This window comes from Streptomyces sp. NPDC059787, from assembly GCF_042732315.1.
Classification (GTDB): Bacteria; Actinomycetota; Actinomycetes; order Streptomycetales; family Streptomycetaceae; genus Streptomyces; species Streptomyces atrovirens.
In genome coordinates, this window is sequence record NZ_JBHWHX010000037.1 from 1 (window position 1) to 57,671 (window position 57,671).

A 57,671-nucleotide genomic window follows, 5' to 3' on the forward strand; every position below is an offset into this window, starting at 1 on the left:
ACCGTACCCGCGCCCTACAGCACCCCCCCCACCCCAATCGGCTCCGCCGCCCGCCCCCCACCAACCGGCGGCCGGCCCGTCGGAAGTGTTGTCCGACGGCCCTCGCCCGTTTCGCGCGTCAGCTCCGTGACCGTCAGCCCCGGTGCGCCCCGGCGCCCGGCTGGGGGCGCTTGCTCCTGCTGCCGTTCGGCCACAGGCGTGGCTTCCGCTTCGCCCCGAGGTCCTCGACCCAGCCGACCGCGAGGACCATCAGGCCGATGAGCGGCCAGACCAGGGCGAACGTCCAGATCGTGTACGTGCTGTCGAGAGCGGCCGCCGCCCGCTCACTCTGCATGAACGGAAGCTTGTACAGCAGGTCGATGATCGGGAACGTCGCCATGATCAACATGTTGTGCCACAGATAGATGGTGACCGCCCGGTTGTTGGACAGGGTCACCAGCCTGTCCCAGTTCGCCAGGCGTCCGGGGAGCTCCCGCCACGACGGGGAGTACTGGAGCAGGATCACCACGAAACCGAACGACCAGGCGGCATCGGCCAGCGGGATGTCGTTGAGGTCCCAGCCCGAGGGGCCGAGGTGGCCCGAAGCCCACCACAGGCCGAAGGCCATCACCAGGGACGCGCAGGAGACGGAGACGTAGCGCGGGATCCGCTTCAGCATGCCGTCGTGATGGGCGAAGCCGAGGACCCAGCAACCGCCGTAGACCGCGAAGTCGGTGACCGCGTTGCCCAGCTCGCCGGGGATGGTCACCAGGCCGGTACCGACGATCGCCGTCAGGCCGAGCGGTGCGAGCAGGGTCGGCCAGGGGGCCCGCCGGAACAGCCAGAGCAACAGCGGCGACGCGAAGACGAACCACAGGTAGGCGCGCAGGTACCACAGCGGCCCGACCGTCTCCTCGGCCCAGGTGCTCTCCAGCGGGCCGATGACTCCGGCGTCCACCGGGTAGGGCGGGGCGCCGAACGGGAAGACGTAGTTGACCAGGCTGACCAGGCCCCAGACGCCGTCCTGGTCGGGGTCCTTCGAGGGGCTCCAGTGGGTCAGGAACAGCAGGACCAGGACGACCGCGCCGAACGCCCACATCGGCGGCAGCAGCCGGCGGACCCGCCCGCGGATCACGCCCCACGCCGGACGCTTCAGCGAACGCGCCATCAGCGAGCCCGCCAGCGCAAACATCACGCCCATCGACGGGAACAGCACCGACAGCCAGGCCCAGCCGAAGAGGTGGTACACCACGACGCGGACCAGGGCGATGGAGCGCAGCAGGTCCAGGTACCGGTCGCGGCCCGGCTTCCTGGACTCCGGGGCGGGCACGGGCTCGGTCGTGCGCTGCTGCGGGACGTCGGCGTGCGGCGTTCCGTACGGGCCCGCCGGTTCCGGGCTCACGCCCGTACCGGTCGTGTATCCGTGGGTCATGCCACGGGCCTCCGATCATCACTGCGCCGGCTCTGGCTCGGCACCGCTCCGGCGACGGGCGCCCCGACCACGCCGGTGCGGCGCAGCTTCTGCCAGCGCAGGCGGCCGCCGGTGAGCGCGGTGATCCAGGACTGGAGCAGCACGACGTACATGAGCTGGCGGTAGAGGATCTGCTGCAGTGGCAGCGAGATCAGGTGGGTCATGCGTTCGCGGTCGAGGCGGAAGGCGAAGGCCGCGCAGACCGCCTGGATGGCGAGGACGCCCAGCCACGCCGTGATCGTCTTCTGGGTCGGGCCGAAGACGATGCCGTAGAGCAGGAAGACGTCGATCAGCGGTGCCAGCAGCGGGGCCACGATCATGAACAGGGAGACGAAGGGCAGGCCGATGCGGCCGAAGCGGCCCGAGGGGCCCTTGTCGATCACCGCGCGGCGGTGCTTCCAGATGGCCTGCATGGTGCCGTACGACCAGCGGTAGCGCTGGGACCACAGCTGGCTGACGGACTCCGGGGCCTCGGTCCAGGCGCGGGCGTTCTCGGCGTAGACCACGCGCCAGCCGGCGCGGTGCAGCGCCATGGTGACGTCGGTGTCCTCGGCGAGCGTGTCCTCGCTCATGCCGCCGATGGGTTCCAGGGCGGAGCGGCGGAACGCGCCGACCGCGCCGGGGATGGTCGGCATGCAGCCGAGGATGTCGTACATGCGGCGGTCCAGGTTGAAGCCCATCACGTACTCGATGTGCTGCCAGGCGCCGATGAGGCTGTCCTTGTTGCCGACCTTCGCGTTGCCCGCCACCGCGCCGACCCTGGGGTCGCCGAAGGGCTGGACGAGTTCGCGGACCGTGGACGGTTCGAAGACGGTGTCGCCGTCCATCATCACGACGATGTCGTAACGGGCGTTGGCCAGGCCCCGGTTGAGCGCTGCCGGCTTGCCCGCGTTGAGCTGGCGGATCACCCGTACGTTGGGCAGGCCCATCGCCTCGACGATGCGGGCGGTGCCGTCGGTGGAACCGTCGTCGATGACGAGGACCTCGATCGGGTGCTCGCTCGCCATCAGGGAGTTGACGGTGTTCTCGATGCACTTGGCCTCGTTGTACGCCGGGACCAGCACCGTCACCGGTTCGTCGACCGGCGGGCCCCAGCGGAAGTTCTTCCGGCGGACCCGGCGGGCGTGGACGCCGGAGAGGAGGAGCATCAGGACGAAGCGGCCGATGACCAGGGTGCCGATGATCGCGAGGCCGACCACCAGGACGCCGGTGATGTTCTCCGAGGCCTGGACCAGGAAGATCCACGCCTTGCCCTTCCAGAGGTCGGCGCCGGTGACCGGGCTGTGCGCGCTGGGCGCGTCCAGGGCCTCGGTGAGGTTGTCGAACTCGTAGCCCTTGTCCTTGAGGCCGGGCAGGAACTTGTCGAGCGCCGCGACGGTCTGGCTGCGGTCGCCGCCGGAGTCGTGCATCAGGACGATGGCGCCCTTGCCGTGGTGCGGCGTGGCGCGGCGGATGATCTCGTCGACGCCGGGCCGCTTCCAGTCCTCGCTGTCGGTGTTGTTGACGATGGTGAGGTAGCCGCGGCTGCCGATGTACTGGGTGACCGGCCAGGACTCGTTGTCCATGGCCTCGGCGTAGGAGGAGTACGGCGGGCGGAAGAGCGAGGTGCGGATGCCGGCCGCGCCGGTGATCGCGAGCTGGTTCTGCGACAGCTCCCAGTCGATGCGCTTCTTGGACTGGAGGGCGAGGTCGGGGTGGTTGAAGGTGTGCAGGCCGACCTCGTGGCCCTCGTCGACCATGCGCTGGACGAGGTCCGGGTAGCGGGAGGCCATGGTGCCGGTGACGAAGAAGACCGCGTGCGCGTCGTGCTTCTTCAGCACGTCGAGCACCTTCGGGGTCCAGGTCGGGTCCGGGCCGTCGTCGAAGGTGAGGACGAGGCGGTGGTCGGGCACGCTCAGGCTCTGGACCTTGCCGGCGCGGGCGTCGATGACCGGGCCGCCCTCCAGTACTTCCTCCGGCACCTGGGTGGTGGGCGCGGGTTTCTGGATGCGGTGGTCGGCGAGGATCTCGCTGTGCACGTATCCGCGCAGCATGAGCATCGCCGCCAGGGCGACGAGGACGAGCACCGGGAGCAGCAGGCGCAGGGGTACGCGGCGACGCGGGGAGCCGCCACGGGCCTTGCGAGGAGGCCGGTGGCGGGGGGAGCGGGATGCCATCAGACGACGTTCTCCGGGGACTGTGCGGCGGGGGTGGTGGACGGGTCCGGCTGAGCGGCGGAGCCGTCGTCGGCGACGACCGGCTGGTCGGCGGGGGCACCGGCGAGGTTGTCGGTGCCGCCGGCCTCTCCGCCGCCCGTGGGGGCGGTCGTCACGGGGTCTGGGGTCTCCGACACCGGCTGGTCCGCGGGCGGTGTGCTCACGGTGTCGTCCGAGGGTGTGGAGGTGGTGTCGTCGTCACCGCCGGCGGCCGGGTTGGTGCTGTTCCGCTCGGTCGCCGGCGGTGTCGGGTCGGTGGCGTCCGGCTGGTTCCCGGTGCCGGTCCCGCCGCCCGTCGTGGGGGCGGTGGTGTCGGGCGCGGGCAGGGTCGGGGTGCCGGTGGTCGGCGTGCCGCCCGGGGCGAGGCCGGTGTCGGAGCCGGGTGTGGCGTCCGTCCCGGTGGGCTGTGGTGTCGTCTCGACCTGACCGGCGGGCTTGTCCTCCTGGCCGGGGACGGGCATCCAGGGGGCGTCGGAGTTGCCGGACAGCAGCGTGGCGACCATGACGACGGCGTAGCCGGCGCAGGCGAGGCCGACGGCCAGGCCGATACGGCGGTAGAGCCGGCTGCGGCGGCCGGACTCGTCGACGAACACGGGTCCGGCGGCGGCGTCCTGTCCGCCGCCCGCGTGGCGCGCGCGGCCCGGCGCACGGCGCAGTTCGAGGCCTTCCCCTATCTGCACGGAGTCGAGCTGGACCGTCACCTCGTGCGGGTCGTGGGTGGCCGCGGCGGAGTCGCCGGCCTCCTCCTGCCAGGGGTCACGGACGGGGGCGCGGGAGGCCGTCGGGGCGCCGGGGTTCGAGGAGGGGCGCAGGAACTCGGTCGGGGCGCCGGAGTCCGAAGAAGGGCGCAGGAACTCGGTCGGAGCGCCGGCGTCCGAAGAAGGGCGCAGGAACTCGGTCGGAGCGCCGGCGTCCGAAGAAGGGCGCAGGAACTCGGTCGGAGCGCCGGAGTCCGAAGAAGGGCGCAGGAACTCGGTCGGAGCGCCGGCTGCTCCGGGGGCGGACGACGGGTGCCCGGAAGCCGGCGGGAAGCCGGCTGCTCCAGGGGCCGACGACGGGCGTCGGGAGGCCGACGGGGAACCGGTCGCGCCTCGGTCGCCCGAGGAGCGTGCTCCGCCCTGCCGGGAGAAGGGGTCTGCCGGCTTGGTGCCGGGGGCGCCGCCCGACTGGCGGGGGACGCGCAGGGCGGTGGTGCGCTCGCTGTCCCAGGGAGCGTCCGGCCGGCTTTCGGACGGCGTGGTCCGGTGCGGCGCCGCGGGGCGCCCGGCGTTCCGGGGACCGTCCGCCGGGCTTTCGGACGGCGTCGTCCGACCCGGCGCCGCGGGGCCACGGGTGACGTCGGCCCGCGGCCCGGGCCGGGCGGGGGGCTCCGCGCGGTGAGGGGTGTCGGGCAGGACCTGGGTCTTGTCGTTGCCGCCGGGGAAGGCTCCGAGGCGGGCCCAGCGGTCCTCCAGGGAGCCGTGGCCGGCGTCGCGCACGCCCGTGTCGGCGGGCTTCTCTCCCAGGGGGAGGACCCTCGTCTCACGCAGGTCCTCGTCCTCGGCGTTCTTCTCGATCGCCGATGCGCCCTCGGACCGTTCCGGTTGGGCGTCTTCTCGCCATTCATCCACGCGCACGCACTTCCCCCCACAGGGCACTTACGGTGCGCGCGTACGACTCGAGCACCCGTCGGCGGACCGGGCCCCCACCCGCTCCGAGCGCCCCGTTTATCACACTGTGCTCGGGGACCGAATGTAGCGTACGTGGAGGTCCTGTGTTCCCGTGACGGCCGTTCGTATCAGGAGTGAGACATCACCGGCCCGCCATCACGACAATATCCCGGTCGGGCAACCATCCCCCGTCCGGCCGGCGCAGCCAGCCCTCCTCGGCGGCGATGACGGCCGCCGCCCGCCGCAGGGCGTCCAGAGCGGGATGAATTAGCCCTTTCCGCCACACCAGGGACACGGGTGACAGCGGAATCGGGTCCACGAGAGGGCGCAGCACCGTCGCGGGCAGTGGCGGAAAGTCGACCACAGCGAGGATCGGATGACGTGTCCTGGACATGATCCGCTGGAACTCCTCCTCCCCGACGGCCAGCGGCGCGGGCGGCGCGAGCGTGATCCCCCGCCCCTCGAACAGCGACCGCGCGAGGTCCGTCCACTCCGGCGTACGGGGGTTGCCGGCCCCGGCGTAGACCGTCTCGCCGGCGAGTGCGGCGAGCGGCACCTCGGTCAGTGCGGCCAGCGGGTGGTCCTCGGGCAGGACGACCGCCATCGGCTCGTGACGCACGGGCTGCTGGTCGAGTCCGGCCCGCAGCGCGGGGGCGAGGCCCGCGAACCGTCCGAACGACACGTCGAGCCGCCCCGCGAGCAGCTCCCCCGCGGCCCCGGTCAGTCCGCTCTCGTAGCGGGCCATCAGTTCGTGGGCGGGGGCGAGCTCGCGGGCCCGGTGGAGTACCCGGCGCGGGGTGGTGAGGCCCGGCGAGTTGAGGTCCACCAGCAGGGGCCGGGCCTGACCGGCGGCGGCGAGCAGGTCGTCCTGGGCCTGGAGCACCGCGCGGGCGTACGGCAGCAGGCGCTCGCCGTCGGCGGTCAGGGTCACCTGGCGGGTGGTCCGTACGAACAGCTCGCAGCCCAGCTCCCGTTCCAGTCGCCGTACGTCCCTGCTGAGCGCCTGCTGGGCGACGTAGAGGCGCGTGGCGGCCCGGGTGAAGTGCAGCTCCTCGGCGACGGTCACGAAGGCGCGCAGCAGGCGGGGGTCGAGGTGGGCGGGGGCGGGCATGCCGTGAATTTACAACACAGGTGCGTCAATCGGCGCCGGGAAGGTGTTGGACCGGCCGTACGACCGCGGGCGACGGTGGTGCCATGCCTCAGCCGACCTCCCGGGCCACCCGGGACACTCCCCTGCTCACGGTCACCGCCGACACCCTGGTCGCCGTCGACTTCGGCCCGCGCGGGCGGAGCGAGCCCCGCGCGAAGGGCCCGTACCGCCGTCTCTTCGCACTGCCCGGCGCCCGCGCGTTCACCGCCGGGAACCTGATCGCTCGGCTGCCGATGGGCATGTTCAGCGTGAGCGCGGTCGTGATGATCGCCGGGACTCGGGGCTCGTACGCCCTGGCCGGCGCCGTCACCGCGACGGGCCTGGCGGCGACGGCGGTGGTCGCGCCGTGGACCGCGCGCCTGGTCGACCGGTACGGGCAGGCCCGTGTCGCCCTGCCGGCCACGGTGTTCGCCGTGCTCGGCTCCCTCGCGCTGCTGCTCTGCGTGCGGTACGGCGCCCCGGACTGGACCCTGTTCGCCTCCTACGCCGCCACCGCCACCACCCCCAACACCGGCGGGATGTCGCGGGCCCGCTGGGCGCACCTGCTGAAGGGGGACGCCGAGGCCCTGCACACCGCGAACTCCTTCGAACAGGCCGCCGACGAACTGTGCTTCATGCTCGGCCCGGTGCTCGCGGCCTTCCTGTGCGGGACGTTGTTCCCGGAGGCGGGCACACTCGCGGGTGCCGTACTGCTGCTGACGGGCACCGTGCTGTTCACCGCCCAGCGGTCGACCGAGCCGCCCGCCGCACGGCGTTCCTCCGCGCGGGCGCCGTTCCGGTCACCCGGCATGCGACCGCTGCTGGTGGTCTGTCTCGCGACGGGCGCGGTGTTCGGCTCGCTGGAGGTCGTCACCCTCGCGTTCGCGGACGAACGGGGGCACCGCGCGGCGTCCGGCGCCGTGCTCGCGCTCCAGGCGGCCGGTTCCTGTGCGGCGGGGCTGCTGTACGGGGCGATACGCCCGGCGGGGTCCGCGCGGGCCCGGCTGCCGTGGTGCCTGGCCGCGATGGCCGCGCTGATGACCCTGCCGCTGCTCGCGGCCGGGCTCACCGGCTCGCTGGTGCTGCTGGCGGGGGCGCTGCTGGTCGCCGGGATGGCGACCGCCCCCACCATGGTCACCACCATGACCCTGGTCCAGCGGTACACGCCCCGGAGCCGGCTGAACGAGGGCATGACGCTCGCGGTGACCGGTCTGCTCGGCGGGATCGCCTGCGGCAGCGCGGCGGGCGGCTGGACGGTGGAGCACGTCTCGGCGACGGCCGGGTACGGCGTGCCGGTGGCGGCGGCCGCGATCGCCCTTCTCGTGGCCCTCTGCACCTTTGTCCTGTTCGGGCCGTCGAACCGCTCCACCGATTCCCTCCCGACCCATTGACGGGCACAGATCCCGCACATACCTTCACCCGTCGAAGCGCTTCGAAACCGCTTTCTGCATCCCCACGGACCATGCAGATGAGGACCCCCGATGGTGAAGATCACGGATGTGGCCCGGCGCGCCGGGGTCTCTCCCAGCACGGTCTCGTACGCGCTCAGCGGCAAGCGTCCGATCTCCGACGCGACCCGGCTCCGGGTGCAGGCGGCCGTACGCGAGCTGGGCTACCGCGCGGACGGCGGTGGCCGGGGCACGGCCGGCCACCGGTCGAAGGTGCTGGCCCTGGCGGTCCCGATGCGCTCCGGCGTCCACGTGCCGGTGGTCACCCAGTTCGCGGTGTCGGTGGTCACCGCGGCCCGCGCCCACGACCACGACGTGCTGATGCTCACCCAGGGCGAGGGCGAGGAGGGCCTCGGGCGCGTCGCGGAGACCCGGCTGGCGGACGGGGTGATCGTGATGGACGTACAGCTCCAGGACTCCCGGCTGCCGTTGTTGCGCGCGGGAGCCTTGCCGTCCGTGCTGATCGGCGTGCCCGCCGAGCCGGACGGGCTGACCTGTGTCGACCTGGATTTCCGGGCGGCCGGTGAGCTGTGCGTGGACCATCTGGCGCGGCTCGGGCACCGGACGGTGGCGCTGGTCGGCTCGCCGCCGGAGGTGTACGTGCGGCGGACCGCGTTCGCGCGGCGGCTGGTGGAGGGCTTCACGGCGGCCGCCGACCGGCACCGGCTCACCTCGGCCGTGCATCCGTGCGGGGCCGGCCGTGACGCCGCCCGCGCGATCGCCGAGCGGCTGGTGCGCGAGCTGCCGGCGCTGACGGGGGTGGTCGTGCACAACGAACCGCTGATCGATCCGCTGATCGACGCCTTCGAGGAGCTGGGGCTGAGCATCCCCGGCGATCTGTCCCTGACCGCCGTCTGTCCCTCTCCCGTCGCCGCGTCGGCCCGCACCCCGGTCACCTCGGTCGCCGTGCCGTCGGCGGAACTGGGCACCCGCGCGGTGCATCTGCTCGTACGGAAGCTGTCCGGCCTCCCCGTACCGGGGGCCACCCTGCTGCCACCCCGGCTGACAGAACGGGCGAGCACGGCACCGCGCGGGGCGTGACGGCCACGGTGCGGGTCCCGGTCCGACTCGCGGACGTCTCCGGGCCTTCCCCGGCTTTTCCCCCGGGACGCATGACAAAGGCCCCGCCGCCATGGAACGGACGAGCACGGCACCGCGCGGGATGTGACGGCCGCGGTGCGGGTCCCGGCCCCCGGGCTTCCCGGACCGCATGACAAAGGCCCCGCCGCTCGAAGCGACGGGGCCTGTGCCCACATGGGGTGGAGTGGAGATGGCGGGAATCGAACCCGCGTCCAACGGTGCGGAACCAGGGCTTCTCCGTGTGCAGTCGGCTGTGCTTTTCTCGGCCCCGGAGATCACGCCGACAAGTCTCCGACGGGCCCAGTCACTGTGTGGTTTCCCTCTTCACCCCGTGACCGGGATCAAGGTTTAGTCCCCTAGCTGATGCCAGGATCCGGGTCGGGAACATCCCCGGGCTGACACTCCCTTAAGTAGGGGAGCCGCTGCTCGCTACCTGAAGATCAGGCAGCGAGGGCGAGCTCGCCCTGGGAGACAGATCGCTTGGAATTGGCGATTATTTTTTTCGGCCTGTGGTTTACGAGATCATGGCCGCTTCCTCGACACGCTTCCCCTGCTTCGACAGCCGCTGTCGAAACCGATCATCCCCATGTTGATTTTTCAAGTCCCTCCGAGGAGGGGGCCCGCACCCGCTGTGGGGTGCTGTCGCCATCGTACGTGACCAACGCGGGTCGGTGCCAGCGTATTCCCCGGCACTCCGCGAGGGCCTACGCGCGCTGCTTCCTGCGGACCGCCGAGATCGCCCGCTCGGTCTCGCGCCGGTCCTGCTTCTCCCGGAGCGTCTGCCGCTTGTCGTACTCCTTCTTGCCCTTGGCCAGCGCGATCTCGACCTTCGCGCGGCCGTCCTTGAAGTACAGGGCGAGCGGCACGATGGTGTGACCCGTCTCCTGGGACTTGGACACCAGCTTGTCGATCTCCTCGCGGTGCAGCAGCAGCTTGCGCTTGCGCCGCGCGCTGTGGTTGGTCCAGGTGCCCTGGCTGTACTCCGGGACGTGCACGTTGTGCAGCCACGCCTCGTTGCCGTCGAGCTGGACGAAGCCGTCCACCAGCGACGCCCGTCCCTGGCGCAGGGACTTCACCTCGGTGCCGGTGAGAACCAGGCCGGCCTCGTAGGTGTCGATGATGAGGTAGTCGTGCCGCGCCTTCTTGTTCTGCGCGATCAGCTTGCGCCCTTTTTCCTTAGCCATAGTGCCGCCCATTTTCGCACTACGGAGGGGGTCGGCGGGAAGCCGATTATCGACGGTGCCCTACCGGCCGAGTCCGCTGAGGACCGTCTCGGCGCGCCGGAGGGCCTCTTCGTCGGCCTCCAGGTCGGGGGTGAGGCCGTGGCCGTCGACGCCGCGGCCGGAGGGGGTGCGGTAGTGGCCGACGGTCAGCTCGGCGACGGAGCCGTCGGGCAGCTCGGTCGGCATCTGGACCGAGCCCTTGCCGAAGGTGCGGGAGCCCACGACGACCGCCCGTCCGCGGTCCTGCAGGGCGCCGGTGAGGAGCTCGGCCGCGCTCATCGTGCCGCCGTCGACGAGCGCGACCAGGGGTCTGGTGGTGTCGCCGCCGGGCTCGGCGTGCAGGGCGCGCTGCTCGCCCTCGACGTCGTACGTGGCGACCAGGCCGCCGTCGAGGAAGGCGGAGGCGGCGGTGACCGCCTCGGCGACCAGACCGCCGGAGTTGCCGCGCAGGTCGAGGACGATGCCGGCGCCGGCCGGGGCCTGCCGTACGGCGGTGCGGACCTCGTCGCCCGATCCCTTGGTGAAGGCGCCGACCTCGACGACGGTCACCCCGGAGGCGAGCTCGCGGACGGTGACGGTGTCCCGGGACAGCCTGGCCCGGCGCACGGTCTCCTGCCACGCGCGCGTGCCGCGTTCCAGACCGAGCCGGACGGTGCTGCCGGCGGACTCGCCGGTGGTCTCGCCGCGCAGTAAGGAGACGACCTCCGTGACGGGCCGGCCGTCGACCTTCTCGCCGTCGACGCTGCGCAGACGGTCGCCCGCGCGGATCCCGGCGTCGGCGGCGGGCGTGTCGTCGCCCACCTTCGTCACCTCGATACGGCCCTCCCGCTCGCGGGCCCAGAGGCCGACGCCGGTGTACCGGCCGTCCAGGGCCTCCTCGAACTCCTCGTACTCGCCCGGGGAGTAGACGGCGGCCCAGCGGTCCCCGCTGCGGCTGACGGCCCGCTGGGCGGCCTCCAGGGGGGAGGTGCCGTCGGCGGCGGCCTCCTCGGCCGCCCTGGTGACATCGGCCTGGTGACCGACGGGAGCGGCCGGAGGGGTTCCCTCCGCCGTGGCCCCGCCGTCCGCCCCGGGGAGGTTGCCCGTGGCCGCGCCGGCGACGAGCACGCTCGCGAACACCAAGGTCAGGGCGGCCCCACGGCGGATGCGGCGGGGCTGACAGAACAGGGCACGACCTGACATGCCGGTGAGTCTAGGACAACGCGAAGGGGCGCACGGCCGGTTGGCCGCACGCCCCTCTTGGCAAGAGTCACACCTTGAGGTACTTGCGCAGCGCGAAGAACGCGGCCAACGCCGGCATCAGCAGACTGGTCGCGAGGATCAGCGGAAGCTTCGTCAGTACGGCGTCCCAGCCGATGAAGTTGATCAGGTTCAGCTTCTCCGACAGGGCCAGTCCGTTGTCGATGATGAAGTACCGGCCGAGCACCAGGAACCCGCACGCGAGGATGCCGCCGATGAGTCCGGCGACCGCGGCCTCCATGATGAACGGCGTCTGGATGTAGAAGCCGGAGGCGCCGACCAGGCGCATGATGCCGGTCTCGCGGCGCCGGCTGAACGCGGAGACGCGCACCGTGTTCACGATCAGCATCAGGGCGACGACCAGCATGAGCGCCATCATCGCGAGGGCGGCGATGTTCATGCCCTCCAGCAGCCCGAAGAGGTTGTCCAGGATGCCCTTCTGGTCCTGCACCGACTGCACGCCGTCCCGCCCGTCGAAGGCGGTCGCGATGACCTGGTACTTCTCCGGGTCCTTCAGCTTGATGCGGTACGACTCCTGCATCTGGTCCGGCGTCAGGGAACTGGCCAGCGGGGAGTCGCCGAACTGCTCCTTGTAGTGCTTGTACGCCTCGTCCTGCGACTCGTACGACACCGAGTCGACGACCGACATCTTCTCCAGGTCGGTCTTGATCTGACCCTTCTGGTCGTCGGTCACCGCGCCCTTGGCGCAGTTGGGGTCGGACTCGGCGTCAGCCTTGTTGCACAGGAAGATGGAGACGTTGACCTTGTCGTACCAGTAGCCCTTCATGGTGTTCACCTGGTCGTTCATCAGGAGCGACCCACCGAACAGGGCTAGCGACAGGGCAACGGAGACGACGACGGCGAAGGTCATCGTCAGGTTGCGGCGGAGACCGACGCCGATCTCCGACAGGACGAACTGGGCGCGCATGGCGTCTGATCAAGCCTTTCCGTGGAGCGTCAGTGCTGGTAGCCGTAGACGCCGCGTGCCTGGTCGCGGACGAGACGGCCCTTCTCCAGCTCGATGACGCGCTTGCGCATCTGGTCCACGATGTTCTGGTCGTGCGTCGCCATCACCACGGTGGTGCCCGTCCGGTTGATCCGGTCGAGCAGCTTCATGATGCCGACGGAGGTCTGCGGGTCGAGGTTGCCGGTGGGCTCGTCGCAGATGAGCAGCTTGGGCCGGTTGACGAAGGCCCGCGCGATGGCGACGCGCTGCTGCTCACCACCGGAGAGTTCGCCGGGCATCCGCTCCTCCTTGCCGCCGAGCCCGACGAGGTCGAGCACCTGCGGCACGGACTTGCGGATCTCACCGCGCGACTTGCCGATCACCTCCTGCGCGAAGGCGACGTTCTCGGCGACCGTCTTGTTGGGCAGCAGACGGAAGTCCTGGAACACGGTCCCCAGCTGGCGCCGGATCTGCGGCACCTTCCAGTTGGAGACGCGGGCGAGATCCTTGCCCAGAACGTGCACCTGTCCGTGGCTGGCCCGCTCCTCGCGGAGGATCAGCCGCAGGAAGGTGGACTTTCCGGAGCCGGAGGACCCCACGAGGAACACGAACTCGCCCTTCTCCACTTCCAGGGAGACATCCCTGAGTGCGGGGCGGTTCTGCTTGGGGTAGGCCTTGGACACGTTGTCGAATCGGATCACGGATGCACCACGGTTAGCCGGGGGTAGATGAGCGTGACCATACGCGAACCGGGTAGGCGTGCGCAGGCACCGGAGCCGTTGTGCTGGACTTACGCCCTTTTGTTCCAGCGCTGGGCCAGGGACAGCATCCTCAAGGGGCACGGGGAACTGCGCGAACAACCCCGACGGCGCCGCAGCCGCGAAATCCTCCGGCACCACCCCTCTGAGAGCGACCCGGCGCAGCTTCCGCAGGAACCTGGCACAGTGGAAGGGGAACGTTCGCGAGAAGGTGGGCGTTGTTCATCTGGAACCGGTGCGAGGAGGGCGAGCGCATGACGTACGACCGGCTGGTGTGCGCGAACTGCGCCGCGCCCGTGAGCGAGGGCCGGTGCCCGGTGTGCCGCGCGAACCGCGAGCGGCTGCAGCAGGAGAACTTCTTCGCGGGGCTGAACCCCATGACGCTGATCGCGCTGCTGGCGGTGCTGGTCGCGGCGGTGGCGCTGCTCGCCCACCAGACCGTCTGACGCCGGGTACGCAGGCACAAGCGAGGGCCCGGAGCGCGGTTGCGCTCCGGGCCCTTCGCCCTACGTCATGCGTACGGTGCGTACACGCGCGGCCACCGTCAGGCGGCGGCGCCGCCGCGGCCGGACATCATGCGCGGCAGCACCCGGAAGCCGATACCGCCGGCGATCATCGTGGCGGCGCCGATCAGCAGGAACGTGGTCTCGGCGGCACCGGTCTCGGCGAGCTCCTTGCCGTCGCCGCCCTGGGCCGAGGTGGCGTCGTCGCCGGTCTCGGTGAGGGCCGAGGAGCCCTGCTCCTGCGGAGAGGCGTCGTTGCCGCCGTCCGGGGTGGTGCCGGTGTTGTCGTCGTCACCGCCGGTGCCCGGGCTGGGCTCCTCTACGGGGTTCTCGCCGCCGGGCTGCTCGCCGCCGCCGGTGCCGTCGTCACCGCCACCGGTACCGTCGTCACCACCACCGGTACCGTCGTCACCACCACCGGTACCGTCGTCACCACCGCCAGTGCCGTCGTCGCCACCACCGGTACCGTCGTCACCGCCACCGGTGCCGTCGTCACCGCCACCGGTGCCGTCGTCGCCACCGCCAGTGCCGTCGTCACCGCCACCGGTGCCGTCGTCACCACCACCGGTACCGTCGTCACCACCACCGGTACCGTCGTCACCACCACCGGTACCGTCGTCACCGCCGCCAGTGCCGTCGTCGCCACCACCGGTGCCGTCGTCGGGGCAGGTCGGGTCGACCACGATGTCACAGTCGTCACCCGCGACGGTGACGCCGATGCTGAGGTCGAGCGCCGAAGCGGCACCCGCCGCCGACAGCGAGGCACCGGCCGCGATCACGGCGCCGGCCGCGATCCGAGCGACACGGATCCGCGTCTTCTTCGTCATATGGTTGCTACCCCCAGTAGCCGATCGTCAATGAGGCCGCGCTCGGGGCGGTGATCAACGGGGGTAACTGCGATGAAACGCCCCCCGGTTCACATGCGCCCCAGAGATACGCATGCCACGCTTCACCCTTCCCATTTTCCAAAAGAACGTCAAGGCCGTTGCGTACGCGATGTCCGCCTACGCGCGCTTTGCGGGAAAACGAAACTGTGAGTGTGATGTAAATCCCGGATGCCACCGGACGAAAAAGGCAACTGCCGTCCAAGTGACGGCAGTTGCCTTGTCGACAAATCGGCGTTCGCGCCGGGGGTTACTTCTCCTGCTGCTTGCGCCAGCGAATTCCGGCCTCCAGGAAGCCGTCGATCTCACCGTTGAACACGGACTCGGGGTTGCCGACCTCGTGCTCCGTGCGCAGGTCCTTGACCATCTGGTACGGGTGCAGCACGTACGAACGCATCTGGTTGCCCCAGGAGTTGCCGCCGTCGCCCTTGAGGGCGTCCATCTTGGCCTGCTCCTCCTGACGGCGCCGCTCCAGGAGCTTGGCCTGGAGGACGTTCATCGCGGTGGCCTTGTTCTGGATCTGGGAGCGCTCGTTCTGGCAGGAGACCACGATGCCGGTGGGGAGGTGGGTGAGCCGCACCGCGGAGTCGGTGGTGTTCACGCCCTGGCCGCCGGGGCCGGACGAGCGGTACACGTCCACCCGCAGCTCGGACTCGTCGATCTCGATGTGGTCGGTCTGCTCGACCACGGGGAGGATCTCGACGCCGGCGAAGGAGGTCTGGCGGCGGCCCTGGTTGTCGAAGGGCGAGATGCGCACCAGGCGGTGCGTGCCCTGTTCGACGGAGAGGGTGCCGTAGGCGTAGGGCGCCTGGACGGAGAAGGTGGTCGACTTGATGCCGGCCTCCTCCGCGTACGACGTCTCGATCAGCTCGGTCTTGTAGCCGTGCTGCTCGGCCCAGCGCAGGTACATGCGCTGGAGCTTCTCGGCGAAGTCGGCGGCGTCGACGCCACCGGCCTCCGCGCGGATGTTGACGAGCGCCTCGCGGGAGTCGTACTCGCCGCTGAGCAGCGTCCGGACCTCCATCTCGTCCAGCGCCTTCTTCACCGCGGCGAGCTCGGACTCGGCCTCCGCGCGGGTGTCCGGGTCGTCCTCCTCCTCGGCCATCTCGAAGAGCACGGAGAGATCGTCGATCCGGCCCCGGAGCGCCTCGGCCTTCCGCACCTCGGCCTGGAGGTGGGAGAGCTTGCTGGTGATCTTCTGCGCCTCGTCCGGGTTGTCCCACAGGGACGGCGCGGCCGCCTGCTCCTCGAGCACGGCGACATCTGCCCTCAGCTTGTCGAGGTCCAGAACGGCCTCGATCGACTCCATGGTCGAGGAGAGGGACTTGAGCTCTTCGGATACATCGACGACTGCCACGCCCTCCAGCGTAACGGCTCCGTCGACCGGCTCACGCAGGGTGGCGGGGGCGGGGTCCGCGCATCACCGGGCCGGGGCAGTCGGGGCAGGGTGGCTTCCGGGCGTGGGGCGGTCCTTTGTTTCGCCCCCGCCGCCCCTTCCCTTCCCGTCCCTGGGGGCTCCGCCCCCAGACCCCCTTGCGCGGTTCCCCGCGCCCCCCCGGGGGGGGGTCAGGGAGTGGCCGGGGCCGAGTTACGCGTGTCCTGGGGTGGGGTCGCGTCGTCCTCCGTCGTGGCCAGCCACGTGCCCACGCCCGCCGCCACGAGCACCGCTGCCGCCACCGCCAGGGTGAGCCGGCGGCGGCGGGTGACCGCCCGGTTGCGGGCGGAGCCCGGGCGGCGTGCGCCTGCCGCGCGGGGGGCGCGGGCCGTGCCCCGGGCGCCGCCGGCCAGCTCGTCGGGGGCCGGCACCCTCATCGACGTATGCGTGTCGCGGTTGGAGTCGGCCGGTTTCGCGCCCGGTACCAGCGGGACCGCGCCGCGGCGCCGCACCGGCTCCCCGGCGGCCGGGGCGGGCCCGGAGCGCTGGAGCTCCTCGTCCGTCTCCTCCGCGGGCTCGGTGTCCGGCTCGTCCACGTCCAGCGGCGGCATCCCCTCCAGCATCGGCAGCAGCTCCCGCAGCCGCGCGCCCAGCTCGGAGGCGCGCAGCCGGGACGCCGGGGCCTTCGCCAGGCACTGCACCAGCAGCTGCCACAGCTCGTCCGGGATGCCGGGGAGGGGGACGACCGTCTCGGTGACGTGACGGCGCAGCACCGCACCCGGGTGGCCGCCGCCGAACGGTGTGAAGCCGGCGAGCAGCTCGTACAGGACCGTGGCCAGCGCGTAGATGTCGACCGACGCGCGCGGGGGCAGGCCTTCGACGATCTCCGGGGCCAGGTAGTCGGGCGTTCCGATGATCTTCGTGGCGCGGGTGCGGCGCGGGGTGTCGATGAGTTTCGCCACGCCGAAGTCGGTGAGCAGGGCCCGGTGGGAGCCGCCGGGGCCGAGCGGGCCCTGCATGTCGAGCAGTACGTTCTCCGGCTTCACGTCCCGGTGCACGACCCCGGCCGCGTGGGCCGCCGCCAGCCCGTCGGCGATGTCGGCGACGATCGCCACGGCGGCCTCGGGGGCCAGCCTGCGTTCCCGGTCGAGGCGGGTGCGCAGGTCCGTGCCCCGGACGAGGTCCATGACGAGGGCGAGGTCGTTGCCGTCGACCACCAGGTCGCGTACGGAGACGACGTGCGGGTGCTCCAGACCGAGCAGCGCCGTCCGCTCCTGCACGAAGCGGCCGACGAGCTCCTGGTCCGAGGAGAGATCCTCACGCAGCAGCTTGATGGCGACGGGCCCGTCGGGGCCCTCGCCCAGCCACACCGTGCCGGCGCTGCCCCGCCCGAGGATCTGGTGGGCGGTGTACCGGCTGCCGATTCTCCGTGCCAAGACTGCTCCTACCGACGCGTGTTGTCGCCAAAGCTACGCGTCCGGGGCGCCGGCCTTCACAGTGGATCCGGAAATCAGCCCTCAGATGTCGACAAATCAGCAAACAGGCTCAGTTCGTCCCGGAGGGTACCGAGGGCTCGTCGGAGCCACCCAGGTCCTCGATCCAGCCCGTCACCGAGCCGAACCAGTCGCTGAGCTGGTCCCAGTAGCCCTTGCCGGTGCCGATCCAGTCCTGGAGCGGGCTCAGCTCCCAGATCAGCCAGCTCGCGACGAACAGGATGAGGACCGTGAACAGGCAGCCCTTCAGACAGCCCAGGCCGGGGATGCGCATCGGGTTGGCGCCGCGCTGCCGGGGCTGCCGCGGCTCCCGGACCGGACGCTGCGGCTCCGGCGGCGGGGGTGCGTACCGCTGCGGCTGGGGCTGCTGCCGGCGCTGCGGTTCCGGCGGCGGGGCGTACTGCTGCGGCGGGGGCTGCTGCGGGTAGCCGTACCCCGGTCCGGGCTGCTGCTGGGGCTGCGGGCGTCGCTGCTGCGGCTGCTGCGGCTGCTGGGGCCGGGCGACCTGCCGCTGGGGGCGGCGGCGCAGCGGGTCCTCGCTCGGGTCGAGGTACTGGACCTGGGTCTGCTCGTTGCGGTCGCGGGCCGCGCGGAGCTGGTTCTGCCAGGGGTGCGGGTCCTCCGGACCGGCACCGGGGCCACCGGGCTGTCCGGGCGGTACGGGGGGCATGACGGCCGTGGGGTCGGCGGCGCCCGCCGGGCCGCCGGTCTGCGGCAGGACGCTGGTCGCGCCGTTGGGGTCGTAGCCGCCCGCGTTGTGCGGCAGCACCTGCGTCGGGTCGGCGTCACCGGGCGCGCCGGGTACGGTCGCGGGCGCCGGGTCGGGGGCGAGGAGCGCGCCGACGTTCTCGACGGCGGCGATCTGCGCGGAGTTCGCGTGCACGCCGATGCCGTCGGCGACGACGCGCAGGCCGCGCGCGAGGTTCTCGGCGCTGGGCCGCTGGTCGGGGTCCTTGCGCAGGCAGCGCTCGATGACCGTCCACAGCGGGTCGGGGACCGTGGAGGGGCGGCGCGGTTCGGCGCTCAGGTGCTGGTGCAGCACCTCCAGGGCGGAGCCGCCGGAGAACGGCGGACGGCCGGTGACCAGCTCGTAGAGCAGGATGCCGGCGCCGTAGATGTCGACGGCGGAGGTCTGCGGGCGGCCCTCGGCGGACTCGGGCGCGATGTACGCGGGCGTGCCGACGAACTCGTGGGTGCGGGTCAGGCCCGGGGAGTCGGCGAGGCGGGCGATGCCGAAGTCGGTCAGCATCGGGTGCATCTCGCCGCCCTGCTGCTTGAGCAGGACGTTGGCGGGCTTCAGGTCGCGGTGCACCACGCCGTCGGCGTGGCTGGCGCCGAGCGCGTCGGCGATCTGCGCGGTGAGCAGGGCGGCGGCGACGGGGGTGAAGGGGCCGTTCTCGCGGAGGTGGCGGTGCAGGTCGGGGCCCTCGACGAGGTCCATGACCAGTGCCAGCAGATCGCCCTCGACGACCAGGTCCCGGACCCGGACGATGTTGGGGTGGGTGAGCCGGAGCAGGACGGACCGCTCGCGCAGGAAGCGCATCACGACGTCGGCGTCGTTGGCGAGCTCCTCCTTGAGGACCTTGATCGCGACGGTCTCGCCGGGCTGTCCTGGCACGGCCGCCTCGGCGCCCGCGGTCTCCCGCTGGCGGGCTCGCCAGACGGTCCCCGTGGCGCCGCGACCGAGCGGCTCCTCGAGGAGGTACTTGCTGCCAACCGGCCGCACGTCGCGCTCCCTGCTGCTTGCCTGGCGTACACCGTGGTCCACCGTGCTACGGAATGTTCCGACCCACTGTAGTGCCGCCGCGCTGGATACCGGCTGGTCGTCTTCGACGTGATCTCACGGTGATCTCACGGTGGGTCCTAGGTACCGGCTCCCGTCCGGGTTCGAAGGTTCCGGAGGTTCCGGATGTTCAGGAGGAAAGACGCTCGACCCGGTCCGCCGGTTGCCGCATGCCGGACGTGACCGATCTCAAGTGGGCCCGGAACGATCATTCGCTCCTCACTGGTCAGGCACTTTTGCGGGCAGAGCCGACCAATCAAGATCATTTGCTGCCGGAGGGCGGGCGCGTTGTCGGTGGCAGGTGCGAGGATGCGTGCAGTACTGGCCGTACGTGCGCGTGTGGCGGTGGGGGAAGTCCGCGGTGGGGGACCGCGGGGCGGTGGTGTCCCCCCGCGTCGCGGGCGCCCGCGCAGAAGGGACCGCTGACGGCGATGCAGATCCGGCTGACCGTCGTAGACCCGCTGGGCCCCTCCTCCCCCGCGCGGGAGCGGGCCGCGAGCTGCGACGTGCTGGTCACGGCGCCCGCGGGCACGGCCCTGGCCGCGGTCGCCTCCGCGCTGGCCTCGGTGGTCTCCGGCGGTGACGGCTCGTCCGGCTCACCGGTGCTGTACGCCGGTGAGCAGCGGCTCGACGCCCAGCGCTGCACGCTGGGCGAGCCGCCGCTGATCGACGGCGCGGTGCTGGCCGTGGGCGCCCCCGGCGAGCCCGAGCCGCATCCCGAGCTGGACGAGGCCCCGACCCGGCTGCACGTCGTCGCCGGTCCCGACGCGGGCGGGGTGCACCTGCTGCACGGCGGCGAGATCCGCATAGGCCGTTCCGCCGACGCCGACGTGCCGCTCGACGACCCGGACGTCTCCCGGCTGCACTGCGCCGTGACGGTCGCCCCGGACGGCGGCGTCTCGGTCGCCGACCTCGACTCCACCAACGGCACGACCCTGGACGGCCGGCGCGTGGGCCACCGCCCGGTCCGCCTCGCCCCGGGCGCGCTCCTGCGCATCGGCGAGTCGGCCCTGCGCCTGACCCCGGCGGCGGGTCCCTCCGCGCGAGCGGCCACGACACCGGACGGCGAGGGACACGTACGGGTGCCGCCGCCCCCGGCCGGGCAGGCCGACGACGAGGACGCCCATGCGCGCGTGACGGCGCCGACGGCCCCCACCCACCACGCCCACGGCGCGGTCGGCTGGGCCGTGCCGGCACCGGACGCACAGGACGCACAGGGCGTACGGGAGGCGCCGGACACGGCGCGGTGGGACAGCGCGGGCGAACCGCCGCGGGTGCCGGGGCAGGGCCGCGCCCCCGGGATCGAGCGCACCGGCACCGCTCCCGGGAGACGCGCGGTGCACACGGTCACCCGGGGAGACGTGCCCCGCCTTCCCCAGGGCCGCCGCGTGTCGCGGCCGCTGCCCGCCGACGGGGACACGCACGCGGGGCGCTCCGGCGTGGGCGCGCGCGGTGCGGGCCCCGGCGCCGCCGACCGCTCCGCCGACCTCTTTGCCGGGACGGCTCCCGAAGGGGGCCGGGGCGAGGAGGCCCGGGGCGAGACGGCCGGGGACGCCGCTCCCGGTCGCGGCGCCGCCGGGACGGCCGCCCCGGCGTCCGGCCGGACGCCCGGCGGCGCACCCGGCCGCCTCACCGGCCCGACCACCGGGCCCGCCACCGGCCACATGCCCGGCGGGGTGCCTTCCACCCCGCGCGAGGAGTTCCCGGGCACCCGCAAGGGCACCCCCGTGCGCGGCACCGACCTCCCCCAGCCGACGGGCGGGCGCAGACGCGGCGGGCTCACCGCCTGGGCCCGGCGGCTGACCGGCGGGCGGCAGGAACCGGAGGCCGCGTGGGCCGCCCACGGCGAGGAGGGCTCCGACGCCGCGCCCGGCCCGGGCGCGACCGCCCCCGTCGTGCCCGAGACCTGGCCGGACCCCGCCACGCTGCTGCTGACCGCGCTCGGCCCCGGCCCCCGGTTGTGGGAGCGCGGGCCGGGTCACCCGGAGGCCCTCGCGGTACGGCTCGGTACGGCGGACCGGCCGGCGCCGGACGGCTCGGGTCTGCTGCCCGCCGTACCGGTGACCTCGGGGCTGCGCGAGGTCGGCGCGCTGGGGCTGGCCGGCCCGCGTGAGCGGCTCGCCGGGCTGGCCCGCGCGGTGCTCGCCCAGCTCGCCGCGCTGCACTCCCCCGACTCCCTGGAGATCGTCCTGATCGCCGCGGACCACTCCCGCCCCCTGGCGGAGCGCACCGCCGAGTGGTCCTGGCTGGGCTGGCTGCCGCACGTACGCCCGGGGCACGGCCAGGACTGCCGCCTGCTCCTCGCGCACGACCACGAGCAGGCCACGGCCCGCGCCGAGGAACTGCTGCGCCGGCTGGCGGACCACGACCACGCGGCCCCCCGCATATCCGGCGGCGAAGGGCCGCACACCGTGGTCGTCGTGGACGGCGACCCGGGCGGCCCCGAGGTGCGCGAGGCCGTGGCCCGGCTGACCCTGGAGGGCTCGCGGGCCGGCATCCACGTGGTGTGCCTCGCCGAGACGGCCGCCTCCTCCCCCGCGTCCCCGGTGACGGAGACGTACGAGGCGGCCTGCGCGGTGGCGCCGACGTTCCGGCGGTGCGGGGCCGTCGCCCTGCTCAGCGGGGACGTGGCGACCACCCTGCGGCTGCTGCGGGTCGCCGGGACGGGCCCCGTCGGCCACGGCACCCTCGCCACGGTCGACGCGGTCTCCCCCGCCTGGGCCGAGCGGTTCGCGCGGGCGCTCGCACCGCTGCGCACGGACGGCGCCGGCGGGAACCGGCACGCGCGCGTGTCGGCGCCGCTGCCCCGGTCGGCGCGGCTCCTCGACGAACTGGGCCTGGCCCGGGCCACCCCGGCGTCGCTGATGGCCCGCTGGGCGGACGCGGCCGACGACACCCAGGCGCTCGGCGGACGCGTCACCGCCGTACTGGGCGCCGGTCCGCGCGGCCCGGTCACCGCCGACCTCGCCGCCGACGGACCGCATCTGCTGGTCGAGGGGCCGTCCGGCAGCGGTCGTACGGAGCTGCTGCGGGCGGTCGTCGCCTCGCTGGCCGCCGCCGAGCGTCCCGACCGGCTGGGCATCGTGCTGGTCGACGGCCGGGGCGTGCCCACGACGGGCGACGCGCCCGGCGAGGGCCTGCGTGTCTGTACGGACGTACCGCATGTCACCACGCACCTGTGCGCCAACGACCCGGTGCGGATGCGGGAGTTCGCGCAGTCCCTGAGCGCCGAGCTGAAGCGGCGCGCGGAGCTGCTGGGCCGGTCGGACTTCGCGGAGTGGCACACCGGACGGGAGCTGTCGGACCGTATGGTCGCCCAGCGCACGGCGGTCGCGTCCCGCGCGGAGCAGAACGGGGACCTCGACACCCCGCCCAGTTCGACGCTGCGGCTGCGGCCGGGGGCGAACCGGCGCAAGACGGGGGCCGCGCCGCCGCTGCCCCGGCTGGTGGTGGTCGTGGACGACCTGGACGCGCTCGTGTCCCCGGCGCTCGGCTCGCCCGGGCGGCCCGCCGCCGGATCGGTGATGCGGGCGCTGGAGGCGGTGGCGCGGGACGGTGAGCGGCTGGGCGTGCATCTGGTGGTGGCCACCGGGCCCTGCGCCCGTACGGCGCAGAGCGAGCCGGTACGGCGGGCGTCGCTGCGGGTCGCGCTCGACGCGGTGGTGCCGGGGGGCGGGCCGGAGGAGCCTGCGCCGGGGCGGGGGCGGGTGGTCCGGCCGGACGGGCGGGAGACGGCGTTCCAGGGGGGCCGGGTGACCGGTCGTATTCCGCGGACGGCGACCCTGCGGCCGACGGTCGTGCCTCTGGAGTGGCACCGCATGGGTGATCCGCCGGCCCGCCGGCAGGTTCGCGAACTCGGTAACGGGCCCACCGATCTGGCCCTGCTCGCCAGCGCGTTGGAGCGGGCGGCCCGTCAGGTCGCGGCGGCGGAGGTGCCGTCGCTGCTCTGATCCCGGGGACGGAGGCCGGTCAGTGGCCTCCCCGGTTCTCGACACAGGGTCCCGTTCCGGGCTGGGGCTCGGCGTAGGCGCCGTGCACCTCGGTGGTCAGCTCGTCCTTCGTCACACGACCGGACACACAGACGACTCCCGTGTGCACGCTGTAGTACCCGTTCCCGATGTAAACGCCGTGCTCCTCGCCGCAGCCGAGACGGGCCAGTGCCGCCGCGATCCGCTCGTCGCCGAAACGGCCGTACTCACCGGCGCCGCCCTCCTTGCGCACCTTCTCTAGCTCCGCGCGGATGAGCTTCGCCGACGCCGCTCCCCAGGCTCGCTTCTCCGGTGTCATCGACGCCTGCATCCGGTAGGCGTGGTTCTCGGCATAGTGCGGGGCACCGTCCCCGTTCTGCCCCTGGCCGCCGTCCGCCCTCCCGGTGGGGGACGCGGAGGGAGAGGGCAGCCCCGTGGGCACCTCGGCGGGCTGCGCGCACTTCGGCCGGGGACTGGAGGACGGCCGGGGACTCGTCGACTGCGCCGCCTGACCGCCGCCCTGCTGGGTCCCACAGGCCGTCATGGTGACCACCAGAAGAGCGACTGCGGTGACCGATCGTTCGATGAACATGTCCACAGCATTCCGCCCGGGGTATCCGCTGTCATGAGTCCGGGTACTCATCGGCCGGTGACCCCTGGTCACGACGCGGTCACGATCCCGGACTTGACACGGGACGCGGTCTTGCCACCCCCACCCCCCGGGCGTAGACCAGAGCGCACGGGACAGCGCTCGGCGTTCGACGGAGTACGAAGAACGGGGCAGTGATGCGCAGGACGAGCAGGATCATCCGGATACGTGGTGCCGCCGCGCTCGCCGCGGGTGTGCTCGCGGTCTCGCTCACCGCGTGCGGCGGTGGCGACGACGACAAGGGTGGCGGCGACGAGGACAAGGGCGGCGGGACCGGCGACACCGGAACCACCGTCACCCTTCCCGAACTGGACGGCGAGAGCCTCGAGGTCGCCGCCGTGTGGACCGGCGCCGAGCAGGCCAACTTCAAGAAGGTCCTCGCGGAGTTCGAGAAGCGCACCGGCGCCAAGGTGACTTTCGTCCCCGCCCAGGACCCGATCATCAACTTCCTCGGCTCGAAGGTCGCGGGCGGTGCCCCGCCGGACGTGGCGATGCTGCCGCAGCCGGGTGCCATCAAGCAGGCCGTGGAGAAGGGCTGGGCCAAGCCGCTCGGCGCCGAGGCGGCCAAGGAGCTCGGCGAGAACTACTCGCAGGGCTGGCAGGACATCGGCAAGGTCGACGGCAAGCAGTACGGCGTCTACTACAAGGCCGCCAACAAGTCGCTGATCTGGTACAACGCCAAGGTCTTCGAGAACGCGGGCGCCGCCGAGCCGAAGACGTGGGACGAGCTGCTCACCGCCGCGCAGATGGTCTACGACTCCGGTGTCACCCCGTTCTCGGTCGGCGGCGCCGAAGGCTGGACGCTCACCGACTGGTTCGAGAACGTCTACCTCTCCCAGGCCGGACCGGAGAAGTACGACCAGTTGGCCCGGCACGAGATCAAGTGGACGGACCCCTCCGTCAAGGAGGCCCTGACCACGCTCGCCGGGATCTGGGGCAAGAAGGACTACGTCGCCTCCGGCGCGCTGGGGACCGACTTCCCGACGTCCGTGACGCAGACCTTCACCGGCGGTGACCAGCCCAAGGCCGGCATGGTCTACGAGGGCGACTTCGCGCAGGTCAACATCGGTGAGACCAAGGCGGAGGTGGGCACGGACGCCAAGGTGTTCCCGTTCCCGGCGGTCGGTGACGCCCCGCCCGTGGTGTCCGGCGGCGACGCGGCGGTGATCCTGGAGGACTCCGAGGCGTCCCAGGCGCTGGCGACCTTCCTCGCCTCCCCGGACGCCGCGCGCATCCACGCCGGGCTCGGCGGCTACCTCTCGCCGAACAAGAACGTGCCGGACTCGGCGTATCCGAACGAGGTCCAGCAGAAGATCGCCAAGGCGCTCGTCGACTCCGGCGACGACTTCCGCTTCGACATGTCCGACCAGGCCCCGCAGGCGTTCGGCGGCACGCCCGGCAAGGGCGAGTGGAAGATACTGCAGGACTTCCTGAAGAACCCGAAGGACGTCGCCGGTACGCAGGCGAAGCTGGAGGCCGACGCGGCCGCGGCGTACGGGAACTGAACCGGCGATGGCGTCGGACACGGCGGCAGGGGCACCGAAGGCGGCCCCTGCCGCTCCCAAGTCGCGCAAGAGCGTCACCGGCACCCGTGGAACCGTGGCGGCGCTGTTCCTGCTGCCCGCCCTCGTGCTGCTCGGTGCGCTCGTGGTCTACCCGATCGGGTACTCCGTCGTCCGCAGCTTCTACGACCAGTCCGGCGACGGCTTCGCCGGATTCGACAACTACCAGGCCCTGTTCACCGACGACGGCATCCGCACCGCCCTGAAGAACAACATCATCTGGGTGGTGTTCGCGCCGACGATCGCGACCGCGCTCGGCCTGGTCTTCGCGGTGCTGACCGAACGGGTGCGCTGGGGTACGGCGTTCAAGCTGGTCGTCTTCATGCCGATGGCGATCTCGATGCTGGCCGCCGGGATCATCTTCCGGCTGGTGTACGACCAGGACCCGGACAAGGGCGTGGCGAACGCGGTGTGGGTGGGGGTGCACGACACCTTCGCCCAGTCGTCGGCGTTCCCGAAGGCGCACCCGGGCCGTGATTCGCCGCTCGTCAAGGACGACGACGGCGGCTTCGTCACCAGCGGGCAGGTGAGGGTGGGCGACACGGTGACGCTGCCGCTGGTCGGTGTCGCCCCGGACCTGATGCCCGAGGAGGCGGAGCGGGCGGCGGCGCCACAGCCGGAGAGCGACCGGATCACCGGCACCACCTGGCAGGACTTCACCCGCGGCAAGGGCGTCGGCACGCTGAACGCCGTCGACGCCCCGGAGCTGGGCTACGCCGGGATGAGGATCGAGGCCGTGAAGGGCGCCGAGGTGGTGGAGACGGCCACGGCGGCCGCCGACGGCTCGTTCTCCTTCTCCGCGAAGGCCGAGGGCGCCCAACTACGGCTCCCGAAGAGCAACTTCGCCGAGCCGTACAACGGCCTCGACTGGCTCGGCCCGTCGCTGGTCACTCCGGCGATCATCGGCTCGTACATCTGGATGTGGGCGGGCTTCGCGATGGTGCTGATCGCGGCCGGGCTCGCGGGCATGCCCCGGGAGCTGCTGGAGGCGGCGCGGGTGGACGGCGCGAACGAGTGGCAGGTGTTCAGACGTGTCACGGTGCCGCTGCTGGCGCCGGTCCTCGCGGTCGTCACCGTCACCCTGATGATCAACGTGCTGAAGGTGTTCGACCTGGTCTTCATCATCGCCCCGGGCTCGTCCCAGGACGACGCCAACGTCCTCGCGCTGGAGCTGTACCGCAAGGGCTTCGCGTCGGACCAGCCGGGCATCGCCAGCGCGATCGCGGTGTTCCTGCTGCTGCTGGTGATCCCGGTGATGTGGTTCAACGTCAGGCGGCTGAGGCGGGAGGTGCGACGATGAGTGCGGACGCGGACGGCGTCGTCAAGGCGGTCCCCGCCGTCAGGGCCGAGCGGTCACTGGGCTCCCGGCTGAGCGAGTGGGTCAGCGGCGGCCTGGTCCGCGTCTTCCTGGTCGTCGTGGGCCTGTTCTGGCTGGTCCCGACGGTCGGGCTGCTGCTGGCCAGCCTGCGCACCCCGCAGGACATGGCCGCCGACGGCTGGTGGAAGGTGTTCACCGAGCCCTCGCAGCTCACCTTCGGTGCCTACGAGAAGCTGCTGGAGAACGACGACATCACCGGCTCGCTGCTGAACACGGTGTACATCACCGTCCCGGCGACCGTGCTGGTGGTGGTGATCGGCTCGCTCGCGGGGTACGCCTTCGCCTGGATGGAGTTCCCGGGCCGGGACTGGTGGTTCCTGGCGGTGGTGGGGCTGCTGGTGGTGCCGGTGCAGGTGGCGCTGATCCCGATCGCCGAACTCTTCGGCAGCGTGGGCATCTTCGGCTCCGTGACCGGTGTGGTCCTCTTTCACGTCGGTTTCGGTCTGCCGTTCGCGGTGTTCCTGCTGCGGAACTTCTTCGCGGAGATCCCGAAGGAGCTGCTGGAGGCGGCCCGGCTGGACGGCGCGGGCGAACTTCGGCTGTTCGTAAGGGTCGTGATGCCGCTCGCCGGGCCGGCCATCGCCGCGCTCGGCATCTTCCAGTTCCTGTGGGTGTGGAACGACATGCTGGTCGCGTTGATCTTCACCGACTCCGGGAGCCAGCCGATCACGGTCGCCCTGCAGACCCAGGTACGGCAGTTCGGCAACAACATCGACGTCCTGGCGCCCGGCGCGTTCATCTCGATGGTGGTCCCGCTGGTCGTGTTCTTCGCGTTCCAGCGGCAGTTCGTCTCCGGTGTGATGGCGGGTGCGGTGAAGTAGCCGAAGCCCGCATCGAGTTGAAGGGGCGGGCCGTCACAGGTCCGCCCCTTCGTGCGACGGGCGTCCCCCGGATGCCGCAGGGCGCGTAACCAAGTGGGGCCGGCGGCCGTTGCCGGGCCGAACGCCCGCACCGACCGTTGGATGCCCCTTGCCCAGGTTCAGTGTCATTGTCCCCGCGTACCAGGTTCAGGCGTATCTGCACGAGTGCCTGGAGTCGGTGCTGTCCCAGTCGTACCCCGATCTCGAACTGATCGCCGTCGACGACTGCTCGCCGGACGCCTGCGGTGCGGTGATCGACGAGTTCGCGGCCCGCGACCCGCGCGTACGGGCCGTGCACCTGCCCCGGAACGCCGGTCTCGGTCCGGCCCGCAACGCCGGGGTGGAGCGTGCGACCGGTGACTACCTGGTGTTCCTGGACGGCGACGACACCCTCACGCCCGACGCGCTGCTCGCCCTCGCCGACCGGCTGAAGGAGACGGGCGAGCCGGACGTGCTGGTCTACGACTACGCGCGCACCTACTGGTCGGGCGAGGCCGTGCGCAACCGGGTCGCCGCCGAACTCACCGAGCACGGACCGGCGCCGTTCCGTCTCGAGGACCGGCCGGGACTGCTGAACCTGCTGATGGTGGCGTGGAACAAGGCGTACCGGCGGGAGTTCGTCGAACGCGCGGGGTTCACCTTCCCGCCCGGCTACTACGAGGACACCCCGTGGACGTACCCGGTCCTGATGACGGCGGAGTCGATCGCCACCCTGGACCGGGTGTGCGTGCACTACCGGCAGCGCCGGGCCGGCGGCATCCTGCGCACCACCAGTGAACGGCACTTCGACGTCTTCGACCAGTACGACCGGGTCTTCGCCTTCCTCGACGAGCGGCCCGGACTGCGGCGCTGGCGGCCGGTGCTGTTCCGCCGCATGGTCGACCACCTGGCGACGGTGTACACGCGGCGGGACCGGCTGCCGCGCGGGTCGCGCGCCGCCTTCCTGCGCCGGGCGCGGGTCCACTGCCGGCGCCATCGGACGCCCGGCGCGTCCGGGTCCGCGCGCGCCCGGGTGCACCACACGATGGTCCGTCTCGGACTGCACCGCACCTACCGGGCGCTGCGGCTGGCGGCGGCGCTGCGCCGCAGGTGGGCCCGGACCGCGGGGCGGCTGCCGCGCGCCCTGCGCCGCGCGGCCCTGCGCCTGCACTACCGGTTCCAGCGGCTGCTCCCGCTCCGTGCCGACCGGGCCGTCTTCGCCGCCGACGGGGGCCGCGGTCACGGTGGTGACCCGGGCGCCCTGGAGTCGGCGGTGCGCGAGCTGGCCCCGCACATCCGCACCGCCTGGGTGGCCCGTCCCGAGTACCACCGCACCCTTCCGCCGGGCGCCCGCCGGCTCGTGCCCGGCACGGCCGCCCACTTCAGCGCGCTCGCCCGGTCCGCGTATCTGGTGACCGACGCCGACACCGTGCCGGGGCTGGTCAAGCGCAAGGGGCAGGTCCTGGTGCAGACGCGGCGCGGCACCCCCCTCGGGCACGAGGGTCTGGACCTGCTGGAACGCCCCGCGGCGGCCCGGGACACCGACTTCGCGCGGTTCCTCGCGGGCGTCGACCAGTGGGACTACGTCGTCTCCGCCGACCGCCACTCGACCCTGACCTGGGAGCGGGTCTGCCCCGGCCGCTACACCACCCTGGAGTACGGCAGACCGCGCACCGACCGGTTCCACACGGCGACCGGTGCGGACGTGGCCCGGCTGCGGGAGTCGCTCGGCGTCCCGGAGGGGTCGGTGGCGATCCTGTACGCGCCGGCCCACCGCGACTACCGGCGCACCCAGCACCGGCTGCTCGACCTGGAGCGCGTGGTGCGCCGGCTCGGCCCGCGGTTCGTCGTCCTGGCCCTCGCCGCCCACCACCCGTACGGCGGGCCGCGCGAGGCCGCCTCCGACCGGGTCCTGGACGTCACCGGCCACCCGGACGTCACCGCGCTGTGCCTGGCCTCGGACGCCCTGGTCACGGACTACTCGCCGCTGATGTTCGACTACGCGGGCCTGGACCGGCCGGTGGTGCTGCACATCGACGACTGGGAGGCGTACGAGGCGGCCCGCGGCGCCTACTTCGATCCGCGGGCGTTCCCGCCGGGCGCGGTCGCGGGCGGTGAGGACGAGCTGATCGACATCTTCGCGACCGGTCACTGGTGCGGCGCCCGCTCCGCCCGGCTGCGGGCGGACTTCCGCGCCCGTTTCTGCCCGTACGACGACGGCCGCGCCGCCGAGCGGGTGGTGCGCCGGGTGGTGCTCGGGGAGAGCGACCTGCCGCCGGTGGTGCCGTTGGAGGGGCGCCGCCCGGTGCCGTCGGCCGGTGCCGTGTCCGGCCCGCCGGCGCTCACGACGGTGCCGCAGCAGCAGCCCGCCGGTGTCCTGGCCGTCACCGACCGCGGCTGACCGCCGTTTCCCCTTGCGGACCCAGGGAGTTCCCATGCCCTCCGGATCGTCGCGGCCCACCCCGGCCCGGCCTCCGGCGGGGCGGCCCGGCCGGCGCCCCGCCCGCTGAGGGCGCCACGCCGGCCTTCACGGATCACGGACCACGGACCACGGAAAGAGCAGAATGCCCCGTTTCAGCATCATCGTCCCGTCCCACGGGGTCGCCGGCCGGCTGGGCCAGGCGCTGGACTCGGTCCTCGCCCAGTCCTTCGGTGACTTCGAGCTGATCCCGGTCCGCGGGGCGCCCGGGTCCGCCGCGGCCGACGTGGCCGCCCGGCACGCCGAGCGGGACTCTCGGGTGGCGCCGGTGCACGCGCCGCCGTCGGCCGGACTGGCGGGCGCGCGCAACGCGGGGGCACGGGCGGCCACGGGAACGTACCTGCTGTTCCTCGACGGTGACGACGTCCTCGTACCCGGCGCGCTCGCGGCTCTGGACGCGCGCCTGACCGAGACCGGTCCGGTGGACGTGCTGCACTTCGAGCACGAGCGGGCGCCCTGGTGGGACGGCGAGCCCGGCAACCCGGCCGCGCCCCTGCTGGCGAAGGCCCCCGACGGCGCGTTCTCCCCCGACCGCGCCCCGCACCTCACCGGCGTGGGCCTCCCGGCGTGGAGCACGGCCTGGCGCCGTGCCTTCGTCGCCGAGCGGGGTCTCGCCTTCCCCGCGGGTCACTTCACGGACATCGGCTGGGGCGGGCAGGCGATGCTCGTCGCCGAGCGGGTGGCGGTACTGCGCGCGGTCGTCGTACGGCATCTGGTGCGGCGGCAGGGCAGCCGGCTGAACCTGCCCGGGGAGCACCACGCCGAGCTGCTGGACCAGGTCGAGCTGGTGCTGGAGCGGGCCGCCGAACGGGGGCTGTCCGCCGAGCGGTCGGCGCCGTTGTTCGAGCAGCTCTTCACCGCCGTGCTGAAGACGGCCGCCCGTCCCCGGCGGCTCCCGTCGGGCCGCCGCGCCTTCTTCCGCCGGGCGAGCACCCTGTACCGCCGCCACCGCCCCGCCGGGTACCGGCCCCCGCGCGGCAGCCTCGGGGCGCAGCACCGGCTGCTGGCGTCGGGCTCCTACGGGGCGTTCGCCGCCCTGCGCGGCGCCCGCCGCGCGGTGGCACGGACCGTGGCGGCGGTGCCGCGTCCGCGGGGCCTGCGCACACGGCTGCTGTACCGGATGCACCTGTGCCGCCCGCTCGATCCGAACCTCGCCGTGTACTGCGCGTACTGGGGCCGGGGTTACGCCTGCAACCCGGCCGCGATCCACGCCGAGGCGCGTGAACTCGCCCCGCACATCCGCTCGGTGTTCCTGGTGGAGGCCGGCCGGGAACACACCGTGCCGGACGGCGTCGAGTACGCGGTCATCGGCAGCCGCCGCTGCTGGGAGGTGCTGGCCCGTGCGAAGTACCTGGTCAACAACGCCAACTTCGCGGAGGGCGTGGTCAAGCGCCCCGGCAGCGTCCACCTCCAGACGCAGCACGGCACCCCGCTGAAGACGATGGGCGTCGACCAGTCGACGTACCCGGTGGTGGCCGCTGCCACCGGCAGCTTCACCAGGCTGCTGGGCCGGGTGGACCGCTGGGACTACAACCTCTCCGCCAACCCGCACTCCACGCGCGTGTGGGAGCGTGCCTTCCCCGGCTCCTACGAGCACCTGGAGTACGGCTATCCGCGCAACGACGTGTACTGCGCGGCCGGCGCGGACGACGTGGCCCGGATCCGCGCGGAGCTGGGCGTCCCGGAGGGCGCGCGGGCCGTGCTGTACGCGCCCACCCACCGCGACCACCGCACCGGCTTCGAGCCCGGCCCCGACCTGGAGGCGTTCTGCGAGGCGGCCGGCGAGGACGTCGTGGTCCTGCTGCGCGCCCACTACTTCTACGACCGGGGCACCGCGCGGGCCGGGGGCCGGGTCAACCGGGTCATTGACGTAACCGCGCACCGCTCGTCGGAGGACGTGTGCCTGGCCGCCGACGCGCTGATCACCGACTACTCGTCGATCATGTTCGACTACGCCTGTCTGGACCGGCCGATCGTCGTGTACGCCGACGACTGGGACGTCTACCGGGAGGTCCGGGGCGTCTGCTTCGACCTGATGGAGGGGCCGCCGGGACCGGTGGTCCGTACCCCCGAGGAGCTGGCCCGCGTGTTCCGCGACGGCTCGTACGCGGACGCGGAGTCGGCGGCGCTGCGGGCCCGGTTCCGGGAGCGGTTCTGCGCGTTCGACGACGGGCGGGCCGCCGAACGGGTCGTACGCCGGGTGCTGCTCGGTGAGCCGCCCGAGGCCCTGCCGCCCGTGATCCCGCTCGCGGAGCGCGTCCCCGCCCCCGCGGCCGCCCCGACCCCGGTGAGGAGCTGACGTGCCCCGCTTCAGCGTCGTCGTCCCCGTCCACAAGGTGCAGGGGTACCTGCACGCCTGCCTCGACTCGGTGCTCGGGCAGTCGTACCGCGACCTCGAGGTGATCGCCGTCGACGACCGCTCCCCCGACGGCTGCGGCGCGATCCTCGACGCGTACGCGGCCCGCGACGAGCGGGTCCGGGTGGTGCGCCTGCCCCGGAACGTGGGCCTCGGCCGGGCCCGCAACGCCGGGATGGAGCACGCGACCGGCGACTACCTGTTCTTCCTCGACGGCGACGACACCCTGACCCCGGGCGCGCTGCGCGCGACGGCCGACCGTCTCGACGAGACCGGCGACCCGGACGTCCTGGTCTTCGACTACGCCCGCACCCACTGGTGGGGCGGCACCCGCCGCAACGTCCTGGCCCGTCTGCTGGCCGTCGAGGACGTGTTCACGGCGGCCGAGCGGCCGGAGATCCTCGATCTGCTGATGGTGGTGTGGAACAAGGTCTACCGCCGCGACTTCGTCGCACGGGAGGGCTTCGCCTTCCCGCCCGGCTACTACGAGGACACGCCCTGGACGTTCCCGGTGCTGCTCAGCGCGGAGCGCATCGCCACCCTGGACCGGATCTGCGTGTACTACCGGCAGCGCCGCCGGGGCAGCATCCTGTCCACCACCAGCCGCAGGCACTTCGACGTCCACGAGCAGTACGCGCGGGTGTTCCGGTTCGTCGACGCCCGCCCGGCGCTCGCGCACTGGCGGCCCTTCCTGCACGCCAAGATGGGCGAGCACTGCCTCGACATCCTCTCCAAGCCGGACCGCCTGCCGCCGTCCGACAGGGGCGAGTTCTTCCGCCGTACGGCCGAGATGTTCCGGGCGCACCGGCCGGAGGGTGCCCGGGTCCCGGCGGAACTGCGCGTGCTGGAGGGAAGTTACGCCGGTTACCTCCTGCGGCAGCGGGCGGAAAGGGCCGGGCGGGAGCTGGGGCGGCGGGCCCGACAGGCGGGTACGGCGACGGCGGCGCGGTACGCCCGTGTCCGGCCGGCGTTCCGGCGTCCGCTCGACCCGGATCTCGCCGTGTACTCGGCGTTCTCGCACCGGGGCGTGCTCGGCGACCCGGCGGCCGTCCACCGTGCGGCGCGCGAACTCGCCCCGCACATCAGGAACGTATGGGTACTGGCCGACGAGGAGCAGGCGGCCGGTCTCGATCCGGACACCGAGTACGTGCTGCTCGACTCGCCCGGGTACCGCCGGGTGACCGAGCGGGCCACGTACTTCGTCAACAACGTCAACTGGTCCGGGGCGCTGGTCAAACGCCCCGGAAGCGTGCACGTCCACACCCACCACGGCACCCCGCTGAAGTACCTGGGCGCCGATCTGCTGGACCGGCCCGGCGCCCGGCTCGGCTTCGACGTACCGCAGATGCTGCGCCGGGCCGACCGCTGGGACTACAGCCTGGTCGCCAACCGGCACTCCGAGCTGGTGTGGGAGCGGGCCTATCCCTGTCACTTCACCTCCCTGCGCAGCGGCAGCCCGCGCAACGACGTGCTGGTCGGGGCGTCGGAGGAGCGGGGGCGTGCGGTGCGCGCACGGCTCGGTGTCCCGGACGGTGACACGGTGGTGCTGTACGCGCCGACCCGCCGCGACTACCGCAGGGACGGGCTGGTGGAGCGGCTCGACCTCGCCCGGTTCGCCGCCGGCCTGGGCGAGGGCCGCACCCTCGTGGTCCGTCTGCACCCCTCGCTGGCCGCCGGACCGGCGCGCGGGCTCGGGCTGTCCGAGCTGCACCGGCGGGGCGTGCTCGTCGACGCGACGGACGAACCGGAGGTGCAGGACGTGCTGCTCGCCGCCGACGTGCTGGTCACGGACTACTCGTCGGTCATGTTCGACTACGCCCTGCTGGACCGCCCGATCGTCGTGTACGCCGACGACTGGGACGCCTACCGGGCGAGCCGGGGCGCCTACCTGGACGTCATGGCCGAGGCGCCGGGCCATGTGGCGCGCTCCCCCTGGGAGCTGGCGTGGCTGTTCGACTCCGGGACCTGGCGGGACGAGGAGGCGGCGCGGCTGCGGTCGGCGTTCCGGAGGCGGTTCTGCGAGTTCGACGACGGGCGGGCCGCCGAGCGGGTGGTGCGGACGCTGATGCTGGGCGAGCGGATGCCCGAGCGGCCGGCCGGACCGGCCCGGGTGCCCGCCCAGGCCACCGGCGTCGACCTGCTGACCCCGTCGTGACGCCGCGCGCCCGGGTCCTGCTGCTGGCCGCCGTCTTCGCGCTGCTGCAACTCGCCAACGTCACCGGCCGGGACACCCCCGACAGCAAGAACTACCTGTCGTACGCCCTGAGTCTGACCGGTGCGGACAAGCGGGAGGCGGCCACCGCCACCATCGACTGGTTCTGCGCGGGCCGGGCGACGATCGCACACCGCGAGCAGAACGTGGACGTGATCCGCTTCCACGCCCCCGACCCCGCCCCGGAGGTCCTGCGGGAGTGCCGGGAGCGGGAGTGGCGGCAGGTGGAGGCGATGTCGGCGGCCGGGCGGACCGGCGGGCACACCGTGCCGTTCATGCCGGAGCGGTTCATGCGGATCTTCGAGGTGCGGCCCGGCTACCCGGTGTTCCTGGCGCCGTTCGTCGGCCTGCTCGGGGTGACCTGGGGTGTGTGGGCGGCGGGCGTGGTGGTGACCTGCGCGGGCGGGGTGCTCGCCTTCCTGGTGCTGCGCGCCCTGTCGGTGCCGGTGCCGCTCGCGCTCACCGGGCAGGCGCTGTTCCTGGTCCTGCCGTGCGGGACGACCGCGATGCGCCCGATGGCCGAGGGGCTGCTGCTGGCGCTGACCCTGGCGGCGCTGTGGGGCTGTGCGCTGGTGCTTCAGGGGCACAGGACGCGGGCGGGCCTGGCGCTGGTGGGCGTGGCGCTGCTCACGCTGTTCACCGTGAAGCACTCGCAGGCCCTGTTCCTCGGGCTGTGCCTGGCGGGCGCGGGCGCGGCGATCGCCGTACGGCGCCGGTGGCGGGGGCGGGAGCCGGGGCGCGGGGTGGTGGCGCTCGCGGGGGCCGGGTGCGCGGGGGCGTTCGGCACGGTGCTGCTGGCCCGGCTGTTGGGGTACCCGTCGGTGTCGGAGAGCGTGCAGGACCTGCTCACCGATCACTTCGCCCGCCCCGACCGGGAGCGGGCGTGGGCGGAGTTCTTCCAGTTGCAGGGGAACTTCTGGACGGAGTGGCTGCGGCGGCAGCTGTGGGAGCCGGTGTTCGTCGCGTTCCTGGCGGCCGGTGTCCCGGGGGCGCTGCGGCGGCCGGCGTTCGGCGCCTTCCTGGTGGCCGCCGCCTGCACGGGGTTCCTCAACCAGGCCGGGCATCCGGACATCAACATCTGGGGCGACCGGCTGCTCACGCTGGCCTGGCTGCTGCCGGTGCTGGGCGTGCCGCTGCTGCTGGAGCCGGTGGTGCGGCGGGCGGTGGTGCCGGCGCAGGCGGCTCCGGTGGAGCCGGCGCACTGAACCGCCACATCACCCGATGAGGTGATACGAGGTCATGCCGTTGACGTCACCGGGAACATACGGCAGATGCCCAAGACGCTCCCCTTCCTCTTCCTCGCCACCCGATGAGCTCCCCGGTCCTCGTCCGGCCGGCCGTGCGCGGTGCCACGGCGCTGCACGGCGGCGGGGCCTGGCGTCCCACCCCGTACCAGCTCTTCGGCTTCCTGTTCTGGCTCGTGATGTCGCTGGCGTACTGGAGGGTGCCGCTGTGCTGCGACGCCGGGCAGCACGCGGCGGTCGTGGAGCGCCTCAAGGACGACCTGCTGCACCCCCGGCATCCGATGGCGGACCTGCCGGGGGCGGGCAGCCCCTACTACTCGCCGTTCGCACTGGCGCAGGGCGTGGCCGCCCGGCTGACGGGGCTGGGCGGCTGGGAGGTGCTCAAGCTCACCGGGCCGCTGAACCTGCTGGTGCTGCTCACCGGGATCGGCCGCTTCGTGCGGGTGCTGACCCCGCGTCCCTGGGCGCCGGTGCTGGCGCTCGGCGCGATGACGCTGCTGTGGGGGGTGGAGCGGGCCTGGTGGAGCGGCTATCCGAACCTGATGTCGATGACGGGCAACCTGGCCTACCCGTCGGCGTTCGCGATCGGGCTCACCTTCTGGGCGTGGGCGCTGACGGGTGCGCGGGCCCGGGACGCGGGGGCCGTGCGGTACGTGGGGCCGAGCGGGCTGCGCCCGGTGTCCGGGTACGCGGCGCTGGGCGCGCTGTACGGGCTGCTTCTGCTCGTGCACCCGATCACCGCGGTCGCGGCGGCGCTGGGGGCGGTGGCGCTGATCGCCGGATGGCAGCGGCGGTGGAGACCGGCGGTCGCCGGGCGGTGGGCGGTGACGGGGGCGGTGGCGCTGCTGACGGCCGCCTGCTGGCCGTACTTCGACGTGTTCGCGCTGGCCGGCGACGACAGCGTGGACGCGATGCACCGGCGGCTGTACCTGGACCTCGGCGGGCAGTTCGGGCTGGCGCTGCTCGGGCTGCCGGTGCTGTGGCTGCGGGCGCGGCGCACCTCGTGGCGTGACCCGCTGGTGCTGATGTTCGTACTGGACTGCCTGGTGGTGGCGTACGGCTGGGTCAGCGGCCATTACACCTACGGCAGGATCCTCGGGCTCACGCCGGTGCCCCTGCAGTTCGCGCTCGCGGTGGAGCTGGCGGTGTCCCGGCCGTGGCCGGTGTGGCGGCGGCTGCTGGGCGGGGCCACGGCGGCGGGGGCGTGTGCCGCGTTCCTGACCGTGCACGCGGGGGCGGTGGTGCCGGCGGGCTTCGAACGGCCGCCGGACTGGCCGTCGTACGACTGGGCCGCGCGGTACGTCGGACCGGGCGAGGTCGTGATCACCGACGGCTACCACGCCGTCCACGCGCTCGCCGGGTACGGGCCGAACCTCGCCGCGCCCGCCTGGCCGGACGCCTCGCTGGACGAGGGGGAGCGGCTGCGGCGGGCGGCCGACGTACGCGCGTATCTCGACCCCGGTGCGACCCGCGCCGAGCGGGCCGCGGTCGTCCGCCGGTACCACGCGCGCTGGCTGCTGCTGACGCCCTCGCAGCGGGTGCCCGAGGAGGCGGTGGTGGTGGCGTGGAGCCGGCGGACGGGGGAGGTGCTGGCGCGGGTGCCGGGGACTACTCGATGACGAGGTCGACGGGGATGTTGCCGCGGGTGGCGTTGGAGTAGGGGCAGACCTGGTGGGCCTGCTCGACCAGCTTGCGGCCGGTCTCCTCCTCGATGCCCTCGGGCAGCTCGACGCGCAGCGTCACCGCGAGCGCGAAGCCCTCGCCCTGCTTGCCGAGGACGACCTCGGCGGTCACCGCGGCGTCGCTGACGTCGACCTTCGCCGCCCGGCCGACCACGCCGAGGGCGCTGCCGAAGCAGGCGGCGTAGCCGGCGGCGAAGAGCTGCTCCGGGTTGGTGCCCTGGCCGTTGCCGCCGAGCTCCACGGGGGCGCTCAGGCCGAGGTCCAGCTTGCCGTCGGAGGTGACGGCGCGGCCCTCGCGGCCGTGGGTGGCGGTGGCGACAGCGGTGTAGAGCGCGTCCATGAAAAGGACCTTCCCTCTCGAGTCGTGGCTCGGCCGGGCCCTTCGGTTCGGTGGGTCCGGCCGCCGTACGAACACAAGTAGAGCACGCAATTGAATTGCGCGCAACCAAATGGCCCGCGAGAGCTACCCTGGAACCATGACAGCCACCCCGAGCCCACCCCCCGCGACGGCCCCGCTGCCGGGCGTCGCGGACGACTGGCTCCGCCTCGACCAGCAGATCTGCTTCAACCTGAACGCGGCCTCCCGCGCCTTCAACGGCGTCTACCGGGTGGTTCTCAAGGATCTCGGACTCACCTATCCGCAGTACCTGGTCATGCTGGTGCTGTGGGAGCACGGCACGCTGCCGGTGAAGAAGCTCGGCGAGCATCTGCGACTGGACTCCGGCACGCTGTCCCCGCTGCTCAAGCGGCTGGAGGCGGCCGGCCTGGTGCGCCGGGAGCGCAGTGCGCGCGACGAGCGGTCGGTGGAGGTCCGGCCCACCGAGGAGGGCACCGCACTGCGGCAGCGGGCCCTGGAGGTGCCGCGCCGGATCGTGGCCGCGACCGGCTTCGACATCGACGAGATCCGCGACCTGAGCACCCGTCTGCACCGGCTCACGGCGGCGCTGGACACGGCGGTGGCGGAGGGCGCGTGACGGCGGCCGACGTGCGCCACGTGCGCCGAGCGTCCTCAATGGAGGCAGGAGCAGCCCCGTGACGCGCCCGAGGACGCCATGCAGCCCCATCAGCCCCAGGTCACCGTCGTCGTCATCGGCTACGACGACGCCGCCCATGTGACCGACGCCGTGCGCTCGGCGCTCGGGCAGGGGCCCGCCGTACGGGAGGTCGTCGCCGTCGACGACTGCTCGACGGACGGCAGCGGGGAGCTGCTGGACCGGCTCGCCGAGGGCGAACCCCGGCTGCGGGTGATCCGGCTCCCCGTCAACAGCGGCGGCTGCGGCACCCCGCGCAACACCGGGCTCGCCGCGGCGACCTCGCCGTACGTGATGTTCCTGGACAGCGACGACGTACTGCCGCCCGGCGCGGTGGACGCGCTGCTCACGGCCGCGACCGGGGCCCACGCGCAGGTCGCGGGCGGCCTGTGCGTGCGCCGCGAGCTGCCGTCGGGGACCGAGGTGCCGTGGGAACCGGCCCTGTACGCCGCGCCCGCCGTACTCGCCCGCCCGGCGCTGCGCCCGCGCCTGGTCCACGACACGCTGTGCGTCAACAAGCTCTACGGCACGGCCTTCCTGCGTGCGCACGGCATCCGCTTCCCCGACGGCCGCTTCCCCTACGAGGACGTCGTGTTCACCGCGCGGGTGTGGGCCGCCGCCCCGCGCGTCGCGCTGGTCCCGGACCCGGTGTACGTCTGGCACGTCCGCCGGTCCGCGCGGCGGCTGTCGATCTCGCTGGACCGCGCGGGCGTCGACAACTGGCGGGCCCGCACGCGCGCGTGCCGCACCGCCCACACGATCCTGCTGGACGCCGGGCAGAAGCGGCTGGCGCGCAGGGCGCGGGCCAAGTTCCTCGACCACGACCTGCGCATGTACGTCCGCGAGCTGCCGCTGCACGACGAGGAGTACCGGCGGCAGTGGTGGGCGCACACGCGGGCGTTCCTCGCGGAGTACGACGCCGCCGACCGGGCCCGCGACCCGGTCGCCCCCGGCCGGCTGATCGGGCGGGTCGTGCTGGCCTCCCCCGAGCCGTGCGACCTGCCCCGGCTGCGGGAGCTGGCGGCCCGGCCGGCCCGGCTGTGCCCGCCGTACACCCGCGCGGCGGACGGCACGCCCTGCTGGTCGGCCGGCCTGCCCGGGATCACCCTGGAGCACCTGCTGACCCGTCCCGTGCCCCTCCTCCCGCTCGCCGTGGACGCGGAACTGCGCCCCCGCGCGCACGGCCCGCGGCTGCGGGTGCGGCTGCACGAGCTGTACGGCCGGGTGGCGCGGGCCGGGCCGGTGGCGGCGGAGGTGGAGTGGCGCCACCGGGACCGGGGCGGCGCCCGGGTCCGCCGTACGGTGCCGCTGCGGGCGACCGCCGACGGCACCTGGGTCGCGGAGACGACCGTACGGCCGGACCGGCTGGCCACGCTCGGCACGGGCACCTGGGACCTGCGGCTGCGGGTGCGCTTCCGGGACGGTTCGAGCCGCCGGGTCACCGCGCACGCGCTCGCCGGGCCGGGCCTGCTGCGCCGCTGTGTGATGCCGAGCCGCCGGCACGGCGTGGTGCTGGTGCGGCCGTACGCCACGAACTCGGGCGCGCTGGCCCTGCGCCTGGCGGCCGGCGCACGCGGAGCCGTCCCGGTGCTGCGCGGAAGGCTTCGACGCCTGCTTCACTGAGAGCCGACCTGTTCGATTGCGGAAGCACGGCCAACGACGAGGGGACGGCCATCCATGACCTGGTTGATCACCGGCGGCGCCGGCTACATCGGGGCGCACGTCGTACGGGCGATGACCGGGGCGGGCGAACGGGCGGTGGTGTACGACGACCTGTCCACCGGCCTCGCCGACCGGGTGCCGGACGGGGTGCCGCTGGTGGTGGGCTCCACCCTGGACGGCGAGCGGGTCGCGCGGGCCCTCACGGACCACGAGGTCACCGGCGTCGTCCACCTCGCGGCGAAGAAACAGGTCGCCGAGTCGCTCTCCCTCCCCCTGCACTACTACCGGGAGAACGTCGAGGGCCTGCGCGTCCTGCTGGACGCGGTCACGTCGGCCGGGGTCCGCTCCATCGTCTTCTCCTCCTCGGCGGCGGTGTACGGCACGCCGGACGTGGACCTCGTGACGGAGGAGACCCCGTGCGTGCCCATGTCGCCGTACGGCGAGACGAAGCTGGCCGGCGAGTGGCTGGTCCGCGCGGCCGGCCGGGCGGCCGGACTCTCCACGGCCTGCCTGCGCTACTTCAACGTGGCCGGCGCCGCCCGCCCGGACCTCGCCGACACGGGCGTCTCCAACCTCGTCCCCATGATCTTCGAGAGGCTGACGGACGGCCTGCCCCCGCGCGTGTTCGGCGACGACTACCCGACCCCCGACGGCACCTGTGTCCGCGACTACATCCACGTCGTCGACCTGGCCGAGGCCCATGTCGCGGCGGCCCGCGCGCTGCGCGCCGCCCCCGGCCGGGACCTCACCCTCAACATCGGCCGCGGCGAGGGCGTCTCCGTGCGGGAGATGATCGACCGCGTCAACGCCCTCACCAGCCACGACCGCCCGCCCGTGGTCACCCCGCGCCGCCCCGGCGACCCGCCCCGCGTCGTCGCCTCCGCCGACCGCGCGGCCACGGAACTGGGCTGGAAGGCCCGCCACGACATCGACGACATGATCACCTCGGCCTGGTCCGGCTGGCGGCACCCGCACCCGCCGACGGCGGCCCGCCCCTGATGCCCACCCGTACCGAACGCGCCCTGGGCGCCGTCATCGGCTCCGCCGTGGGCGACGCCCTGGGCGCCCCCTTCGAGTTCGGCCCCGAGGGCGCCTTCTCCGCCCGCTTCCCGGCACCGGGGGCCGGTGGCGAGATGTGCGGGGGCGGCGGCTGGGACCCGGGCGAGGCGACGGACGACACGCAGATGGCGGTGCTGGTCGCCGAGTCGCTGCTGGAGCGCGGTGGCCTCGACCTCCCGGACGTCTTCCGCCGCTTCCGGCGATGGGCGGCTTCCGACCCGAAGGACATCGGCCTCCAGACGGAGGCCGTGCTGACCAGCGGCGACCCGTGGGGCCTGGCCGCCGCACTGCACTTCCGGACCAGTCAACGGGCGGCGGGAAACGGCGCGTTGATGCGGGCGGCCCCTTCCGCCGTGTACTTCGCGCCCCTGGGCCGTGACGCCACCATGGACGCCGCCCGCCGCCTGTCCGCCCTCACCCACGGCGACCGGGCGGCCTGGGAGGGCACGGCCGTCCTCCACGAACTCGTCCGTGTGGCCCTGACCGGCGCCGACCCACTGGCCGCCGTACCCGACACCCTGCACGCGCTCCACCCGGACCACCACGACCGCTACGCGACCGTCCTCGCCCCCGACTGGCACCCGGACCTGGCCACGGAGTTCAACGGCGCGGTCTGGCCCTGCCTGGCCTCCGCCGTCTGGGCGGTACGGACGACGACCGGCTACGAGGACGCCGTACGCGCGGCGATCGACCTGGGAGGCGACACGGACACGGTGGCGGCGGTGACCGGCGGCCTGGCGGGGGCGGTGTACGGCGTCGACGCCGTGCCCGCCCGCTGGACCGGGCCGCTGCACGTGCCCCTGCCCGGGTTCGCCGGACGAGTCCTGTCCGCGACGGACCTGACCGGTCTCGCCCGGCGGTTGTGCGGCTGACCCTCTGCCGTGGAAGTCGGCCGTGACTTCATGGGGCAGGCCGGCTCGGGGCGCGTGGCCCCGCACGTGATCGTGTGCCGCCGAGCGGCGGCCCGGGCACCGCGGGAAGGGCCGGGCACCGACCGGGTGACGGTGCCCTCGGCCGTCACCCGGTCGGTCACCCTCACAGCGCCTTCAGCGCCTCCGCCGTCGCCCGCGTCAGCGCCTCCAGGTACCCCTTCGGCAGCTTCGGGCTGCGGATGACCACCGAGCGCCAGTACAGGGGGCCCGAGATCAGGTCGAGGGCCAGGGCGTGGTCGGCGCCGGGGCGGAGGTCGCCGCGTTCCTGTGCCGCCGTGACGATGCCCTTGGCGACCCCGTCCTGGCCCTCGCGCAGCGCCTTCTGCAGGGCCTCGGCGATGTCCGGGTTGCGGGCGGCCTCGGCCTGGAGGTCGGGGAGGATCTGCGAGGCGACGGGGTGGCGCAGGGCGCGGGAGGTGACCTCGTACAGCAGGCGCAGGTCGCCCTCCAGGGAGCCGGTGTCCGGCGCGGGCAGGCCCTGGACGGCGATCGCGGAGACCAGGTCGAGGACGAGGTGCAGTTTGGAGCGCCAGCGGCGGTAGACCGCGGTCTTGCCGACGCCCGCGCGGCGCGCGATCCCCTCGATCGACATCCGTGCGTAGCCGGCCGCGGCCAGCTCCTCGAAGACGGCCGCCCGGATCGCCTCCGTCACGTCCTGGCGCAGTACGGCGGCCCCGGCGGGGGCCCTGCGGCGCGGACGCGGCTGGGGCTCGTCGGCGTTCGTCGTCATGCGGACAGCATAGGCCGCCACCGTCACGACGAAACGGTTGCGTTCCGACGTTCTTTCGACTTACGCTCCCGTTGCGACGATACGGTCCCGTTCCGACGTATGGCCGGCCCGTCGCCACCCCCTCCCTCTAGCGAAAGCGCCGGATGTGAGTCAGGTCCTCCACACACCGCCCCCCGCACCGGGCGCCCCGACACCACCCCCCGAGGGCGACCTCGCGGCTCTCGCCGCCCGGCACGGCCTCACGGTCAGCGGCGCCCGGCCGTCCCTGGCGGAGTACGTCCGTCAGCTCTGGGACCGGCGGCACTTCATCCTCGCCTTCTCCCGGGCGAAGCTGACCGCCCAGTACAGCCAGGCCAAGCTCGGCCAGCTGTGGCAGGTGGCGACCCCGCTGCTGAACGCGGCGGTGTACTTCTTCATCTTCGGCCTGCTGCTGGGTGCCAACCGGGGCATCCCGAAGGATGTGTACGTGCCGTTCCTGGTGACGGGCGTGTTCGTGTTCACCTTCACCCAGAGCTCGGTCCTCGCCGGGGTGCGGGCCATCTCCGGGAACCTGGGGCTGGTGCGGGCCCTGCACTTCCCCAGAGCCTCACTGCCCGTCTCCTTCGCGCTCCAGCAGCTCCAGCAGCTGCTGTTCTCGATGATCGTGCTGGTCGTCGTCATGGTGGCCTCCGGCAGCCTGCCCGCCCTGTCGTGGCTGCTCGTCGTCCCCGCGCTGCTGCTGCAGTTCGTGTTCAACACCGGGCTCGCGCTGGTCTTCGCGCGGATGGGCAGCAAGACGCCCGACCTGGCCCAGCTGATGCCGTTCGTGCTGCGCACCTGGATGTACGCGTCCGGCGTGATGTTCAGCATCCCGGCGATGCTGCACGACAAGGACGTTCCCACCTGGCTCGCCGACGTCCTGCAGTGGAACCCGGCGGCGGTCTACATGGACCTGGTCCGCTTCGCGATGATCGACGAGTACGGCTCCTCCTACCTGCCCCCGCACGTGTGGGCGTTCGCGGTGGGCTGGGCGCTGCTGGCCGGCGTGATCGGGTTCGTGTACTTCTGGAAGGCAGAGGAGAAATACGGCCGTGGCTGACAGCAGCGACAACAAGATCCCCACGGTCGTCGCCGACCGCGTCGACATCGTCTACCGGGTCAACGGCACCGGCGCCGGACGCGGCTCCGCCACCGCCGCCCTCAACCGCATGCTGCGCCGCAAGCAGACCGAGAAGGCGTCCGGTGTGCGCAAGGTGCACGCCGTGCGCGGGGTCTCCTTCGTGGCGTACCGGGGCGAGGCGATCGGCCTCATCGGCACCAACGGCTCGGGCAAGTCGACCCTGCTCAAGGCCGTCGCCGGGCTGCTCCCGGTGGAGAACGGCCGTATCTACACCGACGGCCAGCCCTCCCTGCTCGGCGTCAACGCGGCCCTGATGCGCGACCTGACCGGCGAGCGCAACGTCCACCTCGGCGGGCTCGCCATGGGCATGTCCCGCGAGGAGATCCGCGCACGCTACGACGAGATCGTCGACTTCTCCGGGATCAACGAGAAGGGCGACTTCATCACCCTGCCGATGCGCACCTACTCCTCCGGCATGGCGGCCCGGCTGCGCTTCTCCATCGCCGCCGCCAAGGACCACGACGTCCTCCTCGTCGACGAGGCGCTGGCCACCGGCGACCGCTCCTTCCAGAAGCGCTCCGAGGCCCGCATCCGGGAGCTGCGCGAGCGGGCGGGGACGGTGTTCCTGGTCAGCCACAACAACAAGTCGATCCGCGACACCTGCGACCGCGTGCTCTGGCTGGAGCGGGGCGAGCTGTTGATGGACGGGCCGACGGAGGACGTGCTCAAGGAGTACGAGGCGTTCACCGGAGGTACGGCCAAGGCCCGCAAGCCGCAGCCTCAGCCGAAGGCGGTGGCGGTGCCCTCCTGAGGCCCACGCCCGCGCGCCCTCTTCATCGTATTGATGCCAATATGACCGAAGAGGACCGTCCGGAGCGACAAGCAGCCGAAGGAGCCCGCGATGCCCGAGCTGAGCGTCATCGTCCACGGGCCGAACACGCAGGACCACCTGACCGGCCTGCTCGACTCCCTCGCCGCCCACCCCCTCCCGGACACCGAGGTCGTCGTCGCCGCCGTCGGCGACTGGGCCCGCGAGACCGCCCGGCGGCACGCCCCGCACGTCCAGGTGCTGCCCCTGCCCGACGGCACGTCCGACGCGACGGCCAGGGCGGCGGGGGCGGCACGGGCCGCCGGCCGCTGGCTGCACTTCGTCCGCGCCAAGGACGGCCTGCCGCCCGGCAGCACCCGTACCGTCGCCGAACGGGTCGCCGGGCTCCCCGCCGCCGTGGACGTCCTGCTCCTGGACCACCTGCGCAGCACCTGGCGCGGTTCCGGGACCTCCTCGGCGGACGGCCCCCTGCTCGCCCGCGCGGGCCGCGCCGACCTCGCCCTCGACGACAGCGCCTACCTGCTGCGCCTGACCCCGCTGCTCGGCACCCGCGTCCTGCGCACCGGCTTCTGGCGGGCGCACGAGGAACAGCTCACCACCGACGACGAACCGCGGGCGGCCCTCGCCGCCCTGCTGCTCGCCGGCCGCGTCGCCGCCCTGCCGCACATCGCCCACGAGGACCGCCGGCCCCGCCCCGCCGCCCTCCCGCCGCTCACCCCCGCACAGCACTACGCGCTCGTCGACCGCTACGAGAGCCTCCTCGACCTGGCCCGCGAACGCCCCGCCGTCTACACCGTGCTCTACGAGATCATGGTCCGTGACTGCCTGCGCGCCTTCACCCGCGGCGACATGCCCGAGGACGTGGCCCGGGAGTTCTTCCACCGGGCCTCGGTCGCCGCCCTGCGCCGCCGCCCCGAGGGCCACCGGCGCCCCGCCGGCCTCGAAGGCGTCCGCCGCTCCCTGCTCGAAGAGGGCGCCTACGGCAAGTACCGCGCCTTCCAGGCCGCCAACCGCGCCCGCCGCACCGTGCGGTCCACGGTGCGCACCGGCCGGCGCCGTCTCGGCACACAGGTCCGTGACCTCCGGTACCGCCGGGCCCTGCACCGCCCCGTCGACCCCCACCTGGCGGTGTTCGCCGCCTACTGGAACCGCGGGGTCGCCTGCAACCCGGCCGCGATCGCCGCGAAGCTCGCCGAACTCGCCCCGCACATCCACCCGGTGTGGGTGGTGACCGGTGAGAACGCCGCCCTGCTCCCGCCCGGCACCGACCACGTCGTCCCCGGCACCCGCCGCTACTGGGAGGTGCTCGCCACCGCCAAGTACCTCGTCAACAACGTCAACTTCCCGAACGCCGTGGTCAAACGCCCCGGCGCGGTCCACCTCCAGACCCATCACGGCACCCCGCTCAAGCGCATGGGCGTGGACCAGATGCCGTTCCCGGCCGCCGCCCAGGGCCTGGACTTCGACGCGCTGCTGGAACGCGTCGACAAGTGGGACTTCAGCGTCTCCGCCAACAGTCACACCACCCGCATGTGGGAGAGGGCGTACCCGGCACGGTTCGTCTCGCTCGACCACGGCTATCCGCGCAACGACGTCTACTACACGGCCGGCGCCGACGACGTCCGCGCGGTCCGCGCGCGCCTCGGCATCGCGCCCGGCCGCCGGGCCGTCCTGTACGCGCCCACGCACCGCGACTACGAGGCCGGCTGGACCCCGCGCCTGGACCTCGCCGCCCTCGCCGAACGGCTCGGCGAGGACACCGTGCTGCTGGTGCGCGGCCACTACTTCTACGACGGTGCCGCCTCCCCCCTGACCGGCCTGCGCCGCTCCGGCCGCATCGTGGACGTCTCGTCCTACGACCCGGTGGAGGAGCTGTGCCTGGCCGCCGACGTCCTGGTCACGGACTACTCGTCGATCATGTTCGACTACGCCAACCTCGACCGCCCGATCGTCGTCCACGCCGACGACTGGGAGACGTACCGCACCACGCGCGGCGTCTACTTCGACCTGATGGCCGAGGCGCCCGGCCCGGTGGCCCGCACCCAGGACGAGCTGACCGGGATCCTCACCACCGACGCCTGGCGCGACGACAGCGCGGCGAAGGCGCGGGCCGTCTTCCGGCGCCGGTTCTGCGAGTACGACGACGGCCGCGCCGCCGAACGCGTCGTACGCCGGGTCTTCCTCGGCCAGGACGAGGCGTCGCTGCCGCCGGTGCTGCCGATCGGGGAACGCACCCCGGCACCCACCCCCGAGGAGGCGTCATGAACACCTCGCGGCTCCCCGACGTCACCGTCACGGTGATCGTGCACAACGACGCCCGACGGCTCCCCCGCGCGGTGGAGTCCGTACGCCGCCAGACCCACCGGAACATCGAGATCGTCATCAGCGACGACCACTCCACGGACGACACCCCCCGGGTGGCGCGGGCGCTGGCGGCCCGCGACGGCCGTATCCGGTGTCTGCGGCTGCCGGAGAACAGCGGCGGGTGCAGCGCGCCGCGCAACCGCGCCCTGGAGATCGCGCGGGCGCCGTACCTGATGTTCCTCGACAGCGACGACGAGCTCCCGCCGGAGTCGGTCGCCTCGCTGCTCGCCGCGCACCGCGAGCGCGACCTCGACTTCGCGATGGGCGCGGTGCGGCGGATCCGGGTGGACACCGGCCGCCGCTCCACCTGGATGCCGCACCTCGTGCGCGAACGCCGCACCCTGGACGGCATCGAGGCCGACCCGCGGCTGTTCTTCGAGCACCTGTCGACCGGCAAGATGTACGCCCGCGCCTTCCTCGACCGGCACGACCTGCGCTTCCCCGAGGGCATCCACTACGAGGACCAGCTCTTCTCGGCCCAGGCGTACTGCCTGGCGAAGCGGTTCACGATCGTCCCGGAGCCGGTGTACCTCTGGTACGTCGCCCCGTACGCGGGCTCCGACGCCGCGTCCATCTCCAACCAGCGGCATCTGATCGGCAACGTCCGCGACCGGATCCACGTGCAGCGGCTGATCGACGCCTTCCTGGCGGAGAGCGGGCACGAGGGGCTGCGCGAGGACAAGGACCACAAGTTCCTGAAGCACGACTTCCGGATGTACGCGGGCGACCTGCCCTACCGGGACGAGGAGTGGCTGGCGTCCTTCGCGGACCTGGTGAACCCGTACCTGGAGACGCTGTCGCCGGGCGCGTACGCCCGGCTGCCCCGCGCCGAGCGGGTGGTGCTCCAGCTCGTCCGCGACCGGCGGCTGACCGAGGTCCGGTGGGCCGCCCGGGGGCTGGGGCACGATGTCGCCCCGAGGGAGCTGACCACGGGCCCGGACGGCCGTACGTACTGGGGCGGGCGGGTCCCCGGGTCGGCGGGCGCCCGCCGCGAACTGGACCTGACCGAGCTGGAGCCGGACACCTGCCCGTTCTCCGTCGCCAGGTTCCGCCACGAGATCACGGAGCTCACTCGGGGCCCGGGCGCCTCCGTCGACCTGACCGTACGCACGTACGACCCGGCCCTGCGCCTCCCGGTCGGCCCCCAGCGCGCGAGCCTGCTCCTCTCCCCCGGCCGTCGCCGCCTGACCGTCCCCTTCCGTCTCTCCCCGGTCCGCCCCGGTGTCTTCGAGGGCCGCGTCCGTCTCGACCCGGCGACCGCACGCCTCCCGCTGAGCGGCTTCACCGGGGTGCGTCACCCCCTGGTCCGACTGACCTGCCGGGGCCACGACAACCGAGGCCTGCTCCTGGCCCCCCTGACCTTCCCACCCCTGACCGCCCACGTCCCCCACCACCACCTCACCGTCGAACCCGAGGGCCACGACCCGGGCCGCCTCCAACTCCGCTGGCGCCCGGTCGGCCTCACGGCGAGCCTGCTGCACCCGGCGGCCCGCCGCGCGGCCGTCCCCCGGGTACGCCGAGCGGCCCGCCTGGTGGCGAGCGTCTTCAGCCCGTCCGGCTGAACTCAGTCCGTCCGGCTGGACTCAGTCCGTCCGGCTGAACTCAGCCCCTCCGGCTGGACTCAGTCCGTCCGGCTGAACTCAGCCCCTCCGGCGTTTGAGGAGCGGGGGTCCGGGGGCGGAGCCCCCGGGGAACGGGACGGGAAGGGGCGGCGGGGGCGAAACAAACCAGAACCGCCACCGCAACGGCTCAGGGCACCGCATAGAGCGCCTCCCCCTCCGGCCCCCGCGCCACCACCCGCAGCCCGTCGCCCTCCAGACCCCCCGTCCGGTCCACCACCCACCGCACCCCGTACTCCCGCTCCATCCCCCGCCGCACGGACGGAGGCGTCCGCTCCCCGAAGTACGCCTCCGTGACCGCCACCCGCCGCTCCTCGTCCGGGAGGAAGAAGTCGGGATACCCCGGAGCGACCGTGTAGGGCCCGTACGCCGGAATCTGACGGGCCGCCCGCCCCTCCGCCATCACCACATCCCCGTACCGCACCCACGGCGTGATCCAGTGGTACCCCGCCCACGGCACCCGGTACCGGTCCTCCACCACCGCCGGCAGCGCACCGCGCGGCACCACGTACCCCAGTGCCCCCGCCTGCGCCCACCCGCCGAGCAGCAGCGCTCCCGCCAGCAGGGCCGTCCAGCCGGCCCGCAGCCACCGGCCCCCCGCCCCGACCGCCCCGACCGCCCCGACCGCCTCCAGCGCCGCCGCGAGCTGCGCCGGGATCAGCGCGGCGGGCAGGGCGCGCCCCCAGGAGTAGTGGCCGCTCAGCCACCCCGCCGCGACGACGAGCGCCCCCAGCGCGAAGAAGACCACCAGCGGATCCCGGCGGTCCCGCCGCGCGCGCGGGACCAGCGCGGCCACCCCGAGCAGCACCAGCCCGAACCGCGCGACCGGATGCCCGTACAGCTCCCGGTGCACCGCATCCAGCCCACCCCCCGCCGCGCCGAACAGCGCGAAGAAGTCGTAGTACGGCCACACCCACAACACCACCGCCCCCACCACCACCCCGGCGCCGAGCCGCAGCCACACCACGCGCCCGGCCCGCCCCGCCGCGAGCACCGTGGCGACGGCCCCCACCGTGGCCACGACCCCCGAGAACTGATGGCAGAGCAGGATCACCCCCCACAGCGCCCCCAGCCCGAGCCACACCGCCCACCCGGCCTCCCGGCGCAGCGCTCCCGTCAGCCACGCCCAGAAGTGAAAGGCGAGCCCGAGCGCGAAGGTGCTCGGATACGACACCGTCAGCGCGAGCGAGTGCAGCCCCGGGAAGCCGCTCCACAGGAGCGGCGTCGTGCCCCACAGCAGCAGCAGGCCCAGCAGGGCGAGCGCGGGCGCGGCCCGGTGCGCGCTCAGCGTCCGCACGTACCGCCATACACCCGTCACCAGCAGCGCCAGTCCGGCGACGGCGGCCAGCCGCAGCACCACGAACACCGAAAGACCCGGTATTCGGGCGACGACGCCGAGCAGCAGCATCCACGGCGAGTAGTACGGGCTCGGCGTGTCCGCGTCGACCAGCGGATTGCCGGGGTCGAGCGGACTGTGCCGCAGCCGCTGCACGGTCGCCGCGTGCATGCCCAGGTCGCCGACCCACGGGAGCCGCACGATCACCAGGACCATCAGGACGAGAACGAGTCCGACGACAGCCAGGGCCGCGGTCCGGCCGGCACCCGCCGTCCGGACCGCGGCACGGCGCGCACCGGCCCTCCCCGGCGGAGCGGACGACGAGAATCGGACAGTCACACATAAACCATTGCCCGGAACGGCGACCCCGCACCGGATGCCCGTCAACACCCACCCAAGGCACCACAACGACACGAGGGCGCCCCGGACCCGACACGGCCCGGGGCGCCCTCGTGCACCTGCGCCTACGAGTGCGACCGCAGCAGCGTCCGCATCGTCCGCATCGCCACCGACAGGTTGGCGAGATCGAACGCGTCGGAGCCGTGGATCTCCTCCAGCGTGGTACGGGCCCGGCCCAGCAGCGCCGCGTTCTTCTGCTCCCACTGCGTGAAGCGCTGCTGCGGCGTCGAGGAGCCGTTGCCCTCCGCCAGCACGTCCGCGGCCACCGCCGCGTGCGCCGCGTACAGGTCCTCGCGGATCGCCGCGCGGGCCATGGACTGCCAGCGGTCGGCGCGCGGCAGCTCGATGATGCGGTCCATCAGCTGGGTGATGCGCAGCCGGTCACCGAGGTCGTAGTACACCTCGGCGACGTCCAGCGGCTCCTTGCCCATCCGGTCGGCCACCGACACGATGTCCAGCGTCGGGAAGGCCGAGGAGAACCCGGCGACCCGGGTGGCCAGCTCGTCCGGGACCCCGGCGCCGCTCAGCTCGTCGTAGATCCGCTGGTACCAGTCCAGGTCCACGCCGCGCAGCAGCTTCGGCAGCTGCGCCCAGACCTGCTCGACCCGCTCGGCGAAGAACGACACCGTCTCCTCGAGCTCCAGCGGCTGCGGCCGGTTGTTGAGCAGCCAGCGCGTACCGCGCTCCACCAGCCGGCGCGAGTGCAGCCGGATGCGGGTCTGGACGTCCGCGTCGACCGTGTTGTCGAGCGCCTCGACCCCGTCCCACACCACCGAGGAGCGGAAGATCGCGCGGGCCGCGGTCTGCGCCCGGACGATCTCCTCCAGCGAAGCGCCGGTCTCCTCGCGCAGACGGTGCAGATACGTCGTACCGCCCGTGTTGACCGTGTCGTTGACCAGCACCGTCGTGGTGATCTCACGGCGCAGCGGGTGGGTGTCGATCCGGTCGAGGAACTGCTCGCGCAGCTCCGTCGGGAAGTAGGCGTGCAGCAGCACCTTCAGATACGGGTCGTCGGGCAGCGAGGTGGCCAGCAGCTCCTCGGCGACCGTGATCTTCGTGTACGCCAGCAGCACGGCCGTCTCCGGTCCGGTCAGGCCCTGCCCGGAGGAGAGCCGCTCGCGGATCTGACGGTCGGTGGGCAGGAACTCCAGGGCCCGGTCCAGCAGGCCCTCGCGCACCAGGTGCTTCAGGAACCGCTGCTGGGCGTGGACCATGTCCTTCGACTGCGCCAGCGCGTTGGCGATGGCGGTGTTCTGCGCGTAGTTGTTGCGCAGCACCAGCCGGCCGACCTCGTCGGTCATCCCGGCGAGCAGCTTGTTGCGCTGCTTCACGGTCATGTCGCCGTCCTTGACGAGACCGTTGAGCAGGATCTTGATGTTCACCTCGTGGTCGGAGGTGTCCACACCGGCGCTGTTGTCGATCGCGTCGGTGTTGATCCGGCCGCCGTGCAGCGCGAACTCGATCCGGCCGAGCTGGGTGCAGCCCAGGTTGCCGCCCTCGCCGACGACCTCGACCCGCAGGTCCTTGCCGTCGACGCGGATGGCGTCGTTGCCCTTGTCGCCGACGTCGGCGTTGGACTCGGTGGAGGCCTTGACGTACGTGCCGATGCCGCCGTTCCACAGCAGGTCCACCGGTGCCTTGAGGATCGCCTTCATCAGGTCGGCCGGGGTCATCTTGGTGACGCCCGGCTCGATGCCGAGGGCCTCGCGGATCTGCGAGTTGACCGGGATGGACTTGGCGCTGCGCGGGAAGATCCCGCCGCCGGCCGACAGCAGCCCCGTGTCGTAGTCCTCCCAGGAGCTGCGCGGCAGCTCGAACAGGCGGCGGCGCTCGGCGTAGGAGACGGCCGCGTCGGGGTTCGGGTCGATGATGATGTGCCGGTGGTCGAAGGCGGCGACCAGGCGGATGTGCTCGCTGAGCAGCATGCCGTTGCCGAACACGTCACCGGACATGTCGCCGATGCCGACGACCGTGAAGTCCTGGGTCTGGGTGTCCACGCCCAGCTCCCGGAAGTGCCGCTTCACGGACTCCCAGGCGCCGCGCGCGGTGATGCCCATGCCCTTGTGGTCGTAGCCCGCGCTGCCGCCGGAGGCGAAGGCGTCACCGAGCCAGAAGTTGTACGACTCGGCGACCTCGTTGGCGATGTCCGAGAACTTCGCGGTGCCCTTGTCGGCGGCGACGACGAGATAGGTGTCGTCCTCGTCGTGCCGGACGACGTCCGCCGGGTGCACGACCTCGCCGGCCACCATGTTGTCGGTGATGTCGAGCAGCGCCGAGATGAACGTCCGGTAGCTGGCGATGCCCTCGGCCATCCAGGCGTCGCGGTCCACGGCCGGGTCGGGGAGCTGTTTGGCGACGAAGCCGCCCTTGGCGCCGACCGGCACGATGACGGTGTTCTTCACCATCTGCGCCTTGACCAGGCCGAGGATCTCCGTACGGAAGTCCTCCCGACGGTCCGACCAGCGCAGACCGCCGCGCGCGACCTTGCCGAAGCGCAGGTGCACGCCCTCGACGCGCGGCGAGTACACCCAGATCTCGAACGCCGGGCGCGGCGCCGGGAGGTCCGGGATGGCCTGCGGGTCGAACTTCATGGAGACGTAGTCGTGCGGCACGCCGCCGCTCGTCTCCTGGAAGAAGTTGGTGCGCAGCGTCGCCTTGATGACCGTGAGGAAGGAGCGCAGGATGCGGTCCTCGTCGAGCGAGGCGACCTGGTCGAGGGCGGCGTCGACCTCTTCGAGCAGCGCGTCCACCAGCTCGTACCCGGCGCGCTGCCGGTCCGGCGACATCCGCGCCTCGAAGAGGGAGACGAGCAGCCGGGTGGTGTGGACGTTGTGGCGGAGGGTGTCCTCCATGTAGTCCTGGCTGAAGGTGGAGCCCGCCTGGCGCAGGTACTTGGCGTACGCCCGCAGCACCACGGCCTGCCGCCAGGTCAGTCCGGCGCTGAGCACGAGGGCGTTGAAGCCGTCGTTCTCCGCCTTGCCGGTCCAGGTCGCCGCGAAGGCGTCCTGGAACCGCTCACGGGCGTCGTCACCGAGGTGGTCGGCGCCGGCCCTCCTGGGCATCCGCAGACCGAAGTCGTAGATCCAGGCCACGCTGCGGTCCGCGCACCGCAGCTCGTACGGCCGCTCGTCGACGACCTCGACGCCGAGCCGCTGGAGCACCGGCAGCACCGCGGACAGGGAGACGGCCTCCCCCTTGCGGTAGATCTTGAAGCGGCGCTCCTCGGCGCCCGCGCCCACCGGCTCGTACAGGCTGAGCGCGAAGTCGCGCTCCTCGCCGAGCTCCTCCAGGCGCACCAGGTCGGCGACGGCGCCGCGCGGGGAGTGGTCGGCCTTGTAGCCCTCGGCGAAGGCGCCGGAGTAGCGGCGCAGCAGCTCGGCGGCGCGCTCCTCGCCGAACTCGGCGTTCATCGCCTCGGCGAAGCCGTCGGCCCAGGAGCGGGCGGCCTCGACGAGCCGGGCCTCGATGCGCTCCTTGTCGGCGTCGGACAGCTCGGGCAGTTCGGTGCCCTGCGGGACGCGGACCACGAAGTGCAGCCGGGAGAGGACCGACTCGGTGTTCCAGGCGGTGAAGTCGACGCTGATGCCGCCGAGCTCCTCCTTGAGGATGTCGATGATCCGCAGCCGGACGCCGGTGGTGTAGCGGTCGCGCGGCAGGTAGACGAGGGCGGAGTAGTAGCGCCCGTACTCGTCCTGGCGCAGGTAGAGCCGCAGCCGGCGGCGCTCCTGGAGGTAGAGCACCGACGTCACGATGGACCGGAGCTCGTCGGCCGGGGTCTGGAACAGCTCGTCGCGCGGGTAGGTCTCCAGGATCTGGAGCAGGTCGCGCCCGTCGTGGCTGTGCGGCGAGAAGCCGGCGCGCTCCAGGACCTCCTCGACCTTGCGGCGGATCACCGGCACCCGGCGCACGGACTCGGTGTAGGCCGCGGAGGAGAACAGTCCGAGGAAGCGGCGCTCACCGACGACGTTGCCGTCCGCGTCGAACTTCTTGACGCCGATGTAGTCCAGGTACGACGGCCGGTGCACGGTGGCCCGGCTGTTGGCCTTGGTCAGCACCAGCAGCTTGTGCTCGCGGGCCTTGGCGCGGGCGTCGGCGGGCAGCCGCTCGAAGGACGGGCTGACCGGGTGGCTCTCGTCGTCGGCGTGGTGCGGGTCGGAGCGCAGGATGCCGAGGCCGGTGCCGGGGACGGCGGCCAGCGAGTCGTCCTCGCGCAGCCGGTACTCGCGGTAGCCGAGGAAGGTGAAGTGGTCGTCGGCGAGCCAGCGCAGCAGCTCGCGGGCCTCCTCGACCTGCGGCGCGGGCAGGTCGGCGGGGACGGGCTCGCCGGGCAGCGCCTCGGCCAGCGCGGTCGCGGTCTGGCGCATCTTGCCCCAGTCCTCGACGGCCTCGCGGACGTCGGAGAGCACGCGCAGCAGATCGGCGGTGATCTGCTTGAGGTCGCCGCGGTCGGTCTCGCGGTCGATCTCCACGTGGATCCAGGACTCGACGTGCGCGTCGTGCGGAAGGTCGCGCGCGTCGTGCGGGAGGTCGCCGCCGGGCGAGGTGGTGAGCACCTCGATCAGCTTGCCGGTGACGTCCCGGCGGACCACGAACCGCGGGTGGATGACGACGTGGATGCCGCGGCCCTGGCGGGTCAGCTCGTTGGTGACGGAGTCGACCAGGAAGGGCATGTCGTCGGTGACCACCTCGACGACGGAGTGGCTGCAGGTCCAGCCGTTCTCCTCGACGGTCGGGGTGTGGACGCGGACGTTGGCCGTGCCCTGGGGGCGGCTCTCGGCGAGCCGGTAGTGCGAGTAGGCGGCTCCGAAGAGGTCGACCGGGTCGCGGTCGCTCAGGTCCTCCGGGGCGGTGTGCAGGTAGTAGCGCTGGAGGAACTCGAGCACGGTGTCCCGGTCGGGCATGCCCTTGTCCGTCGTCCCAGTCGGCAGTTTCCCCCCGGCCGGGCTGTTCTCAGCTACCCGGGCCGCCCTCTCGAGCAGCTCGGCCTTGGCTTCGTCCAGCTTGGTCTGCATGGTCCTCTGGCTCCTGTCGCGCGCCGTTGCGTGACGTAGAAGGAAGTACGGTCTCCGACCTCGTGGTGCGGTGGTACGACACGGGGTGTCCGGTCTGTGCCGACGCTATGCCGTGAGGTGAGAGGAGCGGGGGCTTCTCGGTCGAATTCGACGCGTCCGACGGGTGTGACGTCGCTCTCTGCGACGCCTTTCCCCGGGAGGTGCGCCGCGTCCCGGGTGCCCTCTTGGCCCCGTGCCGCCCGCGAAGACCAGCGACCGTCGCCCGGTCACGGATGTCGTCCGTGTTCTCCGGGCGCACAGCAGGGACGCCGAGGTCCCCGCGAGCTATCGCGCTGATCACGCCACCAAGGCTATCTCTCCTTACAGGCCCCCCGTCATGAGCCGTATGTGTACAAAACCAGGCCGTGAACTTTGACGTTCTGCACAGTGCGCCGACAGAGCTGCGGCCGGTCGCACCGCCGCAACTGCGGGCAGTCGTGCCGCTGGGGCGGCACGGGTGGGCGCAGCGGCACCTCACAAGCGCCGGGCTGCGCACAACCCCCGCCCAGCCCTACCCCGGCACCCGCTACAGGGGCCCGAGGCCACGTCGACGTCAGGCCGCAGCCGCCAGCCGCTCCGCCTCCGCGACGGCTTCCCGCAGGGTGTCCACCACCGGGACGCCCACCGTCTCCAGGCTGGCGCGGCCGTGGGAGCCGCCGGTGTACAGGACGGCGCGGGCTCCCACGTGCTGTGCGGCCAGCGCGTCGTCGGCCGCGTCGCCGATCACCACCGTGCGCGCCGGGTCGATCCCGGTCAGCGCGCGGAGGTGGCGCACCATGTGCTCCGCCTTGCCGCCCCCGGAGGGTCCGGTCCGCCCGTCGACCCGTATGAAGTGCGCCTCGATCCCGAAGCCCTTCACCAGCGGGACCAGGTCCTCGTGCCCGTACAGGCTGAGGATGGACTGGCTGCGGCCGGCCGACGCCCACCCCGTCAGCAGCTCCACCACGCCCTCGGCGAGCCCGCACCGCACATGGTGCTCCGTGTAGTGGCGGTGGAAGGTGGAGTCCATCAGCTCCCACTCGGCCGCGCTGGGCAGCCGCCCCATCAGCCGCTCGTAGAACCTGGGCACCGGCACGCAGTACAGCTCCCGGTACCGCTCCAGCGTGAGCGGCTCCAGGCCCAGCTCGGCGAAGGCCGCGTTCGTCGCCCCGATGACCGCGTCGACGTCGTGGAACAGCGTGCCGTTCCAGTCCCAGACGATGTGCGCGTCCGTGTGCATCCCCATGCCCGAAAACGTACCCGTCCCCACTGACAATGAGGAGACCCGCAGGTCAGCCCACCAGGTTGGGGATCTCCTGGGTGGCGTACCAGAGCAGTTCGTGGTCCTCCGCGCCGTCCACCGTGTACTGCGCGTCGTCGTCCCCGCCGTCCGCCGCGGGCAGCGCCCCGGCGGCGGCCGTCACGTCCGCCTCCGCGTCCGCCGCGTCCACGTGCACCGCCGCCGCCTTGGCCAGCCGTACGGCGCCGGCGACCCGCACCTCACCGAGGGCGGCCGGGTCGAGGCCCCGGTCGGGGTCGGTCGAGGCGGCGTCGTCGGACACGTCCACGGCGACCACGACCCGGCGCCGCGGCGCACCGGCGTCCGCCGCCAGCAGCCGCAGGGAGGCCAGCGCGGCGCGGCTGAGCGCGGCGTACTCCAGCTCCTCGATGTCGTCGGAGAGGTACCACTCGCGCAGCGCGGGCGTCACGGCGTACGCGAGGAACGGCCCGTCGCCCAGCGCACCCGTCCGGTACGCCTCGGCGAGCCCGGGGAGGGTCAGGGGGACGTAGACACGCATGGTCGGCCGCTTTCGTGTGATCGGAGCTCCGAAGGAGCCTTCAGGATACGTGCGGGCGTCCCCCATCGAGTCCCCGCCCACACCCTCGGCCGCGTCCACTCACGTCCGGGAATTCACCCGGCACGCCCGCGTGATCATGGGACCGATGCCCCCTGAACCACCCTGATAGGTGAATTCCCCGGCCCTTCCGGCCCGCTCTCCGCCTCCTTGCCACCGCACCGCACACCCCCGTACAAGATCCTCAACCAGGAAGTTACC

Annotated in this window: 39 protein-coding genes and 1 other RNA gene; 20 read left to right on the forward strand and 20 right to left on the reverse strand. The window is 73.0% G+C overall.

The window, feature by feature from the left end; all coding sequences use genetic code 11:
* Nucleotides 1–133: 133 nt before the first annotated feature.
* The 4 genes from ACFV5H_RS28220 to ACFV5H_RS28235 all read right to left on the reverse strand — a co-directional run bounded on the left by ACFV5H_RS28220 (nt 134) and on the right by ACFV5H_RS28235 (nt 6,405).
* Nucleotides 134–1,411, reverse strand: a complete 1,278-nt coding sequence (locus ACFV5H_RS28220; protein WP_385055232.1) for an acyltransferase — start codon at nt 1,409–1,411, stop codon at nt 134–136.
* Nucleotides 1,408–3,606: a polysaccharide deacetylase family protein gene (locus ACFV5H_RS28225; RefSeq protein WP_385055234.1), complete on the reverse strand. Its 2,199-nt coding sequence runs from the start codon at nt 3,604–3,606 to the stop codon at nt 1,408–1,410. Before ACFV5H_RS28225 ends, ACFV5H_RS28220 begins: the two co-directional genes overlap by 4 nt.
* Nucleotides 3,606–5,255, reverse strand: coding sequence for a hypothetical protein (locus tag ACFV5H_RS28230; RefSeq protein ID WP_385197806.1), 1,650 nt, complete (start codon nt 5,253–5,255; stop codon nt 3,606–3,608). The genes ACFV5H_RS28225 and ACFV5H_RS28230 overlap by 1 nt, the downstream gene beginning before the upstream one ends.
* A 181-nt stretch (nt 5,256–5,436) precedes the next feature.
* A complete protein-coding gene (locus ACFV5H_RS28235) occupies nt 5,437–6,405 on the reverse strand; it encodes a LysR family transcriptional regulator (protein ID WP_385055238.1) in 969 nt (322 codons plus the stop codon).
* 83 nt (nt 6,406–6,488) lie between these two features.
* Here ACFV5H_RS28235 and ACFV5H_RS28240 point away from each other — a divergent pair, with 83 nt between their 5' ends.
* Together ACFV5H_RS28240 and ACFV5H_RS28245 are read left to right on the forward strand one after the other, a co-directional pair.
* Entirely contained in the window at nt 6,489–7,814 is a 1,326-nt protein-coding gene (locus ACFV5H_RS28240) for an MFS transporter (protein WP_385197808.1), read from the forward strand.
* Between the two features lie 90 nt (nt 7,815–7,904).
* Nucleotides 7,905–8,912 carry a LacI family DNA-binding transcriptional regulator gene (locus ACFV5H_RS28245; RefSeq protein WP_385197810.1) on the forward strand — a complete coding sequence of 336 codons (1,008 nt, stop codon included), beginning with the start codon at nt 7,905–7,907 and terminating at the stop codon, nt 8,910–8,912.
* Nucleotides 8,913–9,133: 221 nt separating this feature from the next.
* On the opposite strand, the gene ssrA is transcribed toward ACFV5H_RS28245, so the two are convergent.
* The 5 genes from ssrA to ftsE form a co-directional block, all read right to left on the reverse strand.
* Nucleotides 9,134–9,537, reverse strand: a transfer-messenger RNA (tmRNA) gene (ssrA, locus tag ACFV5H_RS28250).
* Between the two features lie 118 nt (nt 9,538–9,655).
* The gene (gene smpB, locus ACFV5H_RS28255; protein ID WP_385055247.1) at nt 9,656–10,135 is read right to left on the reverse strand and encodes an SsrA-binding protein SmpB; all 480 of its coding nucleotides are present in this window, start codon (nt 10,133–10,135) and stop codon (nt 9,656–9,658) included.
* A gap of 60 nt (nt 10,136–10,195) precedes the next feature.
* Nucleotides 10,196–11,356 carry a S41 family peptidase gene (locus tag ACFV5H_RS28260; RefSeq protein ID WP_385197812.1) on the reverse strand — a complete coding sequence of 387 codons (1,161 nt, stop codon included), beginning with the start codon at nt 11,354–11,356 and terminating at the stop codon, nt 10,196–10,198.
* 67 nt (nt 11,357–11,423) lie between these two features.
* On the reverse strand, nt 11,424–12,341 hold the full coding sequence (gene ftsX, locus ACFV5H_RS28265) for a permease-like cell division protein FtsX (protein WP_385055254.1): 918 nt from the start codon (nt 12,339–12,341) through the stop codon (nt 11,424–11,426).
* 29 nt (nt 12,342–12,370) lie between these two features.
* Nucleotides 12,371–13,060, reverse strand: a complete 690-nt coding sequence (ftsE, locus tag ACFV5H_RS28270) for a cell division ATP-binding protein FtsE (protein ID WP_030868506.1) — start codon at nt 13,058–13,060, stop codon at nt 12,371–12,373.
* A 311-nt stretch (nt 13,061–13,371) separates the two neighbouring features.
* On the opposite strand from ftsE, the gene ACFV5H_RS28275 reads away from it, so the two are divergent.
* Nucleotides 13,372–13,563, forward strand: coding sequence for a hypothetical protein (locus ACFV5H_RS28275; RefSeq protein ID WP_073932041.1), 192 nt, complete (start codon nt 13,372–13,374; stop codon nt 13,561–13,563).
* 98 nt (nt 13,564–13,661) lie between these two features.
* Here ACFV5H_RS28275 and ACFV5H_RS28280 read toward each other — a convergent pair whose 3' ends face one another.
* From ACFV5H_RS28280 to ACFV5H_RS28295, 4 genes are all read right to left on the reverse strand, one after another.
* Nucleotides 13,662–14,447 (reverse strand): LPXTG cell wall anchor domain-containing protein, encoded by a 786-nt coding sequence (locus ACFV5H_RS28280; protein ID WP_385197814.1) that lies wholly within the window; start codon nt 14,445–14,447, stop codon nt 13,662–13,664.
* Nucleotides 14,448–14,754: 307 nt separating this feature from the next.
* The gene (prfB, locus tag ACFV5H_RS28285; protein WP_385055260.1) at nt 14,755–15,861 is read right to left on the reverse strand and encodes a peptide chain release factor 2; all 1,107 of its coding nucleotides are present in this window, start codon (nt 15,859–15,861) and stop codon (nt 14,755–14,757) included.
* 209 nt (nt 15,862–16,070) lie between these two features.
* Complete coding sequence (locus ACFV5H_RS28290; protein WP_385197816.1) at nt 16,071–17,315, reverse strand: serine/threonine-protein kinase; 1,245 nt, start codon at nt 17,313–17,315, stop codon at nt 16,071–16,073.
* A gap of 109 nt (nt 17,316–17,424) precedes the next feature.
* Nucleotides 17,425–19,098: a serine/threonine-protein kinase gene (locus tag ACFV5H_RS28295; RefSeq protein WP_385197818.1), complete on the reverse strand. Its 1,674-nt coding sequence runs from the start codon at nt 19,096–19,098 to the stop codon at nt 17,425–17,427.
* A 488-nt stretch (nt 19,099–19,586) separates the two neighbouring features.
* Between ACFV5H_RS28295 and ACFV5H_RS28300 the strand changes: the two genes are divergently transcribed.
* Complete coding sequence (locus ACFV5H_RS28300) at nt 19,587–23,105, forward strand: FHA domain-containing protein (protein WP_385197820.1); 3,519 nt, start codon at nt 19,587–19,589, stop codon at nt 23,103–23,105.
* Between the two features lie 19 nt (nt 23,106–23,124).
* Here ACFV5H_RS28300 and ACFV5H_RS28305 read toward each other — a convergent pair whose 3' ends face one another.
* Nucleotides 23,125–23,715, reverse strand: a complete 591-nt coding sequence (locus tag ACFV5H_RS28305; RefSeq protein ID WP_385197822.1) for a hypothetical protein — start codon at nt 23,713–23,715, stop codon at nt 23,125–23,127.
* A gap of 194 nt (nt 23,716–23,909) precedes the next feature.
* Between ACFV5H_RS28305 and ACFV5H_RS28310 the strand changes: the two genes are divergently transcribed.
* From ACFV5H_RS28310 to ACFV5H_RS28345, 8 genes are all read left to right on the forward strand, one after another.
* Nucleotides 23,910–25,277 carry an ABC transporter substrate-binding protein gene (locus ACFV5H_RS28310; RefSeq protein WP_385055273.1) on the forward strand — a complete coding sequence of 456 codons (1,368 nt, stop codon included), beginning with the start codon at nt 23,910–23,912 and terminating at the stop codon, nt 25,275–25,277.
* A gap of 7 nt (nt 25,278–25,284) precedes the next feature.
* The gene (locus tag ACFV5H_RS28315; RefSeq protein ID WP_385197824.1) at nt 25,285–26,634 is read left to right on the forward strand and encodes a carbohydrate ABC transporter permease; all 1,350 of its coding nucleotides are present in this window, start codon (nt 25,285–25,287) and stop codon (nt 26,632–26,634) included.
* Nucleotides 26,631–27,533 (forward strand): carbohydrate ABC transporter permease, encoded by a 903-nt coding sequence (locus tag ACFV5H_RS28320; RefSeq protein WP_385055279.1) that lies wholly within the window; start codon nt 26,631–26,633, stop codon nt 27,531–27,533. Before ACFV5H_RS28315 ends, ACFV5H_RS28320 begins: the two co-directional genes overlap by 4 nt.
* A 148-nt stretch (nt 27,534–27,681) precedes the next feature.
* Nucleotides 27,682–29,952 (forward strand): CDP-glycerol glycerophosphotransferase family protein, encoded by a 2,271-nt coding sequence (locus ACFV5H_RS28325; protein ID WP_385197826.1) that lies wholly within the window; start codon nt 27,682–27,684, stop codon nt 29,950–29,952.
* 163 nt (nt 29,953–30,115) lie between these two features.
* Nucleotides 30,116–32,329 (forward strand): bifunctional glycosyltransferase family 2 protein/CDP-glycerol:glycerophosphate glycerophosphotransferase, encoded by a 2,214-nt coding sequence (locus tag ACFV5H_RS28330; protein ID WP_385197828.1) that lies wholly within the window; start codon nt 30,116–30,118, stop codon nt 32,327–32,329.
* A gap of 1 nt (nt 32,330) precedes the next feature.
* The gene (locus ACFV5H_RS28335; protein WP_385197830.1) at nt 32,331–34,541 is read left to right on the forward strand and encodes a CDP-glycerol glycerophosphotransferase family protein; all 2,211 of its coding nucleotides are present in this window, start codon (nt 32,331–32,333) and stop codon (nt 34,539–34,541) included.
* Entirely contained in the window at nt 34,538–35,803 is a 1,266-nt protein-coding gene (locus ACFV5H_RS28340; RefSeq protein ID WP_385197832.1) for a hypothetical protein, read from the forward strand. Before ACFV5H_RS28335 ends, ACFV5H_RS28340 begins: the two co-directional genes overlap by 4 nt.
* A 104-nt stretch (nt 35,804–35,907) precedes the next feature.
* Nucleotides 35,908–37,461 (forward strand): hypothetical protein, encoded by a 1,554-nt coding sequence (locus ACFV5H_RS28345; protein WP_385197834.1) that lies wholly within the window; start codon nt 35,908–35,910, stop codon nt 37,459–37,461.
* Here the strand turns inward: ACFV5H_RS28345 and ACFV5H_RS28350 are convergent.
* A complete protein-coding gene (locus ACFV5H_RS28350; protein WP_030868470.1) occupies nt 37,451–37,864 on the reverse strand; it encodes an organic hydroperoxide resistance protein in 414 nt (137 codons plus the stop codon). The two genes, ACFV5H_RS28345 and ACFV5H_RS28350, sit on opposite strands and share 11 nt — an antisense overlap.
* Nucleotides 37,865–38,000: 136 nt before the next feature.
* On the opposite strand from ACFV5H_RS28350, the gene ACFV5H_RS28355 reads away from it, so the two are divergent.
* The 4 genes from ACFV5H_RS28355 to ACFV5H_RS28370 all read left to right on the forward strand — a co-directional run bounded on the left by ACFV5H_RS28355 (nt 38,001) and on the right by ACFV5H_RS28370 (nt 42,148).
* Complete coding sequence (locus ACFV5H_RS28355) at nt 38,001–38,498, forward strand: MarR family winged helix-turn-helix transcriptional regulator (protein ID WP_385055296.1); 498 nt, start codon at nt 38,001–38,003, stop codon at nt 38,496–38,498.
* 78 nt (nt 38,499–38,576) lie between these two features.
* A complete protein-coding gene (locus ACFV5H_RS28360) occupies nt 38,577–40,178 on the forward strand; it encodes a glycosyltransferase family 2 protein (RefSeq protein WP_385197836.1) in 1,602 nt (533 codons plus the stop codon).
* Nucleotides 40,179–40,232: 54 nt separating this feature from the next.
* Nucleotides 40,233–41,216, forward strand: a complete 984-nt coding sequence (gene galE, locus ACFV5H_RS28365) for a UDP-glucose 4-epimerase GalE (protein WP_385197837.1) — start codon at nt 40,233–40,235, stop codon at nt 41,214–41,216.
* On the forward strand, nt 41,216–42,148 hold the full coding sequence (locus tag ACFV5H_RS28370) for an ADP-ribosylglycohydrolase family protein (RefSeq protein WP_385197839.1): 933 nt from the start codon (nt 41,216–41,218) through the stop codon (nt 42,146–42,148). Before galE ends, ACFV5H_RS28370 begins: the two co-directional genes overlap by 1 nt.
* A 163-nt stretch (nt 42,149–42,311) precedes the next feature.
* Here the strand turns inward: ACFV5H_RS28370 and ACFV5H_RS28375 are convergent, their stop codons facing one another.
* Nucleotides 42,312–42,938 carry a TetR/AcrR family transcriptional regulator gene (locus tag ACFV5H_RS28375; RefSeq protein WP_383354907.1) on the reverse strand — a complete coding sequence of 209 codons (627 nt, stop codon included), beginning with the start codon at nt 42,936–42,938 and terminating at the stop codon, nt 42,312–42,314.
* Between the two features lie 145 nt (nt 42,939–43,083).
* Here ACFV5H_RS28375 and ACFV5H_RS28380 point away from each other — a divergent pair, with 145 nt between their 5' ends.
* From ACFV5H_RS28380 to ACFV5H_RS28395, 4 genes are all read left to right on the forward strand, one after another.
* A complete protein-coding gene (locus ACFV5H_RS28380) occupies nt 43,084–44,016 on the forward strand; it encodes an ABC transporter permease (protein WP_385197841.1) in 933 nt (310 codons plus the stop codon).
* Entirely contained in the window at nt 44,009–44,848 is an 840-nt protein-coding gene (locus ACFV5H_RS28385) for an ABC transporter ATP-binding protein (RefSeq protein ID WP_385197843.1), read from the forward strand. Before ACFV5H_RS28380 ends, ACFV5H_RS28385 begins: the two co-directional genes overlap by 8 nt.
* A 90-nt stretch (nt 44,849–44,938) precedes the next feature.
* The gene (locus tag ACFV5H_RS28390; RefSeq protein ID WP_385197845.1) at nt 44,939–47,131 is read left to right on the forward strand and encodes a CDP-glycerol glycerophosphotransferase family protein; all 2,193 of its coding nucleotides are present in this window, start codon (nt 44,939–44,941) and stop codon (nt 47,129–47,131) included.
* Nucleotides 47,128–48,792, forward strand: coding sequence for a glycosyltransferase family 2 protein (locus ACFV5H_RS28395; RefSeq protein WP_385197847.1), 1,665 nt, complete (start codon nt 47,128–47,130; stop codon nt 48,790–48,792). Before ACFV5H_RS28390 ends, ACFV5H_RS28395 begins: the two co-directional genes overlap by 4 nt.
* A gap of 187 nt (nt 48,793–48,979) precedes the next feature.
* On the opposite strand, the gene ACFV5H_RS28400 is transcribed toward ACFV5H_RS28395, so the two are convergent.
* The 4 genes from ACFV5H_RS28400 to ACFV5H_RS28415 form a co-directional block, all read right to left on the reverse strand.
* Nucleotides 48,980–50,524 (reverse strand): hypothetical protein, encoded by a 1,545-nt coding sequence (locus tag ACFV5H_RS28400; protein WP_385197849.1) that lies wholly within the window; start codon nt 50,522–50,524, stop codon nt 48,980–48,982.
* A gap of 125 nt (nt 50,525–50,649) precedes the next feature.
* Nucleotides 50,650–55,596: an NAD-glutamate dehydrogenase gene (locus ACFV5H_RS28405; RefSeq protein WP_385197851.1), complete on the reverse strand. Its 4,947-nt coding sequence runs from the start codon at nt 55,594–55,596 to the stop codon at nt 50,650–50,652.
* Nucleotides 55,597–56,188: 592 nt separating this feature from the next.
* On the reverse strand, nt 56,189–56,860 hold the full coding sequence (locus ACFV5H_RS28410) for an HAD family hydrolase (RefSeq protein ID WP_385057437.1): 672 nt from the start codon (nt 56,858–56,860) through the stop codon (nt 56,189–56,191).
* A gap of 46 nt (nt 56,861–56,906) precedes the next feature.
* Complete coding sequence (locus ACFV5H_RS28415) at nt 56,907–57,413, reverse strand: DUF6912 family protein (protein WP_385057436.1); 507 nt, start codon at nt 57,411–57,413, stop codon at nt 56,907–56,909.
* Between the last annotated feature and the right edge of the window lie 258 nt (nt 57,414–57,671).

Coding starts and splice junctions, on each gene's coding strand:
- ACFV5H_RS28405 (WP_385197851.1), bottom strand. CDS start 55,596: ATGCAGACCAAGCTGGACGAAGCCAAGGCCGAGCTGCTCGAGAGGGCG.
- ACFV5H_RS28370 (WP_385197839.1), top strand. CDS start 41,216: ATGCCCACCCGTACCGAACGCGCCCTGGGCGCCGTCATCGGCTCCGCC.
- ACFV5H_RS28330 (WP_385197828.1), top strand. CDS start 30,116: ATGCCCCGTTTCAGCATCATCGTCCCGTCCCACGGGGTCGCCGGCCGG.
- ACFV5H_RS28350 (WP_030868470.1), bottom strand. CDS start 37,864: ATGGACGCGCTCTACACCGCTGTCGCCACCGCCACCCACGGCCGCGAG.
- galE (WP_385197837.1), top strand. CDS start 40,233: ATGACCTGGTTGATCACCGGCGGCGCCGGCTACATCGGGGCGCACGTC.
- ACFV5H_RS28375 (WP_383354907.1), bottom strand. CDS start 42,938: ATGACGACGAACGCCGACGAGCCCCAGCCGCGTCCGCGCCGCAGGGCC.
- ACFV5H_RS28310 (WP_385055273.1), top strand. CDS start 23,910: ATGCGCAGGACGAGCAGGATCATCCGGATACGTGGTGCCGCCGCGCTC.
- ACFV5H_RS28415 (WP_385057436.1), bottom strand. CDS start 57,413: ATGCGTGTCTACGTCCCCCTGACCCTCCCCGGGCTCGCCGAGGCGTAC.
- ACFV5H_RS28220 (WP_385055232.1), bottom strand. CDS start 1,411: ATGACCCACGGATACACGACCGGTACGGGCGTGAGCCCGGAACCGGCG.
- smpB (WP_385055247.1), bottom strand. CDS start 10,135: ATGGCTAAGGAAAAAGGGCGCAAGCTGATCGCGCAGAACAAGAAGGCG.
- ACFV5H_RS28320 (WP_385055279.1), top strand. CDS start 26,631: ATGAGTGCGGACGCGGACGGCGTCGTCAAGGCGGTCCCCGCCGTCAGG.
- ACFV5H_RS28240 (WP_385197808.1), top strand. CDS start 6,489: ATGCCTCAGCCGACCTCCCGGGCCACCCGGGACACTCCCCTGCTCACG.
- ACFV5H_RS28345 (WP_385197834.1), top strand. CDS start 35,908: ATGAGCTCCCCGGTCCTCGTCCGGCCGGCCGTGCGCGGTGCCACGGCG.
- ACFV5H_RS28235 (WP_385055238.1), bottom strand. CDS start 6,405: ATGCCCGCCCCCGCCCACCTCGACCCCCGCCTGCTGCGCGCCTTCGTG.
- ACFV5H_RS28245 (WP_385197810.1), top strand. CDS start 7,905: ATGGTGAAGATCACGGATGTGGCCCGGCGCGCCGGGGTCTCTCCCAGC.
- ACFV5H_RS28315 (WP_385197824.1), top strand. CDS start 25,285: ATGGCGTCGGACACGGCGGCAGGGGCACCGAAGGCGGCCCCTGCCGCT.
- ACFV5H_RS28305 (WP_385197822.1), bottom strand. CDS start 23,715: ATGTTCATCGAACGATCGGTCACCGCAGTCGCTCTTCTGGTGGTCACC.
- ACFV5H_RS28275 (WP_073932041.1), top strand. CDS start 13,372: ATGACGTACGACCGGCTGGTGTGCGCGAACTGCGCCGCGCCCGTGAGC.
- ACFV5H_RS28300 (WP_385197820.1), top strand. CDS start 19,587: ATGCAGATCCGGCTGACCGTCGTAGACCCGCTGGGCCCCTCCTCCCCC.
- ACFV5H_RS28390 (WP_385197845.1), top strand. CDS start 44,939: ATGCCCGAGCTGAGCGTCATCGTCCACGGGCCGAACACGCAGGACCAC.
- ACFV5H_RS28225 (WP_385055234.1), bottom strand. CDS start 3,606: ATGGCATCCCGCTCCCCCCGCCACCGGCCTCCTCGCAAGGCCCGTGGC.
- ACFV5H_RS28395 (WP_385197847.1), top strand. CDS start 47,128: ATGAACACCTCGCGGCTCCCCGACGTCACCGTCACGGTGATCGTGCAC.
- ACFV5H_RS28280 (WP_385197814.1), bottom strand. CDS start 14,447: ATGACGAAGAAGACGCGGATCCGTGTCGCTCGGATCGCGGCCGGCGCC.
- ACFV5H_RS28260 (WP_385197812.1), bottom strand. CDS start 11,356: ATGTCAGGTCGTGCCCTGTTCTGTCAGCCCCGCCGCATCCGCCGTGGG.
- ACFV5H_RS28410 (WP_385057437.1), bottom strand. CDS start 56,860: ATGGGGATGCACACGGACGCGCACATCGTCTGGGACTGGAACGGCACG.
- ACFV5H_RS28355 (WP_385055296.1), top strand. CDS start 38,001: ATGACAGCCACCCCGAGCCCACCCCCCGCGACGGCCCCGCTGCCGGGC.
- ACFV5H_RS28360 (WP_385197836.1), top strand. CDS start 38,577: ATGCAGCCCCATCAGCCCCAGGTCACCGTCGTCGTCATCGGCTACGAC.
- ftsX (WP_385055254.1), bottom strand. CDS start 12,341: ATGCGCGCCCAGTTCGTCCTGTCGGAGATCGGCGTCGGTCTCCGCCGC.